This window comes from Paraburkholderia metrosideri, assembly GCF_904848625.1.
Lineage (GTDB): Bacteria > Pseudomonadota > Gammaproteobacteria > Burkholderiales > Burkholderiaceae > Paraburkholderia > Paraburkholderia metrosideri.
This window is the reverse complement of record NZ_CAJHCP010000004.1, coordinates 519,044-576,368: the sequence shown is the minus strand read 5'-3', so window position 1 is coordinate 576,368 and position 57,325 is coordinate 519,044. Positions and strand designations below refer to the sequence as shown.

Annotated in this window: 50 protein-coding genes (1 of these 50 only partly in view); 26 read left to right on the top strand and 24 right to left on the bottom strand. The window is 59.2% G+C overall.

What is annotated here, in order from left to right; genetic code table 11:
- The 3 genes from LMG28727_RS11155 to LMG28727_RS11145 form a co-directional block, all read right to left on the bottom strand.
- Positions 1-828: the 5' portion of an SDR family oxidoreductase gene (locus LMG28727_RS11155; protein ID WP_201642350.1), read on the bottom strand. The gene continues 240 nt to the left of window position 1, outside the view; only the first 828 of its 1,068 coding nucleotides appear in the window; its start codon is at positions 826-828; its stop codon lies beyond the left edge, outside the window.
- Positions 829-931: 103 nt separating this feature from the next.
- Positions 932-1,795, bottom strand: a complete 864-nt coding sequence (locus tag LMG28727_RS11150; RefSeq protein ID WP_201642349.1) for an intradiol ring-cleavage dioxygenase — start codon at positions 1,793-1,795, stop codon at positions 932-934.
- A gap of 99 nt (positions 1,796-1,894) precedes the next feature.
- A complete protein-coding gene (locus LMG28727_RS11145) occupies positions 1,895-2,773 on the bottom strand; it encodes an NmrA family NAD(P)-binding protein (RefSeq protein WP_201642348.1) in 879 nt (292 codons plus the stop codon).
- 116 nt (positions 2,774-2,889) lie between these two features.
- On the opposite strand from LMG28727_RS11145, the gene LMG28727_RS11140 reads away from it, so the two are divergent.
- The 3 genes from LMG28727_RS11140 (at position 2,890) to LMG28727_RS11130 (ending at position 6,768) form a co-directional block, all read left to right on the top strand.
- Positions 2,890-3,783, top strand: a complete 894-nt coding sequence (locus tag LMG28727_RS11140; protein ID WP_201642347.1) for a LysR family transcriptional regulator — start codon at positions 2,890-2,892, stop codon at positions 3,781-3,783.
- Between the two features lie 258 nt (positions 3,784-4,041).
- Positions 4,042-5,094 (top strand): porin, encoded by a 1,053-nt coding sequence (locus LMG28727_RS11135; protein ID WP_201642346.1) that lies wholly within the window; start codon positions 4,042-4,044, stop codon positions 5,092-5,094.
- A 966-nt stretch (positions 5,095-6,060) separates the two neighbouring features.
- Complete coding sequence (locus tag LMG28727_RS11130; protein WP_201642345.1) at positions 6,061-6,768, top strand: dienelactone hydrolase family protein; 708 nt, start codon at positions 6,061-6,063, stop codon at positions 6,766-6,768.
- A gap of 114 nt (positions 6,769-6,882) precedes the next feature.
- Here LMG28727_RS11130 and LMG28727_RS11125 read toward each other — a convergent pair whose 3' ends face one another.
- Both LMG28727_RS11125 and LMG28727_RS11120 read right to left on the bottom strand, forming a co-directional pair.
- Positions 6,883-7,629 (bottom strand): SDR family NAD(P)-dependent oxidoreductase, encoded by a 747-nt coding sequence (locus LMG28727_RS11125; RefSeq protein ID WP_201642344.1) that lies wholly within the window; start codon positions 7,627-7,629, stop codon positions 6,883-6,885.
- Positions 7,630-7,709: 80 nt separating this feature from the next.
- Positions 7,710-8,597, bottom strand: a complete 888-nt coding sequence (locus tag LMG28727_RS11120; protein ID WP_201642343.1) for an alpha/beta fold hydrolase — start codon at positions 8,595-8,597, stop codon at positions 7,710-7,712.
- 190 nt (positions 8,598-8,787) lie between these two features.
- On the opposite strand from LMG28727_RS11120, the gene LMG28727_RS11115 reads away from it, so the two are divergent.
- Positions 8,788-9,666, top strand: a complete 879-nt coding sequence (locus LMG28727_RS11115; RefSeq protein ID WP_201642342.1) for a LysR substrate-binding domain-containing protein — start codon at positions 8,788-8,790, stop codon at positions 9,664-9,666.
- Positions 9,667-9,808: 142 nt separating this feature from the next.
- On the opposite strand, the gene LMG28727_RS11110 is transcribed toward LMG28727_RS11115, so the two are convergent.
- A complete protein-coding gene (locus LMG28727_RS11110) occupies positions 9,809-10,417 on the bottom strand; it encodes a methylated-DNA--[protein]-cysteine S-methyltransferase (RefSeq protein ID WP_236591709.1) in 609 nt (202 codons plus the stop codon).
- Positions 10,418-10,709: 292 nt separating this feature from the next.
- Between LMG28727_RS11110 and LMG28727_RS11105 the strand changes: the two genes are divergently transcribed.
- Together LMG28727_RS11105 and LMG28727_RS11100 are read left to right on the top strand one after the other, a co-directional pair.
- On the top strand, positions 10,710-12,077 hold the full coding sequence (locus LMG28727_RS11105) for a leucine-rich repeat-containing protein kinase family protein (protein ID WP_201642341.1): 1,368 nt from the start codon (positions 10,710-10,712) through the stop codon (positions 12,075-12,077).
- Entirely contained in the window at positions 12,074-13,036 is a 963-nt protein-coding gene (locus LMG28727_RS11100; RefSeq protein ID WP_201642340.1) for a substrate-binding domain-containing protein, read from the top strand. The genes LMG28727_RS11105 and LMG28727_RS11100 overlap by 4 nt, the downstream gene beginning before the upstream one ends.
- 33 nt (positions 13,037-13,069) lie before the next feature.
- Here the strand turns inward: LMG28727_RS11100 and LMG28727_RS11095 are convergent, their stop codons facing one another.
- From LMG28727_RS11095 to LMG28727_RS11085, 3 genes are all read right to left on the bottom strand, one after another.
- Positions 13,070-13,501: a PRC-barrel domain-containing protein gene (locus LMG28727_RS11095; protein WP_201642339.1), complete on the bottom strand. Its 432-nt coding sequence runs from the start codon at positions 13,499-13,501 to the stop codon at positions 13,070-13,072.
- 141 nt (positions 13,502-13,642) lie between these two features.
- The gene (locus tag LMG28727_RS11090; RefSeq protein WP_201642338.1) at positions 13,643-14,482 is read right to left on the bottom strand and encodes a metallophosphoesterase; all 840 of its coding nucleotides are present in this window, start codon (positions 14,480-14,482) and stop codon (positions 13,643-13,645) included.
- Positions 14,483-14,970: 488 nt separating this feature from the next.
- Positions 14,971-15,453, bottom strand: coding sequence for a MarR family winged helix-turn-helix transcriptional regulator (locus LMG28727_RS11085; RefSeq protein ID WP_201642337.1), 483 nt, complete (start codon positions 15,451-15,453; stop codon positions 14,971-14,973).
- A 64-nt stretch (positions 15,454-15,517) separates the two neighbouring features.
- On the opposite strand from LMG28727_RS11085, the gene LMG28727_RS11080 reads away from it, so the two are divergent.
- Positions 15,518-15,997 (top strand): carboxymuconolactone decarboxylase family protein, encoded by a 480-nt coding sequence (locus tag LMG28727_RS11080; protein WP_407945838.1) that lies wholly within the window; start codon positions 15,518-15,520, stop codon positions 15,995-15,997.
- 290 nt (positions 15,998-16,287) lie between these two features.
- Here LMG28727_RS11080 and LMG28727_RS11075 read toward each other — a convergent pair whose 3' ends face one another.
- The 3 genes from LMG28727_RS11075 to LMG28727_RS11065 form a co-directional block, all read right to left on the bottom strand.
- Entirely contained in the window at positions 16,288-16,674 is a 387-nt protein-coding gene (locus LMG28727_RS11075; protein WP_236591708.1) for a BON domain-containing protein, read from the bottom strand.
- Positions 16,675-16,938: 264 nt separating this feature from the next.
- Positions 16,939-18,258, bottom strand: coding sequence for an MFS transporter (locus tag LMG28727_RS11070; protein WP_201642335.1), 1,320 nt, complete (start codon positions 18,256-18,258; stop codon positions 16,939-16,941).
- Positions 18,259-18,294: 36 nt separating this feature from the next.
- Positions 18,295-19,449: a M20 aminoacylase family protein gene (locus LMG28727_RS11065; protein WP_236591707.1), complete on the bottom strand. Its 1,155-nt coding sequence runs from the start codon at positions 19,447-19,449 to the stop codon at positions 18,295-18,297.
- A gap of 227 nt (positions 19,450-19,676) precedes the next feature.
- On the opposite strand from LMG28727_RS11065, the gene LMG28727_RS11060 reads away from it, so the two are divergent.
- The 9 genes from LMG28727_RS11060 to LMG28727_RS11020 all read left to right on the top strand — a co-directional run bounded on the left by LMG28727_RS11060 (position 19,677) and on the right by LMG28727_RS11020 (position 27,734).
- Positions 19,677-20,177: a MarR family winged helix-turn-helix transcriptional regulator gene (locus LMG28727_RS11060; protein WP_236591706.1), complete on the top strand. Its 501-nt coding sequence runs from the start codon at positions 19,677-19,679 to the stop codon at positions 20,175-20,177.
- Between the two features lie 140 nt (positions 20,178-20,317).
- A complete protein-coding gene (locus LMG28727_RS11055) occupies positions 20,318-20,968 on the top strand; it encodes a PepSY-associated TM helix domain-containing protein (RefSeq protein WP_201642334.1) in 651 nt (216 codons plus the stop codon).
- Positions 20,969-20,994: 26 nt separating this feature from the next.
- Positions 20,995-21,519: a DUF2271 domain-containing protein gene (locus LMG28727_RS11050; RefSeq protein WP_201642333.1), complete on the top strand. Its 525-nt coding sequence runs from the start codon at positions 20,995-20,997 to the stop codon at positions 21,517-21,519.
- Between the two features lie 118 nt (positions 21,520-21,637).
- Complete coding sequence (locus LMG28727_RS11045) at positions 21,638-22,459, top strand: DUF4198 domain-containing protein (RefSeq protein ID WP_201642332.1); 822 nt, start codon at positions 21,638-21,640, stop codon at positions 22,457-22,459.
- A gap of 21 nt (positions 22,460-22,480) precedes the next feature.
- Complete coding sequence (locus LMG28727_RS11040) at positions 22,481-23,599, top strand: FAD:protein FMN transferase (RefSeq protein ID WP_201642331.1); 1,119 nt, start codon at positions 22,481-22,483, stop codon at positions 23,597-23,599.
- Positions 23,600-23,607: 8 nt separating this feature from the next.
- Complete coding sequence (locus LMG28727_RS11035) at positions 23,608-25,233, top strand: flavodoxin domain-containing protein (RefSeq protein ID WP_236591705.1); 1,626 nt, start codon at positions 23,608-23,610, stop codon at positions 25,231-25,233.
- 412 nt (positions 25,234-25,645) lie between these two features.
- Complete coding sequence (locus LMG28727_RS11030) at positions 25,646-26,584, top strand: LysR family transcriptional regulator (protein ID WP_201642330.1); 939 nt, start codon at positions 25,646-25,648, stop codon at positions 26,582-26,584.
- A gap of 81 nt (positions 26,585-26,665) precedes the next feature.
- Positions 26,666-27,250: a glutathione binding-like protein gene (locus LMG28727_RS11025; RefSeq protein ID WP_201642402.1), complete on the top strand. Its 585-nt coding sequence runs from the start codon at positions 26,666-26,668 to the stop codon at positions 27,248-27,250.
- A gap of 70 nt (positions 27,251-27,320) precedes the next feature.
- Positions 27,321-27,734: an RcnB family protein gene (locus LMG28727_RS11020; RefSeq protein WP_201642329.1), complete on the top strand. Its 414-nt coding sequence runs from the start codon at positions 27,321-27,323 to the stop codon at positions 27,732-27,734.
- Between the two features lie 148 nt (positions 27,735-27,882).
- Here the strand turns inward: LMG28727_RS11020 and LMG28727_RS11015 are convergent, their stop codons facing one another.
- The 5 genes from LMG28727_RS11015 to LMG28727_RS10995 all read right to left on the bottom strand — a co-directional run bounded on the left by LMG28727_RS11015 (position 27,883) and on the right by LMG28727_RS10995 (position 33,417).
- Complete coding sequence (locus tag LMG28727_RS11015; RefSeq protein WP_236591704.1) at positions 27,883-28,686, bottom strand: carbohydrate ABC transporter permease; 804 nt, start codon at positions 28,684-28,686, stop codon at positions 27,883-27,885.
- Between the two features lie 82 nt (positions 28,687-28,768).
- Positions 28,769-29,680 carry a carbohydrate ABC transporter permease gene (locus LMG28727_RS11010; protein ID WP_201642327.1) on the bottom strand — a complete coding sequence of 304 codons (912 nt, stop codon included), beginning with the start codon at positions 29,678-29,680 and terminating at the stop codon, positions 28,769-28,771.
- A 10-nt stretch (positions 29,681-29,690) separates the two neighbouring features.
- A complete protein-coding gene (locus LMG28727_RS11005) occupies positions 29,691-31,022 on the bottom strand; it encodes an ABC transporter substrate-binding protein (protein ID WP_201642326.1) in 1,332 nt (443 codons plus the stop codon).
- Positions 31,023-31,061: 39 nt separating this feature from the next.
- Positions 31,062-32,057: a TauD/TfdA dioxygenase family protein gene (locus LMG28727_RS11000; RefSeq protein WP_201642325.1), complete on the bottom strand. Its 996-nt coding sequence runs from the start codon at positions 32,055-32,057 to the stop codon at positions 31,062-31,064.
- A gap of 145 nt (positions 32,058-32,202) precedes the next feature.
- A complete protein-coding gene (locus LMG28727_RS10995; protein ID WP_201642324.1) occupies positions 32,203-33,417 on the bottom strand; it encodes a porin in 1,215 nt (404 codons plus the stop codon).
- A gap of 479 nt (positions 33,418-33,896) precedes the next feature.
- Here LMG28727_RS10995 and LMG28727_RS10990 point away from each other — a divergent pair, with 479 nt between their 5' ends.
- On the top strand, positions 33,897-34,301 hold the full coding sequence (locus LMG28727_RS10990) for a VOC family protein (RefSeq protein WP_201642323.1): 405 nt from the start codon (positions 33,897-33,899) through the stop codon (positions 34,299-34,301).
- 32 nt (positions 34,302-34,333) lie between these two features.
- Here LMG28727_RS10990 and LMG28727_RS10985 read toward each other — a convergent pair whose 3' ends face one another.
- A complete protein-coding gene (locus LMG28727_RS10985; RefSeq protein WP_201642322.1) occupies positions 34,334-35,113 on the bottom strand; it encodes an SDR family NAD(P)-dependent oxidoreductase in 780 nt (259 codons plus the stop codon).
- Positions 35,114-35,244: 131 nt separating this feature from the next.
- On the opposite strand from LMG28727_RS10985, the gene LMG28727_RS10980 reads away from it, so the two are divergent.
- Together LMG28727_RS10980 and LMG28727_RS10975 are read left to right on the top strand one after the other, a co-directional pair.
- Positions 35,245-36,147 (top strand): AraC family transcriptional regulator, encoded by a 903-nt coding sequence (locus tag LMG28727_RS10980; protein WP_236591703.1) that lies wholly within the window; start codon positions 35,245-35,247, stop codon positions 36,145-36,147.
- Positions 36,148-36,357: 210 nt separating this feature from the next.
- On the top strand, positions 36,358-37,491 hold the full coding sequence (locus tag LMG28727_RS10975) for an FAD-dependent monooxygenase (protein ID WP_201642321.1): 1,134 nt from the start codon (positions 36,358-36,360) through the stop codon (positions 37,489-37,491).
- An 84-nt stretch (positions 37,492-37,575) separates the two neighbouring features.
- Here LMG28727_RS10975 and LMG28727_RS10970 read toward each other — a convergent pair whose 3' ends face one another.
- The gene (locus LMG28727_RS10970) at positions 37,576-38,772 is read right to left on the bottom strand and encodes a GGDEF domain-containing protein (protein ID WP_201642320.1); all 1,197 of its coding nucleotides are present in this window, start codon (positions 38,770-38,772) and stop codon (positions 37,576-37,578) included.
- A gap of 414 nt (positions 38,773-39,186) precedes the next feature.
- On the opposite strand from LMG28727_RS10970, the gene LMG28727_RS10965 reads away from it, so the two are divergent.
- Complete coding sequence (locus LMG28727_RS10965) at positions 39,187-39,798, top strand: TetR/AcrR family transcriptional regulator (protein ID WP_201642319.1); 612 nt, start codon at positions 39,187-39,189, stop codon at positions 39,796-39,798.
- 108 nt (positions 39,799-39,906) lie between these two features.
- On the opposite strand, the gene LMG28727_RS10960 is transcribed toward LMG28727_RS10965, so the two are convergent.
- Positions 39,907-40,539, bottom strand: a complete 633-nt coding sequence (locus LMG28727_RS10960; protein ID WP_201642318.1) for a glutathione S-transferase family protein — start codon at positions 40,537-40,539, stop codon at positions 39,907-39,909.
- Between the two features lie 305 nt (positions 40,540-40,844).
- Between LMG28727_RS10960 and LMG28727_RS10955 the strand changes: the two genes are divergently transcribed.
- The 4 genes from LMG28727_RS10955 (at position 40,845) to LMG28727_RS10940 (ending at position 47,765) form a co-directional block, all read left to right on the top strand.
- Complete coding sequence (locus tag LMG28727_RS10955; protein ID WP_201642317.1) at positions 40,845-42,344, top strand: efflux transporter outer membrane subunit; 1,500 nt, start codon at positions 40,845-40,847, stop codon at positions 42,342-42,344.
- 75 nt (positions 42,345-42,419) lie between these two features.
- A complete protein-coding gene (locus LMG28727_RS10950; RefSeq protein ID WP_201642316.1) occupies positions 42,420-43,679 on the top strand; it encodes an efflux RND transporter periplasmic adaptor subunit in 1,260 nt (419 codons plus the stop codon).
- A 9-nt stretch (positions 43,680-43,688) separates the two neighbouring features.
- Positions 43,689-47,048: an efflux RND transporter permease subunit gene (locus LMG28727_RS10945; RefSeq protein ID WP_201642315.1), complete on the top strand. Its 3,360-nt coding sequence runs from the start codon at positions 43,689-43,691 to the stop codon at positions 47,046-47,048.
- Between the two features lie 60 nt (positions 47,049-47,108).
- Positions 47,109-47,765, top strand: a complete 657-nt coding sequence (locus LMG28727_RS10940) for a TetR family transcriptional regulator (RefSeq protein WP_201642314.1) — start codon at positions 47,109-47,111, stop codon at positions 47,763-47,765.
- An 18-nt stretch (positions 47,766-47,783) separates the two neighbouring features.
- Here LMG28727_RS10940 and LMG28727_RS10935 read toward each other — a convergent pair whose 3' ends face one another.
- Both LMG28727_RS10935 and LMG28727_RS10930 read right to left on the bottom strand, forming a co-directional pair.
- Positions 47,784-48,773, bottom strand: a complete 990-nt coding sequence (locus tag LMG28727_RS10935) for a zinc-dependent alcohol dehydrogenase family protein (protein ID WP_201642313.1) — start codon at positions 48,771-48,773, stop codon at positions 47,784-47,786.
- A gap of 41 nt (positions 48,774-48,814) precedes the next feature.
- On the bottom strand, positions 48,815-49,945 hold the full coding sequence (locus LMG28727_RS10930; protein ID WP_201642312.1) for an alkene reductase: 1,131 nt from the start codon (positions 49,943-49,945) through the stop codon (positions 48,815-48,817).
- 736 nt (positions 49,946-50,681) lie between these two features.
- On the opposite strand from LMG28727_RS10930, the gene LMG28727_RS10925 reads away from it, so the two are divergent.
- Positions 50,682-51,419, top strand: coding sequence for a hypothetical protein (locus LMG28727_RS10925; protein WP_201642311.1), 738 nt, complete (start codon positions 50,682-50,684; stop codon positions 51,417-51,419).
- A 335-nt stretch (positions 51,420-51,754) separates the two neighbouring features.
- Entirely contained in the window at positions 51,755-52,084 is a 330-nt protein-coding gene (locus LMG28727_RS10920) for a hypothetical protein (RefSeq protein ID WP_201642310.1), read from the top strand.
- 597 nt (positions 52,085-52,681) lie between these two features.
- Here LMG28727_RS10920 and LMG28727_RS10915 read toward each other — a convergent pair.
- Both LMG28727_RS10915 and LMG28727_RS10910 read right to left on the bottom strand, forming a co-directional pair.
- On the bottom strand, positions 52,682-55,339 hold the full coding sequence (locus LMG28727_RS10915) for a GH92 family glycosyl hydrolase (protein ID WP_236591702.1): 2,658 nt from the start codon (positions 55,337-55,339) through the stop codon (positions 52,682-52,684).
- Between the two features lie 618 nt (positions 55,340-55,957).
- Entirely contained in the window at positions 55,958-57,259 is a 1,302-nt protein-coding gene (locus tag LMG28727_RS10910) for an MFS transporter (RefSeq protein WP_201642309.1), read from the bottom strand.
- Between the last annotated feature and the right edge of the window lie 66 nt (positions 57,260-57,325).

Below are 57,325 nucleotides of genomic sequence, written 5' to 3'. Positions count from 1 at the left end.
CCCTTCCAGCGGACGCGTCTCGCCATCGAATGGTTGTCCTTCAATGCCGAAGTAAGCAGCGATTTGCGGCCACAGCCATTGCCAGCGGAACACGTCGCCATTGACCACGTTGAAGTCTTCGTTGCGCGCATTCGGCGACGTGGCCGCCCACTCGAGATGCCGCGCGAGCAATCTGGCGTCGGTCATGTCGGTGAGGCTGTTCCATTGCGCCGCCGACCCCGGGAAGATAAACGGCTGACCGGTCTCTTTGCACAACGACGCATAGACCGCGAGCGTCACGCCCATGTTCATCGCATTGCCGAGCGCGTAGCCGATGATCGTATGCGGACGATGCACGCTCCAGCTAAAACCATCACGCTTGGCGGCTTCGAACAACCGGTCTTCCTGCTCGTAGTAGAAGTTGTCGACCGGCTGGCGGCCCTGTTCCTCGCGAAACGGCGTGATCGGCACGGCGCCGGTCGCATACGCTTCGAACGGTCCGAGATAATGCTTCAGACCGGTGACTAGCGCCGCGTGCACGAGTGTGCCGGATGGACCTACAGCGTCCATCACGTGCTTGACCATCGCGCCATTCACGCGAATGTTTTCTTTCTCCGTCGCTTGTCGCGACCACGCGGTAAAGAACACGTGGCTGAAGGACTTGCCGCTAAGCGCCGCGCTAACGGAGTCGGCTGAATTCAGGTCGGCGGTAATCGCTTCGATTGCCGGTGACACGGGTGTGCGGCCACGCGAAAGGCCGGACACGTGCCAGCCATTTGCAATTAGCTGGTCTGCGAGATTGCCGCCGACAATGCCGCTCGCGCCAATGATTAGTGCTCGTTTTTCCATGAGTGAGAAGTCGTCGAATAACGGTTTGTGGACACGGTGAGGTTCTGCGACCTGGGTTGAACCGCGAAAGAGAGTGTCTCCAACGTTGAGGGAATGACCCGCGTCACGCTGACCGGTTCAGTACGAAGTCGAAGTCGAGCGTGCTGAACGGCGTAGTCATCCGGGTGCCGTCCGGCGCGCTGCCCGCTTCGTGACGTTGCCACTGCGCGACGAGCGACGAGCGCACACCGAAGACGGCATCGGAATCCAGGTACTGGTCGCCTTCGCGGAATACATGCGTGACGAGGCGTTCGTAGCCCGGTGCGGTAATCATGAAATGCAGATGCGCAGGCCGCCACGGATGACGGCCCAGTGCTTCGAGCATGCGTCCGACGGGGCCGTCGTGTGGAATCGGGTAAGGCTCGGCGACGATCGAACGGAAATGAAAGCGCCCGTCGTCACGACTGTGCAGCATGCCGCGCGCGCGATGGGTGTCGTCGCCAGTGTGTTGCACGTCGTAGAAGCCGTCCGCGTCGGCTTGCCATACTTCGATGCGCGCGTTAGCGATTGCTTCGCCTGCAGGCCCTTTGACCGAACCGGAGACGAAGCACGGTTCGCCGCGCGCGCCGTTCGAGACGTCATCGCCGTTGCGATACGCGGGCGCACCTTCGACGAAGAACGGCCCGAAGACGGTCGCTTCCGTGCAACCTTGAGGTTTGCGATTCGCCATCGCGGTGACGAGCATCGACAAACCGAGCGTGTCTGACAGCAGAATGAATTCCTGACGCCTGTCGTCGGTAATGTGACCGACGTCGGTCAGAAAACCGATACCCTGTTCCCATTCGCGCTCAGTCAGATTGACCTCTCGTGCAAACGCATGCAGATGCTGCACGAGGCTCGTGACGATGGTTTTGAGCCGTTCATTGCCGGCCCCTGCGTGGCGGGCCAGCACGGCCTCGGTGATGGTGTGTTCGTCCAGATTGCGCATGACCGTGGTGTCTCCTTCCTTCGGTCTTGCGATTATCGGCCTGTTTGACGATGGGCGTTGGGCAGGTGGGCAAGCGGTGCCTAGGGAGAAGGTTGGCAATTAGCCCTTCGTCCACACTGCGGCCATCTCGCGCGCGAAGTCCCGGTAGGAGCGCGGCGGTCGACCCAACAAAGTCGCGAAGCGCTCGATCTCCGCCTTCGATGCCACGGCGCCGTCCTGCTGATAACGGCTCATCATCAAACGCATGTCGTAAGCGAGCCATGCCGGTGCTGCTGCCTTCAGACGCTGTTCGAGCATGTCGAGATCATCGCCGCCGTAACGCACCGTTCGTCCCAGTGCTTCGGCCCAGATCGACGCGACAGTTTGTGCCTCGATTGCGTCGGGTCCAACGAGTTCGTACGTTTCGCGCGGCAGCGGGCCAGCAGCACGTTCACGGCGCAGCAGTTCGCGCGCGGCGGCGTCGCCGATATCGCGTACGTCGACCATCGAAATGCCCTTTGCGCCGATCGGCATGCCGTACACGCCGTGTGTGAGCAGTGGGTCTTTCTGCCGGACATCATTCTGGACGAAATACGCGGGACGCAATACCGTCGCCGGAAGATCGCAATGCTCGATCATCCGCTCGACCGTGTACTTGCCGGTGAAGTGCGGTACGTCCACGTACTCCGCGCCCTTGAATACCGAAAAGTACACGACGCCTTTCACGCCCGCTTCGCGAGCCACGCTCAGGGTTTGCAGTGCTTGCGTGAGTTCGTCGGCGGCATTGGGGGCGAGCAGGAACAAGGTGCTGACGCCGTTCATCGCGCGACGCAGTCCGTCTACGTCCGCCAGGTCGCCCTGCACCTTGGTGACGCCAGCGGGAAATTGCGCTTTTTCCGGCGAACGCGTCAGCGCGCGGACTTCGACGCCGCTGCCGTCCAGATGGTTGAGAACCTGCGTGCCGATCACGCCCGTGCTGCCGGTTACGAGGATTGCCATGACTTTCTCCATGAATGGGATGGACTGGAATCAGCCCGTCAAAGGCAACAATAGACGTTCCAACTCCATCCGGAAGTGCCAAAATTCATACGCCTCGTCTCAATTATGGAACGATCATGGATTTGACCTCGCTCTCCGATTTCAACGCGGTTGCGTTGCATGGCGGCTTCGGACCGGCCAGCCGCGCCCTCGATCGTCCCAAGGCTACGCTGTCGCGGCGTGTGGCGGAACTGGAAGAGCAGCTTGGCGTGCGGTTGATCGAGCGCGGCTCGCGCACGCTGCGTCTGACCGAAGAAGGCCAGGTCTTGCATGAACGCACGCGCGGCCTGATGACGGAGATTCATGAGGCGGGCGAAGATGTAGCGTCGCGGGCGCCGGTGCCGCGCGGGCGTTTGCGCATCAGCGCGCCGGTCGTCTTCGCGCATGTGGTGCTGTGCCGGATCGCGACGCGTTTTGCACTGGTCTATCCGCAAGTCGAACTGGAAGTCGTAGCGGAAGATCGCATGGTCGATCCGGTGGAAGATGGCTATGACCTCGTCATTCGCATCAATCCGCCACGCGACGAGTTGCTGGTCGGGCGGCGCATTTTCGGCGACGAATTGCTCGTGGTCGCCGCGCCGGCCGTGGCGCGGCCGTCGCGGGCCGCCGCCGATGCAACCGCGTTGCCGATACCCGCCGTCGTGTTGTCGGCGGCGGCAAGCGGTTCGACCTGGACGATGCGGGCCGCCGATGGCGCGGTGCGGTTGCTTGCGCCGATGCCGGTGCTGCGGCTCTCGTCGCTGCTGATGGTGCGCGAGGCCGTACTCGAAGGCGTGGGGGCGGCACTGCTACCGCGTCTGCTGGTCGAGCAGGATGTGTCGGCGGGACGGCTGTTTTGCTGGGGCACACAAGAAGGGCCGCCGGTTGAAATCTGGGCGCTCTACAACTCGCGCCGATTGCTGAGTGCCAAGGTTCGCGCGTTCATGAGTTTGCTGGTGGATTGGCAGGGATGGGAGCGCGGGTCAGCGTGACGTGCGCGAACGCACATCGCGCGTGCTTGGCTGGTCGACACAATAGGCGATCTGCCCGCATGCTGATGCTGCAAACGCATACCGCGTACTGTGAGTGGTAGAGCTCAGGCGAACAACACTGGCCGATACCCTCGTTACTCAACGATCGGGCTATTTGTACAACTCGCCTCGCTAACGTATTCGCTCCCCCACGGAGGACCTCGTCTGTCTCGCGCCCCGACCTACTTCCTCACCACCACACCGCGCAGGCCAAACGCGATGCTGAAGCTGCGCCGGTTACGTCGCGTGAGTTTGCGCGTGGGCGTCGGTAGCGCGGCACTGGTCTTTTGCGCGTGCGGCTTCGCGGCACCGGATAGTGGCGGCTTCGTCTCTCTCTATGGCGTACTCGACACCAGCATCGAAGTCACCGATCCTGGCTCCGGATGGGCGGCGCGCATGGACTCGGGCGCGTACCGCGGCTCGCGCTTCGGCTTGCGCGGTGAGGAACCGATCGGCGGCGACACGGCCATTGTGTTCACGCTGGAAAACGGCTTCGGCTCAGCCGACGGCACGTTTCAAAGCCCCGGTGTGCTGTTTAATCGCCAGGCCTGGATTGGCGCGCGCGGCCCTTGGGGCGAAGTGCGTTTCGGTCGGCAATATTCGCCGATCTATATCCCGTTCAAAGGCGATCTCGACGCGTTCGGCGCGGGCACGATTGCGTCCGGCCTCAACAATCTGTCGAAGATCACGCCCTATGCGAATAACGCGCTGACGTATCTGTCGCCGGTTATCGGCGGCTTCAACGCGACGCTGATGATGGCGACGCGCGATCCATCGGAGGACGATGGCAACGGGATCGACGGCTACTATGTGACCGCCGCGTATCGGTTTGATCGGCTGAAGCTGCTATACGCGCGCCAGCAAACGCATGGGGCGGGCGCACTCCGGGCCAATCTCGGCGGCGCGAGCTATGCGTTCGACAAGGTTGGCGTGTGGCTCGCGTTTTTCAATGGCGATGGCGGCACGCCGTTCTATCACGGCGCGGGCGGGTCACTGTCCGCGCAATACAGCTTTTCTCCGCACGCGCGGGTGTCGCTCGGTTACGCGCACGTGCGCGATTATTCAACCGATGGCGCGAGCGCCGACCAGTTCAGCGCCGCGTTCGAATATGAGTTTTCGCGGACCTTGCTGGTCTATTTCAGCGCGGCTTATCTGTCGAATCACGATGACGCGCGCTTTACCTTGCGCGGTGTCAATGTGACCGGGTTGCCGGTTGCTTATCCTGGCGCGCCGGTCGCGGGCGTGCAGCTCGGGGTGATTCAGCGGTTTTGATTGATACTTTCGTGGAAGCGCAATGGTACTGGACCCTCCTACGCTGAACCGATTGTCGTACACGCTCTGATCGGGCCGCCAAGCATATGCAAAGGCTGATAAATCGACCGAGTGCTTTTTGAACCGTTTTCTGAAGTCTTTGGAAGATGGCAGAATTGTCAGTAATCTTTGAAAGATAACAGAATTTCTATCTAATCGAGATGCAACTCCCACTGACGTTGTCCCGCTCAAATTTCTCGCTCGTATTTTTTTGTAAAACAATAATAAAAAAATGGCCGACACAGAGTGTCGGCCAAAAGATTCTGGCGTCCGAGGGTTGCATGCCAGAACCTGAGAGACGGTAATCAGCAATGTGACAGTGATTTAACCTTTGCCCGCTGCAATGGGCTGGGACATATCAGCTGATATCAGAATTGCAATGGTTTCAATTCGATTGATTGCGCTTTTGAAACGACGCGCTGCACCGGTCCGGTAGCGCAGTGCGCTCTGCTGGACGGAATCTTAAACCAAAACGCATCGTGATTATATAAGCAACTGAAAATTTTTGTCTCTCAGGACGAATCTGATTAATGAGGTAAAAAAGTCTGAGGTGCGAGTGGGCTTTCTCTGATTATGATTTGGTTATATTCAGTACACTGATACTGATTGCACATCGAATCAAATTACGCTTACCAAGTGCCAAGATATCCATCGCGGAAAACCCACATTTTGGGTATTTGCAGATTCCACTGTGTGCAAAGGTCGAAGATATAAGTGTATAAAAAACCGCCAAAGCGATTTTTTTCGAGCCCCGCCGCTAGTTGTTGTCTATTCCCCCGCTTCGCAAAAGGCGCCAATCCTGGATCGCCATGAAGTCGAAGCAAATCATCGTAGCGATCCGGCGGAAAGACAGTCGCGCGAGCATCAGCAAAACCTGCCGCACTGAAGCTATGCTAGCGGTTTCGTCCACCCCTCACGGAGCAACCGATGAAACACTCAGCAGGATCGATGGTCACTTTCAACCGCCCCGACGGTCAGCCGCTTCAGGGCTACCTGGCCAAGCCGGAGAAGCTGGAAGGCGCGCCCGCTATCGTCGTGATTCAGGAATGGTGGGGCTTGAACGACCAGATTCGCGGCGTGGCGGACCGGCTCGCGGCGGCGGGCTATCTGGCGCTGGTGCCTGACCTCTTTCGCGGCAAATCGACGGTGGAAGAGGCGGAAGCCAGCCACCTGATGAGCGCCCTCGATTTCGGCGACGCTGCCACTCAGGACGTGCGCGGAGCGGTCCAGTATCTGAAGCAGCAAGCGGATAAAGTGGCCGTGACCGGCTATTGCATGGGCGGCGCGCTGACCTTGCTCGCGCTGTGCAACATCCCCGAGGTGTCGGCGGGGGCGGTGTGGTACGGCTTTCCCCCACTGGACTATATCGACGCATCGAAAATCAAGGTGCCGGTGCTCGGTCAATGGGCTTTGCAGGACGAGTTCTTCCCCGCAGAAACGGTCGACGCGCTGGAGAAAAAGCTGAGCGAGGCCAATGTCGATGTCGAGTTTCATCGCTACCTCGCGCATCACGCGTTCGCCAATGAAACGGCAGTCGGCCCGGGCCGCATCGCGAAGACGCAATACGATCCGGTTTGGGCGCAACAAGCCTGGGACCGCGTGCTGACGTTCTTCGGCCGCACGTTGTGGAAGTGAGCGGCAAGCTCGACGGTTGAACGGTTCTTTCATGCTGCCGGTGTGCCCGCAAACAGGTGCGGCACACCGGAACGCTTCTACACGTTGATCAACGCATCGCGTGACGCGACAGGCTCAGAGTTTGGAGCCGCCATCCACATGCAGCGTTTCGCCGGTAATCCAGCGCGCGGCGTCCGAGGCGAGAAAGGCCACGGCACCGGCGATGTCGTCGGGCTGCGCGACACGCTTCAACGCCTGCATGCCTAACGTAACCGCGCGTCCCGCTTCGGTCTTCGTGAAGTTCGACATATCCGTTTCGACGACACCCGGCGCGACTGCATTCACGCGAATGCCGCGTTCCCCGAGCGCTGCTGCAAAGTGCTTGACGAGCGTATCCACGGCACCCTTGGTGGCCGCGTATGCCGGCAGCGTGCCGACCGCAGCGCGGGCCGCGAGCGACGAAAGCAGGACGACGCTGCTGCCCTTGCACATCACCGGCAACAGCTGCTGCACGAGGAAGTAGGGCGCGCGCACGTTCACCGCAAACAGGTCGTCGAAATCGGCGACGGTCGTTTCCTCGATCGGAGCCGCTTTGGAAATGCCGGCGTTCGCGACCAGAATGTCGAGCCGCTGTCCGACCACAGCGCGAACCTGTTTCGCCAGCGCATGGGGGCCGTCCGCATTACGCAGGTCGGCGGCGACCTTTTGCGCGTTGCCACCCGCCGCACGGATTTCCGCGACGACGGCATCGGCTTCTTTCTCCGCGCTGCTGTAGTGAACGAGGACTTGCGCTCCCGCGTGGGCGAGGGCGAGTGCTGTAGCGCGGCCGATGCCGCGTGAAGCGCCCGTAACGAGCGCGGTTTTACCCGTGAGGTTGTTCATGACGAGACTCCGGTGAGTTGACTGGAAAGCTGCTGGGATACGAATTGCTGATCGGTTTGCAGTTGGCGCGCTCACGCCGTTCATTCGTTGTCGGACAAAAACTGCTCGACGTGCGTAACAAAGCGCTGCGGGTATTGATAAAGCGAGCCGTGATTCGCATCGGGATAAATGATCAACTGCGCATTCGGGATGTTCTGCTGAAGGATCCACGAATTGATCGAGTAGATGATCACGTCGTTATCGCCGTTGACCACGAGGGTCGGCTGCTTGAGTGCGTGCAGATAGTCGAAGGGGTTTTCACGCGGCGCGCCCCACTTGGCCAGCGCCGCGAGTTGAGCCGGTGCGACTTTTTCGTTCGCTTCGGGATCGCGTCCTTCGCTACGCAGACGGAAGCGTTGCAGGAATTTGCGGCCGGCTGCCTGGCTTGCCTCCGACGGCGAAAAGTGCACGCGCAGCCACAGATCGTCCGGTTGCGCATACGTGGCGCTGAAGATTTCCTGCGCTTCGGGGGTGAGCGAAGACATCGCTTCACCGCTGCGCGGGCCGGTGCCGACCAGAATCAGCCGACGCACCAACTCCGGCTCGGCGAGCGCCAGCGTCTGCGCAATGAGTCCGCCCATCGAAAAGCCGAGCACATCGACTTTCGTCAGGCCGAGTGCGTTGATAAACGCGGCGGCGTTGGCCGCCATGTCTTCGATCGATTCCGGCACGTCGCCGGACGTGCTCGAAATGCCCGCGTTGTTGAACAGGATCACTTCGCGATGCTGCGCAAAGCCATCGGTCACAGCGGGATCCCAGTGGTCCATCGTGCCGGTGAAGTGGATGTTGAACACCAGCGGTACGCCGCCCGCTTTGCCGAAGCGGCGATAAGCGAAGCGAATGCCGTTAGCGTCGACGTATTGGGTCGGGGCAGTTTGATGGTTGTGACGGCCGACCGCGACTTCATTCGAATTGATGGGCTGGTTCATTTCCGTTCCTCTGCGATATAGGTAGAAGGTATGGTGCGGCGGCATGCTTGAGATTTTTCCCGCTTTAAGGTGTCTGTCTCGCCGCTACCTGATGGGTAATGTAGCTAGAGCTTGCGCAAAGGAAAAAGACTTTGTAGGCTGGAAGGCATGCTTGCGAGGCATGCCACGTTGAGGGAGTCAAAAGGAGTTTATGGAGCTTCGACATTTGCGCTATTTCGTGGCCGTGGCCGAAACAGGCAGCCTGACGGTCGCGGCGGAAAAGCGTCTGCATACATCCCAGCCGTCGCTGAGCCGGCAGATCCGCGATCTTGAGGACGAGGTGGGCGCGGAGCTGTTCAGCCGCAGCGCGCGCGGCGTCGAACTGACGGCGGCGGGTAAGGCGTTTCTCGACCACGCGCGGCTGGCGTTGACGCAGGTCGACGCGGCCACCGAGGCCGCACGCCGGGCGGCGCGGCCAGCCAAGCCGGTGTTCGCGTTAGGGTTTCTGACGGGGCAGGAAATGACGTGGCTGCCGCGCGCGATGCAGGTGCTGCGCGACGAATTGCCGAATATCGACGTCACGGTGTCGAGCCACTATTCGCCGGATCTCGCCGATGCGCTGGCTCGCGGCAAGCTCGACCTTGCATTTCTGCGCGCCGAACCGGGTTTCGATCTCGACTATCGCGTGGTGAGCAGCGAGAAGCTCGTCGTGCTGATGCCGAGCGACCATCGTCTGACTGAGCGCACGGCGGTCCGTCCGGAGGACTTTGCCGGCGAGACCTTCATCATGGCGTCGAACAAGGCGCGGGTGCTGCACGAGGTGATCGCGCGCTATCTGCGGGAGAAGGGGGTGAGCGTCACGTCCACCCACGGTGTCGACAATCTGGCGATGGCCATGTCGCTGGTCGCGTCCACCCGGGGCCTGGCGTTGATGCCTGAGTATGCGAACAACCTGCTGCCGTGGTCGGTGGTCAGCCGGCCGCTGGAAGGCGACACGCCTACCATCGATCTCGTCGTGGGTTATAGCCGCTCGAATACGTCGCCGGTGCTGAAGCTATTTTTATCGAAGGCGGAAGAGTTGGTGGGTTGATGCGCGGTTGCACGGCGCTGTGTCGGCGCGAACCTTCGTTGAATAGGTCTTGCGGCCGGCACGAGTCATCTGGTAGCCCGCAAAGCACGCTTTTGTGTTGACGTGCTTGCGGTCGCGTTCCATTCAGTTTCAGAACACAGTGTCAGAACAGCGAAGCTTGCATTCCGTGATCCGGCGTGGGCGCAGAACGCGCGGGCTTCGCACGTGCGTTGTCTCTCGGTGCTCGCGGCTGGGTTTGCGTTGGCTTGTCGGCGGAAGCTTCGAGTGAAGTCTGTCCCGCTTCCAATGACAGCAGAAGCATCTTGTTGGCCAGGCCACCTGCGAAGCCGGTCAACTCGCCAGATGCACCAATCACGCGATGACACGGCGCGATGATGGAAATCGGATTTCGGCCATTCGCCGCGCCGACCGCGCGCACTGCGTTGACATTGCCGATTTGCAGCGCGATTTCCGAGTAGCTGCGAGTCTGACCAAATGGAATTGTGAGTAGTGCCTGCCAGACTTTTTTCTGGAACTCGGTACCCTGAAAGTCGAGCACGAGATCGAATGCCTGCCGCGTACCCGCGAAATATTCGTTCAGCTGGCGCTCGGCTTCGATCAACACGCGCCGATCATTGGCTTCGACCGGTTCACCCACGCGTACCCGATTCGGCTTGTCGTTTTCCCACAGGATCGCGGCGAGGCAATCGCCGTTCGCAACGAGTTTCAACTGACCGACCGGAGAATCCATCAACTTGTATGCGTACTTCACTTTGCTTGCTCCTGACTGATTGGAGGCACAGATGCCGCGAGGCGAGGGCGCCAGATGAATCGACACCTGAAGTGCACCGATACTCGACAGTGTGAACTTCGCACTCGCTGAAGTCGCTCCAGATCTTGCTATGTAATTCGCCGTTGAAGGACGGCTGACCTGTCACTGTACCGTCCTTTTCGATTCTATTCATCGGCATTGTGACGATGCAGTACGACGCTTCGCTCGCGACTCAGTAGAATTGATACCTTCGGTAGACGCACACCGCCATCCAGACTTCTTCTTCCACACTGTGACGACGACACTAGAACAACTGCGGGCCGGACAACTTGCCGGCGCGCGCCAACTCAAACTGGCGTGCGGGCTGAGCGAATTCCCGCGCGAGATCTTCGATCTCGCCGACACGCTGGAGGTCCTCGACCTGTCGGATAATGCACTGACGAAACTGCCCGACGATCTGCCGCGACTGAGCAGGTTGCGCATTTTCTTTGCATCGAACAATCCATTCACTGAGTTGCCGGAAGTACTGGGACAGTGTTCGCAATTGACTATGGTGGGCTTCAAGGCGAACCGCATTCGCAAGGTTTCCGGTAAAGCGCTCGCTCCGCAGTTGCGTTGGTTGATTCTCACGGACAACGAGATTGACGCGTTGCCGGTGGAAATTGGCACGTGTTCGCAATTGCAGAAGCTGATGCTGGCAGGCAACCGGCTGCGTGAGTTGCCTGAAGAATTAGCGGCTTGTACGCGGCTCGAGTTGCTGCGCCTCTCAGCGAATCAACTCAGCGAACTGCCGCACTGGTTGCTGCGTCTGCCGCGCCTTTCGTGGCTGGCTTATGCGGGCAACCCGTTCAACGAAGCGCTGGAGACAGCGGCGCTGATCGATACGCCGATTGCCGACATCCGCTGGGCTCAGCTAAAGCTCGCACAGCCACTGGGCGAGGGGGCTTCCGGTGCGATCTATCGCGCCGACTATCAGCCGAATCACACCGATGCGTGGCGGCCCGTCGCCGTCAAGCTATTCAAGGGCGCTGTGACCAGTGACGGTCTGCCGGACTGCGAGATGGCCGCTTGCATTCAGGGCGGCGACCATGCGAACCTGATTCCGGTAACCGGAAAAGTAAGCGACCATCCGGCAGGAACGCACGGTCTGTTGATGGAGTTGATCGATCCGCAATTCAGGAACCTTGCTGGTCCTCCTAGCCTCGCTTCCTGTACGCGCGATATTTACGATCACGCCATGCGCTTCGATTTGACTTCTGCGTTGGGCATCGCGTACGGCATCGCGGTAGCAGCGGAACATTTGCATCTGCGCGGCGTGATGCACGGCGATCTGTACGCGCACAACATCCTGTTCGACGGAGCGGAGCGTGCGCTACTGGGTGACTTCGGCGCAGCTTCCTTTTATTCGCTGGAAGATCGCGATATCGGCAGTGCGCTGCAACGCGTGGAAGTCAGAGCGTTTGGCTGTCTGCTCGAAGAGCTCATCGAACGATGCGATGGGCTGAATGCGCAGACGGATATCGCCGCGAAGCTCGTCGCATTGAAGGACGATTGTTTGAGTGACGATATCGACGGCCGTCCGCTATTCGGCGAGATCGCTGCCGTTTTGCTGCCGCTGAAAGACTGTTGCCGGTCAGGTCAACGAGGAGAGAATTCATGATTCAGACGATGCGCCGCCGCGTGCTGTTGGCCGGAGCGCTGGCCGCTGCCGGCGTGACGGGCGCCGCACGCGTCGAAGCAGCGCAACCCGGTAAGCTGAAGATTGCGCTCGTGCTGAAATCGCTGGTCGATCCGTTCACGGTGGCAATGGCCGACGCTGCGCAGAATTATCAGCAGCATTACGCGTCGCAATTCGGCCTGACGATTCGGGGCACCGCAAAAGAGACCGACACTGCCGCGCAGATCCAGATGGTCGACGCGATGATCAAGGCGAAGATGAACGCGATCGTCGTCGCGCCAACCGACTCGCGCGCGCTGACCGCGGTGATGGCGCGAGGGGTCAAAGCGGGCATCATCATGATCACGATCGACAATCCGCTCGACGACGCAACTCAGGCGGCCGCGCGCATTTCCGTACCGTTCGTCGGTCCGAATAATCGCAAGGGCGCCACGCAAGTGGGCCAATATCTCGCGCAAAAATTAAAAGGGGGCGATCAGGTTGGGATCATTGAAGGCATTTCCGTCGATCGCAACGCGCAGCAACGCACCGCCGGCGCCAGGGATGCAATGACCGCGGCGGGCGTCGAGGTCGTCGCGGTTCAGGCCGGCGACTGGGAATATGGAAAGGGACGCGACATAGCGTCGAAGATGCTTAACGATCATTCGCAAATTCGTGCGCTATTGTGCGGTAACGACAATATGGCCATGGGCGCGGTCGACGCGATTCGCGACGCTGGCCGCAGCGGCGGCGTGTATGTCACCGGATATAACGCTATCGAGGCGATCAAGCCGTTGCTTGCCGACGGCCGTGTGCTTGCCAGCATGAATCAGTTTGCCGACCGGCAAGCCATCTTTGGAATCGACGTAGCGTTGAAGGCAGTGACCGAGCAGAGAAAGCAGAACGAATTGTCGAGCGTCATTGAAACGCCGCTGCAACTGGTCACTGCCGCCAGTCATTGAAATGGTCGCGAGTTGCCGGCCAGAGTCGCTGCATTAGTCCGTGTTGACCTTGTGCGGCTTGGTCGCCTTTTCGAGCTTGTTGTACTCGAATTCCGGCACGGATTTCAGTGCATCTTTCGTCGCGCCAGCAAGGAACAGGTTGCCGTCGCGAATCTCGAAGTGATCGACCGGAATCGCGACATAGTGCTTGCCCATGCCGAGGAAGCCGCCGACCGAAACGACCGCATAGGTCGCCTTGCGATCCGGCGCAATGATGACGTCATAGATGCTGCCGATCTTGTCATTGAGGTCGTTGTAAACCGGTTCGTCGACGAGGGCGCGACGTACGCTCCAACCCTTCAGCAACGCATTGGTTTGTTCGACGGTGCCACCGAGAGGTTGCAGGCCGGCGACTTGCGCGAACGCGCCTTGCGACGCGCAAAGGGTAGCGAGAACAGTCGCGCAGATCAGTGTTTTTGCTTTCATTTTCGGCTCCTGGTTGTCTTTGATTGCCTGGCTATTTGCTCAATAGCCGGCTCGTGCCCTGGAACATCGGGGAAGCACGCGACGTGCCCGGAAAGCGGAAATGCACAGCATGCAGGTGCTGGGTGGCGCCCGCTTGGTCACTCACACGCCGGACTCTGCCGGATAGCGTTTGGATCCTCCGGAGGCTGGCTTTTCGCGGGATGCGCGACTGAGCAGCATCGGTACTTCGTCGAGAGCGAGCAGCGTCAGATTGCCCCCATAGACCAATCCCGTATCGACGTTAATGACGTTGGCGCGGACTTTCGGTTCGCGCGTCGGCGTGTGTCCGACGATGACCGCCGCCACGCCTTCGACGTGCCCCCTCGGGTCACACCATCCGGGTGCGAGACGCTGGAGCAATTGCGCGGCAGCGTGCCCGATCGAGGTAAGTCCGGTTGCCCTGCGTGAGGTCCATCGCGACCGGTCCCAGATCACTTTGCGACGAATAGGGCCGTCGCGGCTTTCCTGTTCGAGTGCCTGGACCAACTGTGCCCACGATCGCACCGGCACATTGGCGTGGACGATTCCAACCAGCCCATTGTCGGTTTCGATTTCGATTGCGTACGGAAGGGCCGCCATGTACGCGACGATCTCGTCCACCGCGTGCGTGTCGTCCGCCATATCGAGCAGCCAGTCGCCGCCATTGCAACGGATCGATGAATCCCTGCCGCCGTGACGATGCCAGCGCACGATCACGTCCTCATGATTGCCGCGCACCGACTGAATGTCATAGCGACGCACGACATCCAGCACGGCGGGCGATTCATGCCCGCGGTCCACGAGATCGCCGACGGCGAACAGCCTGTCGCGCGACGGGTCGAACTGGCGTGACTCGAGTTCCTGTCGAAGTTGGGCGAAACATCCGTGCAGATCGCCTACGACGAAGTCACGACCAAGCGTGTTCTTTTTGAAGTGTCGGACGGGTAAGAAAGTCTGCAGCATGTTTTTTTACCGACATGAAGTTAGCGTGGATACGACGAACGCGACCAAACGAATACCGTTTGACGCAGGACACGCGGACCGCTTTATCCAAGGCGGAAACGTGCCGCGTCGCGACGCGGCAGGTGAACTTTCAGTAGCCTTGCGGAAGCTTTGTATTTCGTTCTGACTGATCTTGGCGAGCGGCGCTGGATTGCGTGCATACACCGCCATGTCATTGCGGTTTTGTATGAATCTTTGACGCGCGTTGCAGTGTGAATCGCCAATTGCCGCGGCGCAGTGTCGATTTGTAACGAGGTGTGATGGGGTGGCGAGCGTTTGAACGGCGGCGTGGGCGTTCGGGCAGCGAGACGGCTTGAGTGGCCGTGGCCCGGCGGGTGCATCAAGCGGGAGAGTCGCTTTGGCCGGCACGAAGCTCCTTACCCGCAGTTACAAGTCATGGGGTAAATCAGCCGGTATTCAATCAATGCTTAAATGTCCGCGCACCTTTTTTAGTCCATCTGATCGGTTTGCAACGCAACCAGTACAAGCCATTTCCGAACGGCCCGCTCTTCTGCCGCCGATAACCCGTCAAGCAGTCCCGCCTCTGCTTCAGCAACCACTGCCTTGCAGCCTGCAAGGAATTTCTTCCCCGGCTCGGTCACTCCGATCAGCTGGATGCGTCCGTGCTCCGAATGTGGCTGACGGAACACCATGCCGTCCCGCTCAAGATTCGCGACGATCACACTCATGGTTTGCGGCGTCAGCAGCGACAGCCGTGCGAGATCGGCTCCGGATATGCCGGGGTACGCTGCGATCATCGTCAGAACGAGGAACTGCGGGACGGTCACGCCGGTGTCGCGCAGCGCCTGTTCCATGCGGATCCGATGCGCGGCAGAGGCTTGCCGTAGCAGATAACCAATATGGCCTTGCTCGCCGCGCTTACCTTCGCCGATCGCGGGAATCGTGGGAGATGTCAGGGGCTTCTTGCTCATGATGTAAGAATTCGAATAACATAACAATGTACGAATTCTTATATTACCCGAGAAGGAGAAGCAGATGACGCTGGAAAGCCACGCTTTTATCGACATGTCTGAATTCGAACGCGAAGCCCCCGAGGTGCTGGCCGCGCTAGCTGCGCTGGGAAAAGCCGTAGACAACTCCGGACTCGAAAAATCGTTGACCGAGTTGATCAAGGTGCGCGCGTCGCAGCTAAACGGCTGTGCGTTCTGTCTTCAGTACCACCTGAACTACGCACGCAAGCTGAGAGTCACACCTGCCAAGCTCGATCTGGTCGCGACATGGCGCGAAGCTGGCCTGTTTTCGGCGCGTGAGCGCGCGGCGCTGGCGTGGACCGAGGCGCTAACCTTGATGCCGTTGCGAGCTCCTTCCGAAGCGGATTACACGCAATTGCACGCGCAATTTTCCAGAACGGAAAGTGCTTTCCTGACCACCGCGATTGGCGCTATCAATGCATGGAACCGGATCGCGGGCGCATTGCGCTTCTCTCCGCCCATCCCGGCTGATCGCCTCGATTGAGGCGCTTTGCGACAAACGCCAGCGACGCCGTATCACACGCAGTCGACGAAGAAGACGACACCCATCGCCAATTCCTGGTGATGACGTGACTACGTCCGCATCTCGCGTCCGAGTCGGAGTTCGGGAAGCGCTGACGTCGACAAACGGCGTCAGGCTATCGGCAGGTCGTCATGTTCGAAGAAGGCCCGGCAATCGCGCGTGCAGGCTGTCGCGTTCAGGAAAACCCGTTCAGGAAAACCATGATGCATGGACGATTCTCTCCGTTGGCGACCTCGCATCAGGATGGCTACCTAATGGACGTTCCCGCCGCGTGTGAGTACCGTTATCCGGTTGGAAACGGACCTTACGCCGCGAACCGACCGTGCGGCACTTCCCGCCCTTGCAACCTGCGAGCGTTGCGGCACGCGGCCGGTTAGTGTGACGGCTGCATTGCGCGAGCGGACATGAATCCCTGACGCATTCAAACTCGGCGTGCGTGAGAGTGCGCGCCGTACATCACGGGCGATATCGTTGTCGCTTCTGCGGTGTATCGAGGAGGAGGCAGTCGGCTGACCTGGAGCGGTCGCGCCGTTCGGCACCGCGTTGGGTGTCTGCGCTTGCGCCGAGCTTACGCCAAGCGCGCAAATGGTGATGGTCAGGGCGGCGAATGCGCCAGTTATTCTGCTTGCGCCACTCATTTTCACTATGCCTCCGTTGCCGTGTTTTGCGGATCTGCCATCCCGGCCGCGTGATATAGGCGGCCGGAATGGCAGCGAAACGCGATGCCATGCAGAGCGTGTTGTTCGGCTGTCTGATCGGATTATAGGCTGCGATCACAGGACAATTTCGTGAATCTTCCGCTCGTCCGCTCCTATGCTCGGGCATGCGCGCTTCGGTTTTTCCTTTCGCGACAGAAACAGGAGTGGCCTCCCGTCAACGAAGAGCTATTGTGTCCGGCCTGGCTACGACGCCACGCGTGCCCGCAAACCGCCGCGACTCGCTTCTGGCAGTAGCAGCGTACCCACCACGCCGATCAGCAGACTGAACAGCACGTAGTACAACGGCGCGGCATTGCTACCCGTTACCTTGACCAGCCACGTGTTGATGAAGGGTGCCAGGCCGCCGAATAGCAGCACCGCCAGGTTATACGTCAGCGCTGCGCCCGTTGACCGCACGCCGACTGGAAACACTTCCGTCAATACAATCGGTACGGGCGCCCAGATAAAGCTCATGAAGAACGACACGCCAACTTGCAACACCAGCAGCGACTGAAACGACGGCGCTGCGATGAAGTGATGAAACAGGAACCAGGCGGCCACGCCGTAGCCCAACATGCCGGGCAACAGGACCGCCTTTCGACCGTAGCGATCGGAGAGATAACCGGCCAGCGGACAGAACACGAGAATGACTGCGGTTCCAACAAAGGTGGAGAGATTGGCATCGGCTGTCGCAATTCCCAAACGCTGTTTGGCGAAGATCGGCAGGAAGAACACAAAGATATAGGCGGAAACGGTGCCCACCACACAAATACCGGTGCTTGAGATCAATTCGCGCGGGTAGTTTCGCAGGATATCGCGCAACGGCGTGCCTGCGGTCTTGCCGGATGCATTCGCAGCCGAGCGGCGAAAGGCGAGAAATTCTGGCGATTCGTCGACCTTCGAGCGAATGAGCCATCCCACTGGCCCGATCAGAATGCCAAATAGAAACGGCAGGCGCCACCCCCACGATTCCAGTTGAGCGGCATTGAGTTGCGTCGTGAGCAGATAGGCGACAGCCGCGCCAAGCGAGAAGGCCAATGCTTGCGAGCACATCTGGAAACTGCCGAAAAATCCGCGCCGATGAGGCGGCGCAAATTCCACCAGCATCGTCGTCGCGCCGCTGAACTCGCCGCCCGCGGACATGCCCTGGATCATTCGCGCGAGCACCATCAGGATCGGAGCGGCAACGCCGATTGCAGCGTAAGTCGGCAGCAAGCCGATCATGCCGGTGCCGACCGCCATCAGTACGATGGTGACCGACAGCGCCTTCTTGCGGCCGACCCGGTCGCCGTACAACCCCAGCAACACGCCACCGAGCGGCCGTACCGCAAACCCGATGCCAAACGTCGCCAGCGTGAGCATTAGTGACGCGAGCGCATTGTCGGCGGGAAAATACAGCCGTGCGATCGTGACCGCGAATAGCCCGTAAATAGCGAAGTCGAACCACTCGAACGCATTGCCGAGAATGGACGCAATCACGACCTTTCGCACCATTGCCGGCGACGGTGTGGGGTTAGCGGACATTGCTGTTCTCCTTGATGGGGTGGTGGGCGCGCAAGTTCAACCCAGCCGGCTGCGCACGATTTCGAGGAACACGGCGGCGCCTGCCGGTGCAGTGTCGTCGTCGAAATCGAATTCCGGATGATGGCAGGTCAAACCATCGTGGCCGAGAAAGAAGTACGAACCGGGGCGTTGCTGCAGCATGAACGCGAAATCTTCCGATGCCATCAACGGCGCCACATTGGGAATCACGTTGTCCGCACCCAGCACATGTTCCGCGGCGGCGCGCACGACCTCGGTCTGCTCGGGCGTGTTGACGGTTGGCGGAGAACTTTGCAGATGTTCGAATTCGACGGTACAGCCATACATGCGTGCAGCGCCGTCGCAGATATCGCGCAGACGTGTCAGCGTCAGTTCCTGTGCTGAGACCGATAGCGTACGTACCGTTCCTTCGAGTAGCGCTGTATCCGGGATCACATTGATCGCCGTACCCGCGTTGAACTTGCAGACACTGACCACGGCGGTGTCGAGCGGATCGATATTGCGGCTGACAATGCTTTGAATGGATTGCACGATCGCCGCGCCAATCATCAATGGATCGACCGACCGGTGCGGCATCGCAGCGTGGCTGCCCACGCCCTGAACACGGATGCTGAAGAGATCGCATGCGGAAAGAATAGCGCCGCTGCGAACGCCGATCTTTCCGGCGGGTAGCGCGTTGTTATTGTGAAGCGCGTAGATTTCGTCGCAGTGAAATCGCTCGAAAAGGCCATCGCGAATCATCTCGGAGCCGCCGCGCAGAGTTTCTTCCGCCGGTTGAAAAATCAGGTGCACGGTGCCGCGAAACGCGCGATTCTCCGACAGTTGTTTTGCAACGCCAAGCAGAATGGACGTATGGCCATCATGGCCACAGCCGTGGAAAACGTTGTCATGTGTCGAGCGATGCGCAACCGTGCCCTTCTCCTGCATCGGCAGCGCGTCCATGTCCGCGCGCAGCCCGATCGACAAACCCGCGCCTCCGGTGCCTCGAATAGTGCCGACCACCCCTGTGCCGCCGACACCGGTCTGTACCTCGATATCCCAACTGTTCAGCAGACTCGCAACCATTTCGGCGGTGCGATGCTCGTGAAAGCCCAGTTCTGGATGCTGGTGAATATTGCGTCGCCACGTTCGCATCGATTCCGCGAGCGCATTCCATTCCACATTTGTCTGCATGCCGGCATCCTTCGAAATATGAGGAAAATGGAATCATCGTTCGCCGGGGCGACGCGATTCCGTTTCAGGAAGATACTTCAATAGTTGCAATTTTCAACTAGTGATTTTACGGACACGTTAGTGCGACAAAAAAGATTCGTCTATGATCTGATTTCTCCCGGGCGTCGCGTCATGCGGTACCTGGGCGACTCCACTCCTCTCACCCGATCCGGGAAATCCGAGCCGGTATGTCATCTGCCAAGCCGAAAACCAGCGTTGCCCCTGAACACATGAAGTTTGCGCATTTCCTCACGTTCAAGCTGGACCTGATCAAGACCGAGATGATCAGCCGCGCCAATGCGGTGTACAAACCGGCGTGCGGTCTCGATGTGCGTTCGTTGCGCGTGTTGAGGATCATCTGCGATGCGCCCGGTATCACGGCCACCGCTGTGAAAGAGCAAACGCTGATCGAAAAGACGCTGCTATCCAAGCTGATGGCCGATCTGATCGAGCGTAAGCAGGTGCGCCGGACCATTCATCCAGACGACGCGCGGCATTTTCAGTTGTGGCCGACGCCGGCGGGCAAACGCACGCGAGCGACCAGTGATGAACTCGGGCAGGCACTCGAAGCCGAGTTGTTATCGGTGCTCAGTCACGACGAACATGCGGCGCTCGACCGTATCGTCGACAAGCTGGTCGATGCATTCCGCTCGTCGGCTCAGCGCGAAGGCGCGAAGTCGCCCGGCTAGCGCGCGCAATTTTTATTACAAAATCCTTCACTGAAACATTCCGTAACCTTACAGTCTTGTCTGTGCAAATGATAACAATTATCATTCACGCCTAACGCAAAAACGTTCGCGACAAGGACAGTGGTGTAAGTAACGGGACGATGGAAACTCAACTCAATGGGGGCGTGACGCCTGTCGAAGCACCGCAGCGCCGGGCATTCTGGCTTAAGCATCTGCATCGGTGGCACTGGATCAGTTCGGCAATCTGCCTGATCGGCATGATGCTGTTTGCGTTCACCGGACTCACGTTGAATCACGCGGGCAGCATCGAGGCGCACCCTGTCGTCGAACGGCGTAGCGCGCATCTTCCGGGCGACATAGCGCATCAAATAAGCCAGATCCCTGATCGGGAGAGAGCGGGCATTCCTGCAGAATTAGCCACGTTTCTGGACCATCAATTCGGTATCGATACGCAAGGCCATGCAGCGGAATGGTCGGGCGACGAGGTCTATATCGCACTGCCCAGACCGGGCGGCGACGCCTGGGTCAGCGCAGATATCGCTAATGGTGACGTGCAGTACGAATTGACCACGCGCGGCTGGATCTCCTGGCTGAACGATTTGCACAAAGGACGCAACACAGGTGGCGCGTGGAGTCTGTTTCTCGATGCGTTCGCGCTCGCGTGCCTGGTATTCAGCATTACCGGGCTTTTTCTCCTGAAGCTGCATGCGCGCAAGCGGGGCGCGACCTGGCCGCTGGTCGGACTGGGTGTCGTCATACCGCTGCTGCTGGTGATCATCTTCATTCACTAATCATTCAATATCCGAAAAGGTTTGCAATGCGTCGATTGCTCGCCGTCACGCTGACGGGGTTGGCTACAGCGCCGCTGGCAGGTGCTGCTGCCGCAGCAGAATTGAACGTCACGGTCGACATTCCGCACCTCGACGTCGCGGAATATCACAAGCCTTGTCTGTCCATGTGGATCGAGAAGGCGGATCAGACGCCTGTGACGACGCTGGTCGTGTGGTACGACCAGAAGAAGAAAGACGGCGAGGGCGCAAAGTGGCTGAAGGACATGCGTCAATGGTGGCGTAAAGCGGGTCGCGATATGACGATGCCGGCGGACGGTGTATCGGGTGCGACGCGCGCGCCAGGGGAGCAGGTACTCAGTTTTGCCGATGGCAAAGCGCCGCTCGGCAAACTGCCTGCCGGCGACTATCAACTGGTGGTCGAAGCCGCGCGCGAAGTCGGCGGTCGCGAACTCGTGCGGGTGCCGTTCACGTGGCCGCCCGCATCGGCGAAAACATCCCAGACGAAGGGCGATCACGAACTCGGCCCCGTGACGCTGACCGTCAAACCCTGATTCCCATTCGCGCTGCACGCAGTGCCGATGTCGTGCGAGCCGGACCGGCCGCACGACGGTCGCCCGCCTGTTTACCAGCGCGATTTCGCCTGATCCTTATCGCTGCATAGGTGCGTTGATGAAACTCTCCCTGAAGAAACTGTCGGTCGTGTCCGCGTTGGCGTTGTCGGCGCTTGCTCCGCTTGCCGCTCACGCTCATCGCATGTGGTTGTTGCCGTCGGCGACTGTTCTGTCGGGCAACGATCCGTGGGTCACCGTAGATGCTGCCATTTCCAACGATCTCTTCTACTTCGAAAACTTTCCGCTGCGTCTCGACGGTCTCGTCGTCACAGGGCCGGACGGCAATCAAGTAAAAGTGGACAACGCGAACACGGGCCGTTATCGCAGTGTGTTCGACGTGCATCTGACACAGGAAGGGACGTACAAGATTGCCGTCGAAAATCACGGACTGTTTGCGAACTACAAGCTTAATGGCGAAACGCGTCGGTGGCGCGGCAACGAACAGGCTTTTGCGAAAGAGGTCCCCGCTGATGCGCAGAATCTTCAAGTCACGCAAACGGACGCGCGTGTCGAGTCGTTTGTCACGCGCGGCAAACCGACCACAACCGCATTGAAAATTGCAGGGCATGGTCTGGAAATGATGCCTATCACCCATCCGAACGATCTCGTGGCGGGTGCCGATGCCAGCTTTCGTCTACTGCTCGATGGCAAGCCGGCATCGAATGTGAAGGTCTCCGTAGTGCCCGGTGGGATTCGCTACCGCGACCAGGTTGGCGAGATGACCGCGACGACCGATACGGATGGGCGCTTCAACGTGAAATGGCCGTCGGCGGGAATGTACTGGATGGAAGCCAGCGTGCAGGACTCGCAAACGAGCATCAGGAATGCCACGTCGCGACGTGCGAACTACGCAGCGACGTTTGAAGTGCTGCCACAGTAATTGCTTGCGGAAGGCCTATCCATGAAGCTTGCGGCGTCACCTGCAGAGAGTGCCAATTCCATTGTCGCCGATAGTGAACGGCGTGTTCTTGTCCCTTCGCAACTGGTGCCCGGCGGCATCGCAACCGCTGCCAGCGGGCGTGTAGCCTGCTTCGGCGGCGATACGATGGGCACGACATGGAGCGCGCAGTGCGTGATTCGATCGGCGGAGTGCCGTCAGAACGCCATCGACCTGATACGCGATCAGGACCAAACGATCGACGCCGCGATCCGTTCAGTGCTCGACTCGGTTATTGCGGAAATGAGCAACTGGCGAGAGGACTCCGACATCAGCCGCTTCAATTGCGCGCCGGCAGGGAGTTGGGTCGCGTTGCCGGGCGCCTGCTTCGACGTTGTCGAAACGGCGTTGAACGTTGCGCGTCTGACAGGGGGCGCGTTCGATCCCTGCGCTGGGCCACTAATCAATCTATGGGGCTTCGGTCCGCCAGGACGACGCGAACGTGCTCCCTGCACCGAGGAAGTCGACGCGATCCGGCGTCATTGCGGATGGACGCGCATCGAGTTGGACCGCGCAACACAACGTGCACGCCAGCCAGGCGGCGCGTCGTTCGATTTATGCGCGATCGCCAAGGGCTATGCGGTCGACGCTGTCAGCGAAGCACTGACGCGTATCGGCATCGTTCATCATCTGGTGGAAATTGGCGGCGAATTGCGGGGCGAAGGAGTGAAGCCTGACGGCATGCCGTGGTGGGTCGAAATTGAAACGCCGCCTTATGCCGACGTGGGCCATGAGTCTCGTAACGCGCGGCTGCCGCACGATCTGATCGCTCTGCATGGTCTTGCTGTCGCCACCTCGGGTGACTATCGCCGCTATTTCGTCGACCCCGATGCGCAGCGCCATTACGCCCATACCATCGATCCACGCACCGGTTATCCGGCGAATCACGCGTTGGCGTCGGTGACCGTGGTGCATCGCGAATGCCTGCTCGCCGACGCATTTTCGACCGCGTTGATGGTGCTCGGGTCCGATGCCGGCATGACGTTCGCGCATAGGCAGCGGCTTGCCGCGCGCTTCGTGACGCGTACGGTTGATGGCTTTAGCGAAGTCGTCAGTCCCGCCTATGCGGCGATGCTCGAGTGACGCGGCGTGTGTCCCGCGCGGACGTTTCCAAGTTTAACGTGATGTGTTGCGCGCTGGCTGTGGTCGGCGTGAGCACCGCGTATTTCGGCGCGACGCGATTCACGATGGCTAGCGGCGTGATCGTCGCTTATCTGGCGATGTGCGTTGGCGTGCTTCGCGCACACCGCCAGCGCTCGCTTCCGATCGCGTACGGCGCAACAACACATGACGAAACGTACGCGACCGGCACCCTGATCGCGTACGCAAGCCAGACCGGCTTTGCCGAACAACTCGCAGTACAGACCGCGACACTGTTGAGTCGTGCGGATCACGTGGTTCACGTTGAGCCGCTCGATGCACTCAGCCTGGAAACGCTCGCACGCTATCGTCGGGCGCTTTTCATCGTCAGTACGACCGGTGAGGGCGATGCGCCCGACCATGCCACAAGCTTCGTCCGTAACGTGATGTGTGCGAATGCAACGGCATCGTTGCGAGGTCTGCGCTACGGTGTGCTCGCGTTGGGGGACCGAAGTTATCACGACTTCTGCGCGTTCGGTCATGCGCTCGATCGCTGGCTGCGCAATCATCACGCGGAGCCGTTGTTCGACCTGATCGAAGTGAACGAGGGCGACCCTGCTGCGTTGCGATCGTGGCAGACGTGTGTTTCTTCACCGACCGCCAGTATCGAAAACGACACGCTCGTGCCCGGTGCGCCTACGCGCTGGATTCTGAACTCGCGCACGTTGCTCAATCCTGGCAGCGCGGGTGAGCCCGCGTTTCACGTCTGTCTTGAACCCGCCGATCCGGCCGCGCTGAGCTGGCAGGCTGGCGATATTGCGGAGATTCGCCCAGCACATCCTGAGATTGTCGTGCGGAGATGGATCCAAAGACTCTCGGTTCGCGAGGACGTTGTTGTCGAATGCGATGGTGAGCGCAAGACATTTTTCGAAGCCATCGCGACTCGCGTATTGCCGGCGATAGTCGACCCATTGAGCGGGCAGTCGCCTCAAACCATTCTGGATTCGCTCGACCCGTTGCCTTCGCGGCAGTACTCGATTTCGTCATTGCCGGCCGATGGTCAGCTCGAATTGCTGGTGCGACAGTCGCGTTATCGTGACGCGTCGTCCCGCGATGGCGTAGGTCTCGGACTCGCTTCAGGCTGGCTAACGCAACATGCCGCGCGAGGTGCGTCGATCAGCGTGTGGTTACGCACGAATCGCAGCTTTCACCCGCCATCGGACGACCGGCCATTGATCCTCATTGGCGCGGGCACCGGACTCGCGGGCCTGCGTGCGCATCTGAAGCTCCGGGCGGTGCGCGGTCATTATCGAAACTGGCTGATTGTTGGCGAGCGGAGCGCTGCGCATGATGCGTTTCATTCACACGAACTCGCTCAATGGAAGTCGGAAGGCGTGCTTCAACGACTGGACCAGGCATGGTCGCGCGATGGCGGCGAATGTCGTTACGTGCACGATGCGATGCGCAGTGCGGCTGAACATTTACAGCAATGGGTCCAGGACGGTGCGTCGATCTATGTATGCGGCAGCATGCAACGGATGGCGCATACGGTGCACGCTGCATTGATCGATATTCTTGGCGAAGCGCAACTGGTCGGATTGCGCGAAGCAGGGCGATATCGGCGCGACGTTTACTGACTGCGTTAGTCGATAAACGCCATTGGCGGTCGGTGGTTGCGCTCACGAGAATGGCCCAGTTTAGTTATCCGGATTGTTAGGCCCCGACGGGTGAATGATGTCTGCTCAGGTGACTGCCAGTTGGCCGGTTGAACTGAGTGCTGCGCCAGTAAAGAAGTCCAGCGAGAAGCGCAGCTAGAAGCAGCCGGCGGTTCCAGTAAAAAAAGCGGGTCCCCGCGCCGTCTTTCATCCACGAATGCTTGACGACAAGAAACTGTCAGATTCATCATGCAGGCTCCCCGGGCGTTACCTGCCTCGGGCCAGTCTGGTTTTGGCCTGAACATTTCACACCGCGCCATTTCATGGGAATAGGGCATTCCGCAGACGTGTCGCGCTAACGAAAGAAAAATGAAAGAACGACAGGAGCGTAGAAATGGACAAGTTTTACAACATGTCGGTGTTCGCGCGAGTAGTCGAGATGGGCAGCTTCCTCGCGGTGGCGAATCACCTGGATTCAACCGTTGAGAACGTTTCAAAAGCGGTGTCTACGCTGGAAGAGACGCTCAATACGCGTCTGCTGCAACGCTCCGCCCGGCAGATATCAGTGACGGATGCGGGCAGGCGTTTCTATGAGCATTGCACGGAGATTCTTGTCGATCTCGAACATGCCGAAGCGGAAGCGCGAGACGCGATGCCGGAACCGCATGGCAGGCTGAGAGTGCACTCGGTCCCAGGCCTCGGGCGGACCCACATCACCGAGGCGGTGCTCGCGTACCGCAAAGAGTTTCCTGACGTCACCGTCGATCTATCGCTATCGCAACGCCTGCCAAACCTGCTGGAGGATCAACTCGATCTGTCTATCGTTGTCGCTCGCACGCTGCCCGATTCGGCCTATGTGAGCCAGAAGATAGGCGCCAGCCAGTGTGTGCTCGTCGCTTCGCCCGAGTATCTTGCTGAGCGTCCTGCGCCCACCCGGCCTGAGGAACTCGCCGATCACAACTGTGTGTTGCTTGCCACCGTCGACTATGCGCCCGACGAATGGCATCTTCAGAGTGCGAGCGAAAGCGTGACATTTCGCCCTACGGGGCCGCACTTTGGCGTGAACGACATGGAAGCCATGTCCGTCGCTTTGCACGCAGGTGCCGGAATTGGCCTCCTCGCGGGTTTCTCTGCGATCGACGCGTTGCGCGCGGGCACACTCATTCGCGTGCTGCCGGAATTTCACACTTACGCGAGAAACGTGTATGCGGTGTACTTATCGCGCCAACTCGTCGACGCGAAGATCAAGCATTTCGTCGAGACATTGAAGGCTCATGTCGGGGCAAAGCTCGATGCGTACGCACGGGAACTGCATATCCACGCCGTCGAATAACGAAGAAAAATTCTCCGCGCGTCGGCATAGCCCTTGCTGCACGAATGGGGCTATCCACCCGAACGAAAGGAGACATCCATCATGAAGCTGTTCTATTCACCCGGCGCGTGCAGCCTTGCTGACCACATCGCCATGCATGAAGCCGACATGACTTTCGACAGGGTTCGTGTCGATCTGAAAACAAAGCTCACTGAGACCGGACAGAAGTTTGAGGAAATCAATCCGAAGGGCTATGTTCCGACGCTCGAGATGGACGACGGCCAGATACTGACGGAAAACGTCGCGATACTGTCGTGGGTCGCGCAGCGTGGTGCGTCGCTCGCGCCGCATGGTGAGTCGGGTCGACTACGGTTGCTTGAAATGCTGGCCTTCATCTCGACCGAAATTCACAAGCAGTTTGCACGGATTTTTAAACCGGCTTCCGACGCAGACGCTGCTGCGGCTCGCGAGAAGATCAGTCAGCGTTTCAAACTGATTGGCAACATGATGAAGGGCGATTACCTGTTCGGCAATGATGTCAGCGTGGCGGATGCTTATCTGTTCACCATGTTACTCTGGGCTGACAGGGTTGGACTCGAGGTGCCGCAAGTGCTTACCGATTTTGCGCAGCGTATGCGGACGAGGCCAGCCGTTCAGCTTGCTTTGAAGCACGAAGGACTGGCATGATCGCGTGGAGGCTTGGCACGTACTGCCAACCTCTACACAGTTACCGCATCACTTTTCATGGGAAACACACATGAAGTCGAGGAACATCGTACCGCTTTTGATTGCTTCGTTACTGGGCACGTCGGTTGCCGCGTTCGCACAGCCGCATGATGATAACCATGGTGGTCCGCCGTCGCATGGTGGTCCGCCATCGCATGGCAGGCCTGGTCCCAGTCATGGAGGGCCGCATGGTGGCGGTCACGGACCTGCTCCTCGCGAAGCATCGATCGACCGCCCTGGTGGCCCCGTTCCTCATAACGACTGGCATAAAGGCGAACGGTTGCCGCAAGAATACCGTGATCGCAATTACGTAGTCGACGATTGGCGCGGCCATGGATTGCAGCCGCCGCCGCGTGGATACCAGTGGGTTGGCGTGAATGGGGATTACGTACTCGCTGCGGTTGCAACGGGCATCATTGCAAACGTTCTGCTCTCCGGGCACTAAGCAGAGTCTTCAGGCGGTGGCTGAGTGAAGCTCGCCACCGTCTGTCTGTCGAACTGGTTCAAACGGGCATTCTCGCAGCGCTTGCGAAGATTCCGAACGCTGATAGATGACATAAAAGCAAAGACATAAAAACCAAAACATAAAACGTTCAGTCTTTAATGCCGCCAGCGGTCAGGCCGCGAACCAGATACGTACGAACCAGCACCGTGAATGCGACGACGGGCAACATCACCAGCGTGCCGGCAGCGGCAACCTTGGTCCATTCCCAGCCTTCGTATTGAAGAAAATTCACGATCGACACCGGTGCGGTAATCGCATTGGTTCGTGTAAGAATCAGTGCATAGAAAAAGTCGTTCCACGAAAAGATAAAGCACAGCACCGCAGTGGCCGCCAGCCCAGGCGCCGCGAGTGGTAGCGTGACGTGCCAGAAGGCCTGCCACACGCCGCAACCGTCGATATGTGCGGCTTCTTCCAGCGCGAGAGGCACGGCGGCAAAGAAGGTTTGCATCAGCCAGATCACGATCGAAAGGTTAAAGGTCAGATAGACGATGACAAGGCCGGTGATCGTGTCCTGAAGTCCGAGCCATCGGTAAGCGAGATAGAACGGGATGGTGAACGCGATCGGCGGCGCCATACGGCTAGTGAGAATCCATAGCGCGACGTGCCTGCGTCCGCGAAACTTCCAGCGGGTTAGTGCGTAGGCGGCCGGCACGCCGATAACTAACGAAAGCGCCGTCGAAAACGTGCTAACCAGCAGGCTGTTGACGAACGAACCGGCGAAACTGCTATGAAACAGGCCGGTAAATGCATCTAGCGTGGGTATGAACAGCAGACCGTCATCGAATACCGCATCGGCGGGACGTAACGCCAGTTGTACCAGCCAGAAAAACGGAAAGAGCAACACCAGCAGGAGCGCGATGACGACCCATGCGCGCGCATTGCGTCGAATCAATGCGCCGACTCGGGATGCGCCAGGTGCTATCCACCTTTTGCGGAGCGCCGATCCCGCACGAAGATCATGGTCTGTAGAAGCACTAGTCTGCGTCATGACCATTCCATCCGAGTTTGCCGACGAGCCAGCTCAATAGAAATACGCCGACGAGAATGACCGTTGCGATCGCGCTCGCGTAACCCCAATACGAAAAATTGAATGCCTCAATAAAGCTGTAGTAGTTGGTGACTTCGGTTACTGTGCCCGGGCCTCCATCGGTTAATACGTAGATCAATGGAAATGCCTTGAAGCTGTCGATCAGCCGGAACAGTCCGCACACAACCAGAACGGGACGCAGGTAGGGCAGCATGATGAAGCGAAACAATTGCCAGCGGTTCGCACCGTCGAGACTCGCGGCCTCTAATGGATCGTCTGGAATAGTCTGTAATGCGGCTAATACCATCAACATGGTGAACGGGAACCATTGCCATGTGTCGGCGGCGGCAATGGCCCACAACGCCGTTGAAGGGTTGGCTATGAGTGAGCTCGCAGGGTAACCGGCTGCCTCGAGCGCGTGATGAAGCGGGCTGATATCGGGTGTGTAAATGATCTTCCAGATCAACGCGGCAACAATGGGGGGCAACACCATCGGAATCAGGAAGACGGTGCGCACGCCTCTGAGCAGCGCCGATTTTCCGTTGAGTAGAAGCGCAAGACCGAGGCCGATCGCTAACTGCAACGTGACGCTGGCCACCGACAATTTGAGCTGCGTACGAACCGAATCCAGAAAGCGCGTGTCGTGCAGCAACTGCCGATAATTGACCAGTGGATCGTCAAAGCGAAAAGTGGCCGCAGGATTCGTCATGCTAAGCGGCGTCAAACTGACCACGATGAGCACAAGGGTCGGCACCAATGTCACGACTGCCAACGCGATCAGCGAAGGAGTCAACCCGAGAAGAAACGCTCGTTGGCGTTGCGAGGCCCACGTCAACGAAGGGAGAGGTGCGGTCGACATATCGTAGACGTCAGATCTTTATGCCGGCTCGCTTCACTTCCGCGATCGACGCCGCTTGCGCCTGTTGCATGGCCTGTTTTGCCGATAGCTGCTTCGTTGCAATGCGTGCGATCGCGGTATTGAGCTGTTGATCGACCTGCGGGTAGACCGCGACCGTGCGGTATTTCATGTGACCGGACTTAGCCGCGAGATCGATCGATTGAAGCGACAACTCGGCCAGATCATGGCCATTGATCAACTGCTTCGCGCGGAATTCTTTCGAGTCGATATCCGAGCGCCGTGCTGGAGATCCGTAGCCGGCAACAACCGCGCGGCGTGTGATCTGTTTCGACTGCGCCCATTGAATGAATGCCCACGCAGCTTCCTTGTTTTTCGAAGCGGATGGAATACCCAAAGCGTGGACGGCAACGCCGGGAAAGCGTCCCGCAGGCCCCTTCGGCACCAGGCCGAAATTGGCGGTCTTGATTGTTCTGCTGGCCGCTGCGTCGCCGAGTTGTGCGAGGTAGAGCTGACCTGCATCGGTGAAATTGGTGCGGCCAAGCTTGAGTGCCTGGGTGACCTGGTCGGGCGTATAAGTCACGCCTCCGTCGGGGCCAAACTCGCTGATGAGATTCGCGTAGTATTCGGCGGCCGCAATGGCTTCGGGTGTGTCGAGCGTGGGGAACAGATCGTCCGGCGGCGCACGGAAAACATTCCCGCCGAACGCCTGCAAATAAGGCACGAATGTCCAGCCGTAGTGGTTGTCGGCGACATAGCCTGCCACGCGCTCTTTCTTGTTGACGGCTCGCAGTACCTTGACCAGATCGTCGGTCGTGTCGGGATAGGCAAAGCCCGCTGCCTTGACGAGATCGAAACGCGACGCGCCGGACAGCAGTACCTCCGCATCCCACGGAATGCCATACAGCTTGCCGTCCTTGCCGGTCTCCGGCGCCAGCGCGCCCGGCAAAAAGTCCTTCACATCCCAATCAGCCGCGGTTAGCGCCGGATTTTTGATGAAATCGTCGAGCGGTGTCAGCCAGCCGGAATTGATCCACCGGCTGCTATAGATAAAGGTGACGTTCAGCACGTCGTAAGCGGAGCCCCGCGTGGACAGTTCGAGATCGGCTCGCTGGTTATAGACCGGAAACGACGGCGCGTCGAAGTTCACTTTGATCCCGCTTGACGCCTCGAATTCGGGCAGCCATTGTTGCAGGAGCTTTGCATACGCGGTGCTGAATACCGACACATTCAGCGTCACACCTGAGTACTTTTTCGCGCCGGATTGCGCGCGAACCATGCGTGGCAGAATCGCCGAAGCACCTAATGCGGCGGCGGCCTGAAGCAGGCGTCGTCGTTGTGTCATGAGTGGAATGCGCCGGTTATGAGTTGTCTGGAGTGCAGTTCAGGCAGCGGACGCGATGGGCTCGCGCAGCGCGTGTTGCGACGGTTCTTTTGAATCTGTCTGCGGCGCTTGTTGCGGCTCGCGAAGTGTGCGGCTATGACGCCCATCGATGGAAACGGCGCGTTCGCCTGCAACCGTCACGCGACGGACGAGGCGATCTTGTGTGCCGTAATCGTTGACCGCGTAGTGCTGGGTTGCCCGGTTGTCCCAGATCACGACATCGTTCTGGCGCCATTGCCAACGCACCGTGTTTTCCAGGCGAATCACGCGATTTTGCAGAATCTCGAAGATGCGCGCCGACTCCGAACTCGACAGTCCGACGATGCGTTTGATGAAATGCCCCAGCAACAAGGCTTTTTCACCCGATACCGGATGTACGTGAACGATCGGATGCTCGGCTTCGTACACTGCCGAAACGAACACGTTCTGGTGATGCGCGAGACGTGTCGCGGCGGACTGCGAGTCCGTCCCTGCAACGCGTTCGGCGCCGTAGTCATAATCGTTGGTGTGCACGGCCCAGAGTGAATCCGCGAGGCGCTTCAGATCGTCTGGCAGGCGCTCATAGGCGACTGCCGTATTCGCCCACACCGTATCGCCTCCGTACGCCGGAATCTTGACGCCGCGCAGAATGGAAATCTTGGGAAAGGCGTCGATGAAAGTGATGTCGGTATGCCAGGAATCCGCGCGGCCGCCGCCCTTCGACGCGTCCAGTTCAAACAGTTTGGTGCCTTCCGGCGAAGGTACCGTGGGGTGCGCAATCGTATCGCCGAAACGTGTGCCGAAGGCCTGATGCGATGCGTCGTCCAGTTGTGATTGATCGCGAAAGAACAGTACTTTGTATTTCACCAGCGCGCGATGCAGTGTGTCGATCGCGGCATCGTCCAGATCGGGGGAGAGCTTGATGTCCTGAACCTCTCCGCCAATCAATCCAGCAACGCGCCGGATGCGGAGGTTTTCAAATGAGGTGTCCAGATTCGTTTCGGCGGAAGAACTCACGGCGGGCGCTCCTATAAGAAGAGGTAAAAGTGTAGGAAACTGCGCGTGGCAGTCAAACCAACCAATCGGAATATCGATTCCATTGATGGATGGATGAGCTTCACGACAAAGCGCGAATTACCCGCTTCGCATCGCTGCGTGTGAATCAGAAGCGGTGAATCAACCCGGCCCCGCCGACAAACTGGCTTCGGCTAGAGGACGGCGCGGAGTTGAAGCCGTCGCCGATGTCCGCGGTTGCTGCGATCACAGTAGTACCGTCTGCTGCAAGTGTCTGGCCGTTTGAACGCTGATAGGCCTCGACCGCATACACGCCGGTACTCTTCGACAACGCGTAATACTGCGCGAATGACACCTGCTGGTATTGAGCGCCGTTAGTGATGCCATTTGCCTTTGCCGCTCGTGTGTAGCTGTAACCCGCCGCGATGCTGGTCGCCGGCGATACGCCGTAGTGAACGACAGCGCCCAGCGTGTTCCAGATAGCGGTCGATTTGAACGCGGAATTGGTACCTGCGATGTATTGGACATTCGAATAAGACACGGACACATCCAGCTTCGACGTGAACGCATAACCGCTAGTCACCGCAATACGCTGTTGAGCCGCCGCAGTCTGGTAACCGTTGGTCAGCGCGGATACCCCTTGCTGAGTGGGTCCGGCTGTAGCGGTCGAATTGGCGCTCCATGCGCCGCCGCCGGGTGATGCGTTATTGAACCGCTCAATAGCGGCCGCGATTCCGGCCGCCCCCATCTTGTACTGAATGCCGGCGCTCCAACTCGAACCCAGGTTAAAGCTGCCAGGCTGTCCGCCGAATGCGTACGACCCGCCTATGGTGAATCCGTGCACGCTCGGTGACAGATAAACAAGGGAGTTGCTGGTCTTGTACGTGGTGTCCAGATTGTCGATGTCGCCAGGATGGGCGCCCGAGAAGCCCGTTAGCCACGTGGTCGGACTATATGGCGACAGGAGTGTGTAATAGGGCGTCAGTTGGCGGCCGCCGGTGAGCGTTCCGTAGTGGGGATTCGTGAGTCCGACATACGCCCATTGTCCGAACATCGCGTTGGTGAATTGCGAGGCACCTGTATTCAGATTGAAGCGCGAATCCAGACTAAAAATCGCAGCCGTGCCGCCGCCCAGGTCTTCCTTTCCTTTTAGTCCGAATTGACTGCCGGTCCATACGCCCGCCTGCGTCTGAACCGCGCTCTTGCCGTTTTTCGTCGAACCAAGCGATGTCTGATTGCTCGTGTAGAAGAGCCCATTGTCAGCAATACCGAACAACGTCACGCTGCTTTCCGCGAAAGCGTGACTGGAGAGAACAGTTGCCAGTAACGTGGAGATCTTGAGGCACTGCTTATATTGGTTCATTGTGCAGTAGGAGATGTGTGGTATTGAATGGCCGGTTTATGCCAGAGATGCCAGAACATCATTTAGGGCAACGTAGCGGCAGGAACGCGGTTCTCATTGCTTCTTGTCCCGAAACGGAGCGATGAGTGTAGGAAATTCGCTGTGCGCGCAGAACCAAGCAATCGGTATATAGATTTCGATTGCTGGTATTTGAGGCGGAGCGGGTTTGATGCTATAGCCGGGGGGTGAGGCTATCGGAGCGGTGACTCAGGAGATCCGCACGAAGGTTGTGATGCTGACGATGAACGGGTGAAACGGATGACCCTTCAAACGCGAGTCAGCCACCCAGGGAAAATCCTTCGGCTTCGTCGCAACGCCCGTGTCGCGGGCGTTAGCGCCAATCCAGCATGGGCGTCGCGATGCGAGTATTGAATATGAGCGTTTGCTCGTAACATTCTCCGTACGGAACGCGAGAAGCGATCCGCATCACGGAGATCGACATGAACGATATCACCACCACCATGAAGCTCAACCACTTGAGTTTCCCCTCGTCTGACGTAAGCGCCACCGCTACATTCTTCGAGGAACACCTAGGCTGCACTGTCGCCGGCCGCGGCACAAGCTGGTTTCTGAAACGCCCCGGATTCGACATCGTGATCGATGACGCTGCGGCGCATCCAGTCAAGTGGCCGCATAACTTCCACATAGGTTTCGAACTGCCTTCGCTCGATGAGGTTTGCGCGCTTTACGGAAAGATGTCCGCCGCTGGCGTCGCAATGAAAACCGACGTCTTCAAACATGAACGCGGTTCCCGGTTCTTCTGTGAAGTACCGGGCGGTGTGCTAGTCGAAATCAATACGCGAGCGGATGCGGATGAGCATTATCGCGGGACGTTCGATCTTTGAGCGATGTGATCGCTTTGTTGAAGCGCGTCTGGCTAGAGAACCATCCCACCCGACACTTCAATGCGTTGCCCATTGATCCACCGATTGTCATCCGCCAACAGCGCGGCGATCATCGGGCCGATATCGTCAGGCTCGCCGACCCGGCCGAGTGCTGTCATTTCCGCCACGCGTCGGTTGATTTCTGGGTTATCGCGCACCATGCCGCCGCTGAAGTCGGTGGCGATGGCACCCGGCGCGACGGTGTTGACCGCGATTCCTCGCGCGCCCAGTTCCTTCGCCATGTATCGCGTCAGCACTTCGACGGCGCCTTTCATTGACGCATAAGCGGATGATCCAGGAAGCGTGACACGGGCCAGGCCGGACGAAATATTGACGATCCGGCCGCCGTCGCTGATAAACGGCAGAAGCTTTTGCGTGAGGAAGAACACGCCTTTGAAATGGACGCGGTAGACGGTGTCCAGTTCGTCTTCGGTTGTCTTGTCGAACGCGTTATGCAGCGAGGTTCCCGCATTGTTGACGAGGTAGTCGAAATGCGCGGCGCCGAGGCCGCCCAGTGCACGCTGAACATCTTGCACGAACTGATCGAACGAAGCGATGTCGCCGGTGTCGAGGGTGAGTGCCACGGCCCGGCGGCCCATCGCTTCGACGGCGGTCACGACGTGTTCGGCTTCTGCGCGATTCGAATGATAGGTAAAGATGCTGTCGACGCCTCGCCTGGCGAGATTCAATACGGTATTGCGGCCAAGTCCACGGCTCCCGCCAGTGACGATTGCAATCCGCGGGTTCGACGTTGAGGTAATAGTAGTAGGCATCGCGCGCGCTCCATGAGTTAGTTTGGCGTGGAGAAAAGATAGCCTTTGACTCGTCGCGAGTGAATGCCGAAACTCACTCGTTTCTTGCCTAATCCTGCCCGGTCGCCTATAACATCCACGCGATCCAACCGATGAGACCCACTATGCTCGACCCGCTAATCGACGCTGTGACCCGCTATACGAACGCGCAGCGCGGCGACAACCCGTATGTCACGGCGGTCGAAGGTCTGACGATTCTTCGTTCGAGTCACGAGACGCGGCCCAATCACCTGATCCACGAGCCGGCACTTTGTATCGTCGTTCAGGGGGCAAAGGCGACGACGTTCGGCAATCGGCGCTTCGATTACAAGGCCGGCCAGGCTCTCGTTGTCAGCATCGAGACACCGGCGTTTGGCCGCGTGATTGAGGCCAGTCCGGATAAGCCTTTTCTTGGCATCGTCATCGAATTGAATCTGTCGATCATGCGCGAGGTCGTGGAGGCACTGAACACGCTTCCCGACTCGGGCGTTGCCACGCGATCAGCGGTTTTCGTTGCCAATTTCGACGGGCCGCTGGCCGATTGCGCACTGCGCATGGTCCGGCTGGTCGATACGCCGCAAGCCATTCCAATGATCTATCCGCTGCTCATGCGCGAGATCAGCTATTGGCTTCTGAGCGGGCCGAGCGGCGGCGAAATCGCGCGACTGGCGCTGGCGGGCAGTCATTCGCAACGTGTGATGAACGCAATCCATTCGTTACGCGAGCGCTTTGCCGAGTCGGTGAGTATCGAAGATCTGGCACGCACCGCGCAGATGAGTGCTTCGGCATTCCATCGGGAATTCAAGGCGATCACTTCGATGACGCCGCTGCAGTACCAGAAGCAGCTTCGCCTGATAGAAGCGCGCCGTTTGATGACGGCTAATGCAACGAATGTGGAAACGGCCGCGTTTCAGGTGGGGTATGAAAGCGCGTCGCAATTTAGCCGCGAATACTCGCGCATGTTCGGCGCGCCACCGCGACGTGAGGTGGTGGCGCTGAAGAGGGTGGCGTCGTAACCCAGGCGAAAGCATGCCGGTTCTGGCGGTGGCGATGAGCATTTGCCGATGCGTCAGAACCCTATCCTCCGGGCAGAAGTTCGGTGAAGATGGCTTTCAACGCAATCAGCGCGTTTGCGTTGAAAAAATATGTTCGATTGATGGCCGGCCAAGCGCCGCGCTTTCATTGTGGCTCTGCTTCCCGACTCATAACGCTAATGGGGCCCTCGCATGACTCGAAACGTATTGATCTCCGGCGCAGGCGTCGCCGGGCTGGCACTGGCTTACTGGCTGGATCGCGCGGGATTCAAAACGGCGCTGGTCGAGCGTGCTCCGGAATTCCGGCGGGGCGGCCAGGCTGTGGATATTCGGGGTGCCGCGCTCGACGTGGTGCAGGCAATGGGACTACTCGACGAGGCCCGCGTATTGCGCACGCGACTAAAGGGCATGTCGACGCTCGACGACGAGGGCAACGAAACGGAGCGCACCGAGGAACGTACTTACAGCGCCGGCCGGCTCGATAACGACGACATCGAGATCTTTCGCGATGATCTCTGCGAGTTGCTGATGGGTGCAATGAGCGAGCGCGTCGAATTCATTTACGATGACAACATCCGCGAAGTCGACGATCGCGGCGACCGTGTGGCGGTGACGTTCGCATCATCGGGCTTGATCCGCGAGTTCGATCTGCTGATTGGCGCCGACGGCATTTACTCGAACCTCCGTAAGCAATGCTTTGACGATGAAGCGGCGGTTGTTTGTCCACTGGGTGTGGTTCTCGCTCTTTTTTCGGTTCCCAATCTGATCAAACTCGGCGATTGGCAACTCGGGCATCGGCAAGGCAACGTCGGATATGTGATTTACCCGAGCCGCGACAAGCGTGAGCTTCGGATTGGGGTTGGCTTTCCGGCACCCGAATCCATTGTGTCGCGAAACGATGTGGACGCGCAGAAGCAACTCGTTGCCAGCCATTGTGCTCACCTGAAGGGCGACTTTGCGCAGTTCATTGATGCAATGAAAACCACCGATCAGTTTTACTACAACGAGCTAGCGCAGATTCGTATGCCGTCGTGGTCGAAAGGACGTGTCGTCCTTGCTGGTGACGCAGCGCATTGCGCATCGCCTTTCTCAGGGCAAGGCACGAGTCTCGCGCTCGTTGGCGCCTTCGTACTGGTTCGCGAACTGATTCGGCATTGGCAAGATCCGGCGCAAGCATTCGCCGCGTACGAACGGCTTTTGCGGCCCTATGTGAATCTCAATCAGGCACTTGTCGATCTCACCCGCAAAGGACCGATGCCCGATGACTTGATGACCCAGGCGAAGAACGGTATCGATCTGCGCGAGCTGCTCAAAGAGCTTCTTTAGCAAATGGACGTGTGCGTGTTAACCGCAGGCGTTGTTAGCTCGACTGTGCAGTGTTTGGAAAAACCGATCGGCGCACTGCGCACGTTAATTGGCGTCTTGCGGCGACCAATCCATATCGTCGGCAACGCTTGCGGATTTCTGTGTTCGCGGATCGAGCTTCTGCCCGCTTTTCTTGTTGCGCTTCGCGTCGTACATCGCGGTGTCGGCAAGGCGCAGCACTGCATCGATATCGGTGTCCTCTGCGCTTACGTTCGCGATGCCGACGCTTGCCCCGATCGTCACGACGAGACCCGGCGAAAGCTCGAAGGGCTGTGCGATCGTGCACGCGATGGCCGCCGCCAGTTCTTGTGGCGCGTGGCCTTCCACGATCTTTTCGACGATCACGAATTCGTCGCCGCCCATCCGTGCGACCAGCGCGTGTTGGCTTGCGAGCGCGCGTAGGCGTGTTGCCACCTGAATCAGCAGCATGTCGCCGGCTTCGTGGCCGTGGGCGTCGTTGACCGGCTTGAAGCCGTCGAGGTCGAGATAGAGGAGCGTCATCCCCGCGCGCACCGGCGGCGCGTCATGCGGACCTGTCGCCTTGAACAGTCCTTCACGGTTGAGAAGGCCGGTGAGCCCATCGTGACGCGCGCGGTGACTGTTCTCGCGTTCGGCTTTCATGGTTGAAATGAGCATGCCGTTTAGCCGCTGGGCGGCGACACTCATCGCAAACATATAGAACGGGATTTGCAGCAGCGTGAGCAGAAGCACCGGTTCGCCAGCGAGCAACGCGCCGAGACAGCACGGCCCGAGCGAGCAGAAGATCATCACCGCAACAAGGCGCGGTGCGGCAAAGTTGCGGAAACAGATTCCGCCGACCATCGCGGCCGCTGACAGGAAAGACAACGTGGCGGCAACCCAATCGCCGCTGACCGCACTGACAAACGCGCCATAGCCGACTGTGATGCCCCAGAGCGGAGCCAGCAGGATGTAGAGATCGGTGGGTGTCGTTCTGGCCTGGGCCGCCCGGTGCCGGGCAATCGCAAGCACACATAGACGAACCGCGCACACTGCGATTTCCGCGCCGAGCCATAGACGGAAAGGCCAGGTGGGGTGCCGGTATGCGAGAACCCATGCGACTGCGATCGTATTGAATACGCCGCCGAAGAAAATGGGTAGTGTTCCGAACAGCGTGCCGACCAGGGCGACGCGGATCTCGTGCGGTGTTTCCTGCCCTGGCGCTGCGAGCCATTGAGCCAGTCGGCCACGCGGCAGCGAATAGATTTTTTGAGTGCTTTGCACGAGCAACACCTTTTTGCGGGCCAACGCCCGCGCCTGATCTCGAGGCGACGACAATCAAGGGGCGGCCCGCATCCGCTATTGTGCGGTGCAGCCTGGATCAGCGTTTTCCCCCGAATACGCTGTCACTCCGCCTGCATCTGGATGACCGGTCAAGATGGACTTGTCGTGCAGATTGACTGTTCCTTTGGCCCTTGGCATCCCGTGTCCGAGTTTATCAGGCTTCGTGCCAGGCCTGGCGCGACGGTAACCGTGGGAAAGCGGGTACCGTGGCCGGGATCGCGTTGCTCGCGCGCGCTGGCAGCGGTCAATTTCGAAGCAGGCTGCTTATGAATGGTTTTCAAATTAGATTTTGTATAGCATCTATAGGGAACACAAATTCAGGCACGCCGTCATTCGGCAAGAGAGTGAATAGAGATGAGAAAGTCGAAGCAGGAGACTGCTGAAACCCGGCAGCGGATTGTCGAGGCCGCATCGGCGGAATTTCGTCGCAATGGTATCGACGGAACCGGCCTGGCCGATCTCATGGCCACCGCGGGGTTAACGCATGGTGGGTTTTATAAGCACTTCGGGTCGAAAGAGCAGGTAGTGGAGGAATCGGTCGCGTTGGCGATCGAGTCGATGGCGGACTCGATGGACCGGACGCTGTCGGCTTCCCCAGGCATTCGCGGGCTCCAGGCGGCAATAACGGAATACCTCGGCGTTGAGCATCGTGACAATGCCGCTAGTGGTTGCCCGTTTGTCGCATTGGGAAGTGAAGTTGCCCGTAGCAGCGACACCGTTCGCGAAGCCACGACTGCGGGTTTTCTGAAGATGGTGAACTCAATGGCGAGCCAACTCGACGGCGTATCGGCAACCGCCGCCAGAAAAGACGCGTTGGTGATGCTATCGACCATGATTGGAGCCATGACCATGGCGCGAATCGTCACTGACTCCAGTCTTTCAGCATCGATACTCAGGCAGGCGCGTAAGCATCTGACCGATCATCTTGAGCGGGAAGCGTGCAGCACGAAACCGCAGCACGGTTGAGATTGACGACTACGTTATAGCGTCCGCGTGCGCTATGCGTGCCTTATGCATGTTATGCGCGCGTAATCGTCGATCAATAGCGTAACGCGTGCATCCTCTTGCGTACGATCACTGATCGTCCAGTTTGACAGCAAAACCGCGTTGTACGCCGGGGCGCTCGAACAAGGTCTCGTACCATCGTTTGACATTGGGGAAATCGTCGAGTGAGACCTGATGACGCTCGTGCCGCCACGCCCAGCCAAGAATCGCGAAATCCGCGACGGACAACTCACCAGCAACAAATTCGACCTCGGCAAGCCGCCGGTCCAGTACCCCGTAGAGGCGCCGGGTTTCGTCCGAATAACGCTTGAGCCCATAACGCCGGTCGATCTCCGATTCGACTGCACGGAAGTGATGCACCTGCCCAGGCATCGGACCAAAGCCGCCCATTTGCCACATCAGCCATTCGATGACCGGCACCCGCTCGCGCAAATTCGCGGGCAGAAACTGGCCGGTTTTTTCGCCAAGATAGAGCAGGATCGCGCCGGACTCAAAAACGCTGATCGGTTGACCATCGGGCCCATCAGGATCGACGATCGCCGGAATCCGGTTGTTCGGACTGATACGCAGAAAATCGGGTGCGTGCTGTTCACCTTTCGAGATGTTGACCGTCCTGACGGTGTACGGCAAGTTCATCTCTTCGAGCGCGACGCTGATCTTGCGACCATTCGGCGTATTCCACGTGTGAAAGGCAATTGTCATTAAAGTGCTGTGTATTTGAAAGAATCAATCATCGCAGGCGCGTTGTAGTAATGCCCTAAATAAATATGTGATCCTGACCAATCTTTGAAAGTCGTGCGACTATGCGTGACCAGTTATTGTTCGTAATCACAATCGGGATTGATATTTATTTTTAAGGTAGTTAAATATACAGGGTATTTTTCGTCTCGTAGCCGTACTACCGTTCCGGTGAACAGGGGAGTTGCGTGCAGAGTACTTCGCAGACCTTGGAGCTCGCTTACGAAGGTAATACACGCTCTCAATCGCGGCGCGTGATCCGGTGTGGCATGGCGATCCTTATCGCCACGTCGCTTGCCGCGTGCATGGTGGGTCCGGACTATCGCAAGCCGGAAGTCCAGTTGCCGGAAGGATTCAAGGAGGGCGTGGACTGGCAGCGCGCCCAGGCCAATCCGCAAGCGGCGATCTCCAGTACATGGTGGCGTATGTATGGAGACGACAAGCTCAACGGGCTCGTCGAGCAGGCGTTGCAAGCCAACCAGTCCATCGTGGCGGCGGAAGCCGCCTATCGGGTCGCGCTCGCCACGGTCGAGTCGGACCGGGCAGGGTTGTTTCCGATCGTGACGGCGGGCCTGTCCGGTGCACGCTCGGGCGGCAACCTCGCGGGACTCGAAGGGATCGGCACCAACACGTCGAGCCCGCCGAGCAACAGCGTGGTTGCCAGTGGCGCCGTCAGTTGGGAACTGGACCTGTGGGGGCAGATACGGCGTCAATTGCAGGCGGCGAAAGCCAATGCCCAGGCATCGGATGCGCAGCTTGCCGGTGAGCGCATCTCGATCGCGGCGGCCGTCGCGACCGACTATTTCCAGCTACGCCAGGCGGACGTCAACATACGCATGTTGAAGGAGCAGCAGGACCTCTACGGCCGCATTCTGGCGATGACGCAGACCGGATTCAAGGAAGGCTTCGCGTCCGGCGACGACGTGCTCAACGCACAGGAGAATCTGCAGATCGTGATCGCCGACCTGCAGACAACCGAAATCTCACGCGAGCAGAACGAGCACGCGATCGCCGTGCTGACCGGCACGCCGCCGGAGTCGCTTTCCATCGCGCCTGATCCCAACTATCAGTTCGTTTCGCCTGACGTGCCGGCCGCGCTTCCGTCGCAATTGCTGGAGCGGCGTTACGACGTGGTGAGCGCCGAACGCACGGCGGCGGCGGCCAACGCCAGCATCGGCGTCGCCGAAGCGGCGTATTTTCCGACGCTGACGCTCTCCGCCGAAGGTGGTTTCGCGCACAACACGTTCGCGCATCTGTTCACTTTGCCGAGCCGCTTCTGGACGCTCGGCCCCGATCTCGCAGCAACCCTGTTCGACGGCGGTGAGCGCACGGCAGCGGTACATGGGGCGCGCGCGACCTACGACGAAGACGTCGCGAACTACCGGAACACGGTGCTGACCGCGTTTCAGAGTGTCGAAGACAGCCTGTCGTCGATGAACCACCTGCGGGCGCAGGCAGGCGCGTTCGCCAGCGTCTATGACAGCAGCAACCGGCTGTTCGCCAGCCAGCAGGCGCAATTCAATGCCGGCGCAACCAGCGAGCAGAACGTGCTGACGCAACGGCTGACGTTGATCCAGGCGGAAGAAAGTCTGCGTGACACGCAGGCACAACTCGCTGAAAGCAACGTGCTTCTCGTCAAGAATCTGGGCGGCGGATGGCAACGCGATGACGCGAGCGTGGCATCGGCGCCATCCGCTGCTTCGATGCCTTCGTCATTGCCCGCTACGGGCGCAGTCGCTCCACCCGCCGCACAGCCGTCCGCGGACTAACTCGCCTACTGTTTCGTACGATCCGGCACATCGCGTCGTCTGCGTACGCTGGCCTCAAGCAAGAACGGAGTTCTCATGAAGTCACGCCTTCAGCGCGCGTCGCTGTCGTACCTGTGTCTGATCGTGCTCGCCGCCTGCTCGAAGAGCACACCGCCGCCTCCGCCGCCGCAGGTCGCGACGTTCAAGGTGCAGGCGCAAACGGCGCCGCTCGAGCGCCAGTTCGTCGGCCGGCTTTCGGCGTTCTATAGCGCCAACGTAACCGCTCGCGTGTCCGGCGTGCTGCTGCGACGGACGTACACGGAAGGCTCTCAGGTGCGCGCAGGTCAACTGCTGTTCGAGATCGACCCGGCGTTTTACCGCGCGCAACTCGACAACGACCTGGCGCTGCTAGCCCAGGATCAGGCCACTTATATCAACGACAAGATCACTGCGGCCCGCAACCGCAAGTTGTTGCCGGTCGGTTCGGTGTCGCAACAGACCGTCGACAACTCCGACGCCGCTGAGCGCAGCGCCGCAGCCAAGGTGAAGGCCGATCAGGCCGCTGTCGAGACCGCGCGGATTGCGCTGAACTACACCCGCGTGACCTCGCCGATCAGCGGTATCGCCGGGCAACAGCAGGCAACGGCCGGCGCGGTGGTCGGCACCAGCACCACGGACACGGGCGGCAACGGCACGCTATTGACCACGGTCCAGCAGATCGACCGGATGTACGTCAACTTCACGATCAGCTCGGCCGATCTGGCGAACCTGCAACAGTCGCAGAGCAACGGCTCGGTCGAACTGCAGCAGCAGAAACTGACCGAGGTGCACATCAGGCTGCCCAACAATACGGAATACGGCACCGCGGGTACGCTCGATTTTTCCGACGTGTCTGTGAATGCGGCGACCGGCGCGATCAATATGCGCGCGTTGATCGTGAACTCGCAGCGGCGTCTGCTGCCCGGCATGTACGTGACGATGATGGTCAACTTCGGCCGCCAGAACAATGTGTTCCTCGTGCCGCAGCAGGCGTTGCAGCGCGATACGGTCGGCGGCTTTGTGTACGTGGTCGGGGCGGACAACAAGGTCATGCGTAAGGACGTCGAGACGCACGATAGCCAGGGCAACAACTGGATCGTCACGCATGGGCTGACGAACGGCGACGAGATCATCGTGACGGGCGTGCAGATGGCAAAGGAAGGGGCGCCAGTGAAAACCGTCGCATGGCAGCCGCCCGCGGCGGCCTCGGACGCGGCGGCGGAGGCACCGGCCTCGGAGGCACCGGCGTCGGCTCCTCCAGCGTCGGCATCAGCGGCTTCGTCGGCGGCTCCGGCTCCGGCCAGCAAGGCGGAGTAGGGGACCGCCATGCCGAATTTTTTCATCAACCGTCCTGTCTTCGCGTGGGTTATCGCGATTCTGATCTGCCTGTTCGGCATCATCTCGGTGCACAGCATGGGGATCGATTCGTACCCCGACATCGCACCGCCGGAAGTGACCGTCACCGCGAACTATCCGGGCGCGAGTGCGCAGACGATGGAATCGACGGTGACCCAGGTGATCGAGCAGCAACTCACCGGCATCGACAATCTGCTGTATTTCAGTTCGTCGTCGAGTTCGAACGGTCAGACTACGATCACCCTCACGTTCGCGACCGGCACGAACCCGGACATCGCTCAGGTGCAGGTGCAGAACAAGGTCACGCTGGCCGAGCCATTGCTGCCTTCGCAGGTCACGCAGCAGGGCGTAGTGGTCGCAAAGGCGAGCCCGGACATCCTGATGTTCGTCGCGTTGCAATCCACCAATCCCGCCATCGATGCAGGCCGTCTGAGCGATATTCTCGCGTCGCAGATCCAGCCGAACATCGGCCGCGTGAGTGGGGTCGGCAATACGACACTGCTGGGTTCGGAATACGCGATGCGGATCTGGCTCGACCCCGACAAGCTGCAAAGTTACGGACTCTCTACCACCCAGGTGCTCAATGCCGTGAGTGGACAGAATGCGCAATTCGCGGCTGGCTCGCTCGGCGCGGACCCTGCGATCAAGGGGCAGGTATTCACGGCGACCGTGACCGGCGACCGTCTTTTCTCGTCGCTCAAACAGTTCCAGGACATCATCCTCCTCGCGAACAGCAATGGCACGACCGTCAAGCTGAGCGATGTGGCGCGTATTTCGTTCGGCTCACAGACGTATGGCTTCGCACCGGTCTATAACGGCAAGCCGGCTGGCGGCATGGCCGTGTTCCTGTTGCCGGGCGCGAACGCGTTGTCGGTCGCGAAGGCTGTCAAGGCCGAGATGGCGATACTTGCGCGGGACTTGCCGCAAGGCGTGACGTGGAGCGTGCCTTATGACACCACGCCGTTTATCACAGCCTCGATCATCGACGTGATCCGCACGCTGATCGAAGCGATCGTGCTGGTGTTTTTCGTGATGCTGATCTTCCTGCAGAACCTGCGGGCCACCATTATTCCGACGCTGGTGATTCCGGTTGCGCTGCTGGGGACTTTCATCGGCTTGTCGGCGCTGCACTATACGCTCAACCAGTTGACGCTGTTCGGCATGGTGCTCGCCATCGGCATCGTCGTCGACGACGCGATCGTCGTGATCGAGAACGTCGAACGCATCATGACCGAAGAGGGTCTGGAGCCACGCGCGGCGACCCGCAAGGCGATGGGTCAGATCACGGGAGCCATTATCGCGATCACGGTGGTGCTATCCGCGGTGTTCATTCCATCCGCGCTGCAGCCTGGCGCGACCGGCATCATCTACGCGCAGTTCGCACTCACCATTGCCGTGTCGATGGGATTCTCCGCATTCCTCGCGATGTCGTTCACGCCTTCGTTGTGTGCGGCGATCCTGAAGCCCGAACACGAGAACAAGAAGAACTGGTTTTACCGATGGTTCGACCGCTCGTTCGACTGGACCTCGAAAAAATATCTTGGCCACGCGGGCAAGGCGGTGGGACACGCGCCGCGCTGGATGGTGGTGTTCGTGCTGGTCGTCGTGCTAACGGGGTTCCTCTATACCAAACTGCCGACCAGCTTCGTGCCTGACGAAGATCAGGGCTTCGTGCTCGCACTGATCAATCTGCCGCCAGGGTCGACACTGCAACGAACCAACCACGTGATGGACGAGGTTCGGACCACGTTGCTGAACAGTGCGGTCGGTAAAGACATCGTGGGCATTTTCCAGCCGGAGGGTTTCAGCTTTGTCGGCACGAGCGAAAACGTCGGCATGTCGTTCATCAAACTCGCGGACTGGGACAAACGTTCGCGCACTGCGATGCAATTGATTCCGCAGATGAACGGCATCCTGCATGGCATTTCCGATGCGCAGATCTTCGCGGTGAATCTGCCGACCATTCGTGGTCTGAGTCAGTTCGGCGGCATCGACATGTATCTGCAGGCACGGTCCGGTCAGTCGCGCGAAGAACTCGGCCAGGCTCAGGGCACGCTACTGATGGCGGCAGCCAAGAGCCCGGCGTTGTTTGGGATTCGCCCCAACTCACTGCCGAGCGCACCGCAACTGGACGTCGCGGTGGACCGTTCGCAGGCTGAGGCAATGGGCCTTTCGCTGACCGATGTGTACGACACGCTGGAGATGCAGCTCGCGCCGTTCTACATCAACCAGTTCACTTACGGTGGCCGGGTGAAGCGCGTCTATATTCAGGCGGACGCGCCGTTCCGGATGGACATGAGCGCGTTTCAGCATCTGTACACGCCGAGCCTGTTCACGAACAGCACCGGCACCGGCACCGGCACGACCGCGAGCCAGTCGTCGTCTGCCACCACGACTTCGGCGAACGGTTTCACGATGGCCGAGAACCCGTCGCCCGCGAATACGTCGATCAGCCCGTATAACATGGTGCCGCTCTCCAGCGTGGTGAATGCCAAATGGACCTTCGGGCCGTCGGTGTTACCGCGCTATAACGGGTACTCCGCGATCGAGATTGTCGGCAACTCCGCGCCGGGTTATTCGACCGGGCAGGCAATCGATGTGCTGCAGAACATCGTCGACCATCAATTACCCACGGGTTTTGCGGCCGACTGGACCGGGCAGTCATTCCAGGAATTGCTGTCGGGTTCCTCAGCGACGACCTTGCTGATGCTGTCGATCGTGGTGGTGTTTCTGTGTCTCGCCGCGCTCTATGAAAGCTGGTCGATTCCGGTGGCTGTGCTGCTCGTCGTGCCGCTCGGTATGCTCGGCATGCTGGTGTTCTGTCTTGCATTCAGCGTGCCGAACGACATCTACTTCAAGATCGGTCTCGTGACCGTGATCGGTCTCGCGGCGAAAAACGCGATCCTGATCGTCGAGTTCGCCGTCGAGAGCCAGCAGCAGGGGATGACACTGCGCGATGCGGTGCTGACGGCGGCACGGCTGAGATTGCGCCCGATTCTGATGACCTCGGCGGCGTTTATCCTTGGTGTGTTCCCGCTCGTGATTTCTTCGGGTGCGGGTGCGTCCTCACGGCATGAAATCGGCACTGGGGTGATCGGCGGGATGCTGTTTGCGACTGCCTTCGGTCTACTGCTGATCCCGGTGTTCTATGTGGTCGTGCGGCAACTGCTGGGTGACAAGCTCGACGAGGTATCGAAGAAGATGCCTCATCACGATGGTGACGGCGAGGACGGGCACGATCCGCACGACGGCGGTAAGCCGGGCGGCGGCGGTCCTGATGGCGGTGGCCCGGGCGGCACCAGTTCTGCGGGGGAGGGCACGCCAGCCTGATGAACCGGAGCGCCCCGCACGGGGCGCGTTTTAGTGAGCCACGCAGCGGCGCAGCGACAGATGAGAAAGACACGGCAGCAGGCGCAGGAAACGCGCAACCAGATTCTCGACGCAGCCGAGCGTGTGTTCGCCGAGCGTGGCGTCGCGCATACGTCACTGGAGGACGTCGCGGCACGTGCGGGATGCACGCGCGGCGCGATTTACGGGCACTTTCGCAACAAGGGCGAATTGTTCGTCGCCGTGACGAACCGCGTGATATTGCCGATGGAGATGATGGTCGCGGCGTCGGTCGATCCTGGCGAGCCTGACCCGCTCGGCACTATCCGGCAACTTCTGGTGTTCTGTCTCGGCAAGACGGCGGTGGAACCCCATAGCCGCCGCGTGTTCGAAGTATTGCTCACGAAGTGCGAGCACACTCGCGAGATGGACATTGTGTTCGACCGGCAACGCAATGCCACCCGCAATGGCAGAGAACAACTCGAGCTTGCGTTGCGCAATGCGATTGCGAGAGGGCAACTGCCGCCGGACCTGGATGCGGTTCGTGCAGCAGGCGTGGTGCCTGCTTTTATCGGCGGCGTGTTGCGAGACTGGCTGCTGGAGCAGGGATCGATCGTCTTGCCGCGCGATGCAGAATATCTCGCGGATGCCTGCATCGGCATGCTGCGGCATTCGCCTTCGTTGCGGCAGCAATGTGACGATGTGCATTCGATTGAGTAATCTGGCGCGCGGCACGGTTCACACCGTGACGACGATCTTGCCGAACTGGCCGTTGGTTTCCAGATAGCGGTGCACCTCCACCATCTCGTCGAACGTGAACGTACGATCGATGACCGGCTTTAGCGCGCCGCTTTCGAATCCCTTGAGCACATACTCAACGGCTGCCTTGCGGCGCGTCTCGTCTCCGCTCGTCAACCAGATGTTGTGCGCCTTGATGGTGATCATCTTCGCGATCATGTCCAGCACGGGCAGCGGCGTGACTTCTTCGCTGAGCGCGCCATAGATATACGCGATGCCCTGAAAGGACAGCGTCGAAATCAGTCTGGCGAAATTCGGACCGCCGACCGGATCGAACACGACGCGAGCACCCTGGCCACCGGTGATTCGCATGACTTCGTCGACCAGATCTGTTTCGTCGGTCACGACGACGTGGGCGGCGCCCGCATCGAGCAGCTGCTGACGCTTGGCCGCGCCGCGCGTCAGCGCGATAGACGTCGCGCCTGCGTAGTTGGCCAACTGGATTGCCGCCAGTCCAACACTGCTGGAAGCAGCCGGCACGATCACGAAGTCGCCCTTGGTTACTTTTGCGTCTTCGATCAGCGCGCCATAAGCGGTGACGAACATCATCCAGACAGACGCAGCTTCGGCAAACGATAGCGATGCAGGATGTTTGACGACGGCGTGCTCCGGCACGATGACAACTTCACCGTAGGTACCGTACTGATTCATCGAGAATGACGGTATGACGTTGACCTCGTCGCCCGGCGCGAATCCGGTGACGTCGCTGCCCACCGCATCCACGATGCCGGCGGCTTCGTAACCGAGCCCAGCAGGAAACTTGACGGGTTCGATGTACTGGTCGCTGCGCCACATCGCCTCCGCCCGATTGATGCCGATCGCTTTGACTTTGATGCGAACTTCGCCCGGACCGGGTTGCGCTATTTCTGTTTCGATGAATTCGAGAACTTCCGGGCCGCCGGCTTTGGCGAACCTGATTGTGCGTGACATGAAAAGCTCCTGTATGGATGAATGATCGGGCAACATGCAGCTCAGACAACCGGCTCGGCTTCGGGTACAACGCTTTCCGGTTCAACCTGATAAGCGGGGAAATCGGAATAGTGCTTTTCGTCGCCACCCCAGAACGCGGCGCGAACGTACGGGGTCAACGGCAACCCGTGCTTGAGACGATACGGCAAATCCGGATTTGACGAGAAGTGCCGCCCGAATGCGACCAGATCCGCATCACCCGATGTGACGATCGCTTCGGCGCTGTCGCCGTCGAAGCCGCCTGCCGCGATGATCGTTCCGGAAAAATGCGGGCGCAGATAGTGGGTCGCAACAGGCTCATGACCTTCGTGCAGCGTGTCGTCGCCCTTGATGCGCGGTTCGATCACATGCAGGTACGCGATTTTGTATTCGTCGAGCACGGTCGCGACATAGCTGAAGGTGGCTTCGGGGTTGCTGTCGGAGATGCCGCCCCATTCGCCGGACGGAGAGATACGCACGCCGACACGGTCTGCGCCCCATACGGAAATGAGTGCTTCGACCGCTTCACGCAAAAAGCGCACGCGGTTTTCGAGCGAACCGCCATACGCATCAGTGCGCTTGTTGGTGCCGTCCTGAATGAACTGATCGACGAGATAGCCGTTCGCGCCGTGCAACTCGACTCCGTCGAAACCTGCATCGAAAGCGCGTTGAGCAGCGGCCCGGAATTCCTCGATGATGCCGGGGATTTCTTCGATGTCGAGTGCGCGATGGGGTGAGGCCGGCACGAAGCCGTCTTTCGTCAATGCAACGCCTTCGAACGGAACGACGGAAGGGGCGACGGGATCGACACCGCCCGTCATCTCGACGTGGCTTTGACGTCCACCGTGAATCAGTTGCATGAATACGCGGCCGCCTTTGGCGTGAACGGCTTTGGCAATCGCTTCCCAGCCGGCGATCTGACCATCGTGGTAGAAGCTTGCGGCGCCCAGATACGAGCGGGCAGTCACGGAAATGCTGACGCCCTCGATGATTTCGAGGCCGCCTTCGGACGCGCGCTGACCGTAGAAGTCGGCCATCATCGGGCTCGGAATGTCGCCGGGTTGAATGGTGCGCAGGCGGGTCATCGGGGCGAGAACAACGCGGTGCGCGAGGGTGTAAGCGCCGACCTTCGTTGGGGTGAACAAGTTAGCCATGATCTTTCCTTTATCGGGTAGTGAGTAACAGAGTGCGTTTCGCGCTAACCGCTCAGCCGTGGCACCGTGCCTTTTCAAGCATCGGTGCGTTGCCGGGCGATGAACTCGTCGACGGTCGGACTGGTAGCTCGTGCATTTTTAGATCCTCTGCGATATAGATGAAACGCATGGGACGTAAGTGAGTGCGGAGCTTTGGTTCTGTGTCGATGAGCATTGCGATGCCGCCTGACAGGTAATGTAGGCTCGACACGCGAGAATTAAAAAGACTTTAGAAGCGGGGCGGCATGCCTGAAAGGCATGGCCTGCCATGAGCTTTCGCGAGTGGGGCGGTAGCGTTGAGGGTGTGCTGTCCTTGGGCGAAGCGATCGTCAGCGTTGGTGCGACGTGCGCATGCAGTCAGCGGACCCAGCGAATGACTCGCGTGAGACCAGGTGTCTGAAGCAGAGCGATTGGATCGTCGCGAATGGGGACTGCCAGATCACGCAGCAGTCGGCCCACTCAACCCCTTCGTCAGGCGACCAGGTTTGGACACTTAGGCATCCATCGCAATCCAACCTTAGATACTCGCGCCGGTACGCGACGGCTGGCAGAATGAGCGTATAAGCACCGCTGATGGCGAATGCCATAAAGAACGTTGACGATCGGATTACGATTGAATGACAACGCGCAGTTGCCCATCAATGTGTGCCGAAAACGTAGCTAAAATCGTCCGCTTGATATCTTCGGGGAAAGTAAATTGAATAAGAAAACAATTGCCTTACTGCTGGCCTTCAGTGCGCCTGTTCTGGCCGTGGCGCAGACGATTACTGCGCCCACGCTAAAAGAAGGCGACACGTGGACCTACGTCGACACGGTTGAAACCGGCCCGACGGGATTTCGTCAGACTCACGACGCGATCACGGTGCAGCGCGTCACCGACTCGCACATCTACATTGCGTCGAAGCAGGCGGGATCCCCTAGCGAAGGACCTGAAGTCATTGTCGACGCCGACTGGAGCCGGACCCGTGAGATTAGCGGCAGCGAAGTCGTTGTGAATAAGCCGTTGGCGTTTCCGCTGCAGGCAGGCAAGACCTGGAAGGTCCAGTACACCGAGCCGCATCCGAGCGGCAACGTAAAGCTCAGTTCGGCAACGTGGACGACGAAATACAAGGTGGTTGGCTACGAGGATATTCAAGTGCCGGCCGGCAAATTTCGCGCGCTGAAAATCGAAGCAGAAGGCGACTGGCGTGGCGAGCTGGCACCCACGAACACGGTCGTTCAGGCAGCCCAGACACAGCCGGGTCAGACGACGCTGATTACACAGGCGCGGCGAGTCACGCCTGAAGCCACAGCCGGCAGCACCTACAAAGCGTTCTGGTATGCGCCTGAAGTGGGTCGCTGGGTGAAGTCTGTAGAGGAGTATTACGGCAGCAATGGCGTACGCAGCCAACGTTTTTCCAGCGAACTCGAATCCTACAAGGTCGGCGGGTCGTAACGCGCTGATTGCAGTCGGTTCAATGCGGTCAGCGGAGGTTGAGCAGCCGTGTGCCTTCTCTTTCTCGACGTCGTTACTCTGACACAAGTGGCAACTTGTTCCGCGGCATCGCGCGTATTTGCGAACAAAAATTTGCAGGCCGGCCGTGCTTGGCGTCAATGGGCATGCTTATGTGAATCGCGCCGCAGCGGGGAGCCAGGCTGCTTTGCGCCCGTTGCGGCACCACTTAATTCTCTGCGGATAACAGCACGGGGCACGGTGATTGCTGAATTCATGGTCAAGCAGGCGTTGATCGTCTGCGTCGATAGTCCAGTTCAATTAAGGAGGAACGGATCATGATTAAGGCAACCAGCACATTGATCGCAGCCGTCGCCGCACTTGCCCTGTCGGGCGGTGCTTATGCACAGTCGGCTGGCGATGGCGGCGCGGGCGGTGCGACGAGCGGTTCCGTTAGCCATGGCAGCACGGCCACCCCGATGCCGAACCAGATGAACAATACAACGAGCGGCTACGGCACGCCAGGATCGCCGAATTCGGATAGCGGCATGAGCGGGTCGCAAAACAAGAGCATGAACGGTAATGCGACTTCCGGCACGAGCGCTCCGAAGAGTAACAATACGCTTGCGACCCCGAGCACCGTGTCTCCGGCGGCTAACGGCAATTAAGGACGACGACCGGGTGCCAGGCAGTGCGAGCGGGTTGTGACGGAGTACTTTAGTCGGGTTGGATACTTGTTGATCCGACTGCCTGCACCGCTGCATGCCGTAGAGAATCGAGCGTCACGGAGAGTTAGATCTTCGTGACGCCTCGTCGTCATGAATGGAATGCGTCGTCAATGCCGCTGGAGCGTAAGCATGCCACGCGCCGATACGATCGCAGGAGATTCGTTGACGCGCGTTGCGTTTGTAGTGGCGGACATCCTCTGTAGATCTTTCAAAGACCGGCAGTTGAAGTCCAGATCTGCCGCGCGTCGTAAGAAAGAAAGGCTGCTGCCTTCACAGGCAGCGGCCTTTTGTTTTTTTCGGAGTAGTCGCCATCGCCGGATCTAACCTCTTCTCTAACGCAGGCCGAAATCGCCGTGATGGGTGCGCTAGTCGAAAGACTGACGCCTGCGGAATGCGCGGTGCGCAACGGCGTCAAGTTCAGCACGGTTTGAAGTCAGATCATGGCAGTCATCTCGCAAGGACGCGTACGCGTCGAATGACGAAGATTGCTTTACTGTTGAATGCTTCCCCGGCGGGGCCGGGGAAGCATTTTTGGCACTATTGAGTCGCCGTCACGCCAGAAGCACTGGAAGGTGCTGCGACGCTCTTCGTGTAATCGGCGTTAGGTCCCGACGGAGGAGTGAGATTGGCGGCTGTGCCCCAATTGGTCGGTGTCGCTGACAGGGTATAGGAGAGCGTACCGCCATTGGCGATCTGGGCGAGCGGCAGCCACGAACCGTTGTAAGTCTGCCCATTCAACTTCAGTTCCTTGATATAGGGAGCATTGTTCAGCATCGCCTGCTGGTCGGTCTCGATACGCAGTTTCTTGCCGTTGCCAAGCCATACCGTCATGCCGGAGAACTGCGGCGTGGAAATCGCCATACCCGGTGCGGAAGGAACGACAGGATAGAGTCCGAGCGTGGCCCACACATACCAGGTGGATGTCGCCCCCAGATCATCATTGCCGGGCAGGCCTCCAGGCGAAACCAGAAAAGCCTGCTTCATGATCTGCGGAATGATGTACTGCGCGGATTGCGGCGAACCGGTCCAGTTATAAGCCCACGGATCAACCAGCGAAGGTTCGTTGCCGATATAAAACTGATTGCTGTTCATACCGCCGTTCAACGCGCTGACCGGCGGCGCAGAAGCGGGCGGAAAGCCTGCGCTTCTATCGATGCCGAACAGGTTGTCGAGTCGCGTAATCGCAGCGCTATTGCCGCCGATCGCCGCTATCACCGCCGTATAGTCATGTTCGATGTCCCAGAAATATTGCGGTTCAGTACCTTCGTGGAACAGCGTGCCAGGGCATGCAGAGTTGCAGCCTGCATTGGCATTGGTCGTGAACTGGCCAGATGCATTGAGAGCCTGAAGGGTGTTCGTTTGCGGATTAAGAATGTTTTTCCAATTCCCGGCTCGCTGGAAGAAACTGTTGATGGTGGTCTGATCCGTACCGGCAGTGGGGAGAGCAGACAGAAACGCGGCGACAGAGCGGTCAGCCGTAACCATTTCAATCGTCACCGACGACGTGTGGAACGGACTGCTCGCAGGCGTTGCAGTTGCGATAAACCCGCTGTTCAACCAGTTGGGAATCACGCTCGCGTCATTGCTGGTCGATACGCGCCCGACGCTCAGCATATTGTTGCAACTGCTGGTCGGGTCTGTCTGACTCTGGATCAGATAGTTTCGCGCCGTTGCCGTGTCGAAATTCTGCGCGCCGAAAGCATACGCGGCGGCAACCAGGCTCGGTGCGTGATTGCCTTCCATCGGCTTGGTATCGTCACTGCCGTCGACCCAATGAGGAAGCGCCCCGCATTGCTTCGCATCGGCCACGAGCGATTGAACCGTGTCGCTGGATATTCCCGGAAACAGCAGGGCCTGCAATTGCGTGAGTGAACGATAAGTATCCCAGATTGAATAGCTGGAATAGTGCGCGGCCGGCACGACAGTCTTGCCATTGGTACCCTGGAAGGTATCGTCCTTCGAGATATTGGCCGTGGCTCTCACTGGAAATGAACTGCCGTCATTCTCGCTCAGCGATGCCTGCTTCATGCTGCGATAGTCGCCGTTCACGTCGCTGTAAACCGTCGGGCCGCTAAACGCGCGATAGAACGCCGAGTAAAACTGCGTCAGATTATTTTTCGCGATGGTTTGTTGCGACGCGCTTAGCGCTGCAAGGTTCTGCGGGTCGGCGACATCCACCTGGATCGTGTTCAGGCTGTTTTCCCAGATCGTGTCTGTATTGGCTGCCACCGCGTCAAAATCCCAGCCGGAATTTTCTGCGATGAGATTGGCTTTTGCATTGGCCACACTGACAGACGAGATGCCGACTTTATACAAGACCGCATTCGTCTTGCTCGCCGTCAAATCGAATTGCAGGATCGCAACGCCATTCTTGCTCGATGATGCCGACGTCACAGGAGTATCGAATTGCGCATAAAAATAGACCGGCTTGTTCCACGTGCCACCGCAAAACGATCCGACGATGCTCGTACCTGACACGGTCCGATTGGCTGCATCAAGCGTGATCGTGCCTGGACGGCTTCCGCTAGTGTGATTGTCGGTAGACACGGTTGCGTCGACGACGAGCAGCGCATTGGACTTGCTGCTGGCAGGATAGGTAATCCGCGCCATACCCGTGCGCGTCGTGGCCGTCAGCTCGCTCGTCACGCCATTGCTGGCCATCACCTTGTAGTAGCCGGGGCGCGCAGATTCGTTGGCGTGATCAAACTTGCCGGACCCGTCGCCGATCACAATATTGTGGCCTTGATTGGCCGGATCTATTTGAGCGGATGAAACGGAGGGCAGGAGCCCGCCACCGCCGCCCTGGCCCGAGCATCCAGGGCCGTTCAAGTGTGTCAGGCTAAAGAAGCTGATCGTCGAATCGGTGTACGCGTAGCCGCCTGGCGTTCCCGACGCGGTGTCGGGGCCAAAGTTGACCATGCCAAACGGAACCTGGGCGCCGGGGGTGGTATTACCCGAAAAGCCGCCGCCTGTTGTCGCCACGTCGGTGCCGACAAAAACGTTGACATAGTTGGTTAACGGCAAATTGACGCGTTGCGCATCCGCTGGTGGTGTTGTGCCGGTGTTCCCATTCCCCGGCGCGGTATTCGTGTCGCCCGGGTTCGTGCCGGATTGCGTTGGATGATCGTCTCCGCCACAGCCTGCGAGTGCGGCGACACTCGTCAGGACTATTGCGAGCTTCAGCAGATTTTTCAAGTTCGTCTCCTTTTTCTTTATTGAATACATTGGGTAATGCCGTCATCACGCGTGAATTGAAATGATCGGGTTAATACTTATATCGACGATATTTCAACCGTATTCCACGAGCGATAAGTTTTGCTCATGCCAGGCAACAGGAGGGCGCACCCGACGTCAGTCTGATCTGCCAATGCAGAGTTGGGATATAGGCTGACGAGTGCGCCGGCCAATGGTCGGCGTACTGGGCTGGCAAGGCAGGCGTCGCGTATCTGCACCCTCGCAGGGTTAAATGATGAGCATATTTATTCGCTATTGTTTAGTAAATGTCATAAACATTTATTCTGCATTTTTTTGGCAGATAAATAGGGTGTGCACGAGTCTAGACGGATGAAATATGCCGTGTCAACGCTGTTGTTTAATGCGTATGTTTATTGAATTTACTAAACAGCGTAGTTATCCTGATTTTGGATGATTTTTTAATTGGCGCTGCGGTAAATATTGCTATAACCGATTAGAGACGCTGATAGCAAAGAGACGGCTTCGGGCGCGAGGGAACGCCGGAAACCGGAAAAAGGAAGTGAGAAGTGAATGAGTTGCAACAGCGTGGAACTCACGCTTCGATGCAATGAACAGGCGCTACGTGTCCGCAGAAGACCGTTGTTCCCGGAACCGCACCAGCGCACAAAAGTTCACCACGCACGCGAGCGTGACATACCACGCCGCCGACATCGGATTGCCTGTCAATTTGATCAATCCCGTCACGATAAATTGCGCGGTCCCGCCAAAGACCGCGACGTGCAGCGCGTGAGAAACCGCCATGCCGGTGGCGCGCACTCGCGAAGGAAAGGCCTCCAGCACAAGCAGAGTGCCGGTGACAGCGCTGAGCGCCACCATCACGCTGATGAGCGCGACGCCGCATAGAATGGCTAGCGTGCTGGTCGCATGACCGATGATCAGAAAGACCGGATAGATCAGGCAGATCATGCATGCCGAGGCAGTCAGCGCGAGTGGCTTGCGGCGCGGCAAACGGTCAATGAGCCCGCCCGCCAGCGGAGGAATCACCACCAGCACCAGCGCAGACAGCGCGGACGCCAGATATCCTGTCCTGGCCGGCATGTGCATGATGCGAGTTGCATAACTCGGCATGTAATAGACGATTACGTAGACGGGGATGGTTTGTCCCATCAACATCGCCAGCGCTATCGTCGCCCGATGCTGACGAAACAGTTCGGCGACGGGGCCGCTCGCAGATCTGGTGGTGCGCGTGTGCGGCGTGGCGTCAGGAAGCCGGCAGCGAAGATAGAGGCCAACCGGGGCGATCAGCAGACCGACCAGGAAAGGAATGCGCCACCCCCAGGCGCTTAGCGCTGCGGGCGGCAACATGCTGGTCAGCAGCAGGCCAGACGTAGCGCCCATCAGCGCGGCTGCGCCCTGGCTGCTGAGTTGCCAACTGACGCGATAGCCACGACGCGATACCGGACTTGTCTCCATCACGAAGGCCGCCGCCACCCCAATGTCGCCGCCGACAGCAAAGCCCTGCAACAACCGGCCCGCAAGGACGATCAGCGGCGCGGCCACACCGATGTCGGCAAACGGAGGACACAGGCCGAGCGCGGCTGTTCCGACGGCCATCATCCAGCAGGTTCTCGTCAATGCCGCGCGGCGCCCTTTGCGGTCCGCGTAGGCGCCGATCATGAGGGCGCCAAGCGGGCGCATGAAAAAGCCGATTCCGAACGTGCCGACGGACCATAGCAACGAAGTCAACGGATCTTTCGCCGGAAAGAACTGTTCTCCAATCACCACCGCGAAGAATCCGAAGACAGTGAGATCGAACATCTCCAGGCCGGTCACCAGCGAAGCCGCGACAACGGTGCTGAAGTGTTTTGGGGAATCCTGGCGGGTGCCGGATGATTGCTCGGCGGATGAGACGGGAAGCATGCAGATTCTGTGATGTGCGATTGATATTGACGAGCGAGTGGCCGATTGAAACCGTTCACTTGCTGC

What these genes read in the sequence shown, in the direction of transcription:
- LMG28727_RS10935 (WP_201642313.1), bottom strand. Translation starts at nt 48,773, where the DNA reads ATGTCACGCACAATCAGGTTCGCCAAAGCCGGCGGCCCGGAAGTTCTC.
- LMG28727_RS11040 (WP_201642331.1), top strand. Translation starts at nt 22,481, where the DNA reads ATGAAGCTTGCGGCGTCACCTGCAGAGAGTGCCAATTCCATTGTCGCC.
- LMG28727_RS11115 (WP_201642342.1), top strand. Translation starts at nt 8,788, where the DNA reads ATGGAGCTTCGACATTTGCGCTATTTCGTGGCCGTGGCCGAAACAGGC.
- LMG28727_RS10950 (WP_201642316.1), top strand. Translation starts at nt 42,420, where the DNA reads ATGAAGTCACGCCTTCAGCGCGCGTCGCTGTCGTACCTGTGTCTGATC.
- LMG28727_RS10930 (WP_201642312.1), bottom strand. Translation starts at nt 49,945, where the DNA reads ATGGCTAACTTGTTCACCCCAACGAAGGTCGGCGCTTACACCCTCGCG.
- LMG28727_RS11125 (WP_201642344.1), bottom strand. Translation starts at nt 7,629, where the DNA reads ATGAACAACCTCACGGGTAAAACCGCGCTCGTTACGGGCGCTTCACGC.
- LMG28727_RS10945 (WP_201642315.1), top strand. Translation starts at nt 43,689, where the DNA reads ATGCCGAATTTTTTCATCAACCGTCCTGTCTTCGCGTGGGTTATCGCG.
- LMG28727_RS11135 (WP_201642346.1), top strand. Translation starts at nt 4,042, where the DNA reads ATGCTGAAGCTGCGCCGGTTACGTCGCGTGAGTTTGCGCGTGGGCGTC.
- LMG28727_RS11080 (WP_407945838.1), top strand. Translation starts at nt 15,518, where the DNA reads ATGACGCTGGAAAGCCACGCTTTTATCGACATGTCTGAATTCGAACGC.
- LMG28727_RS11010 (WP_201642327.1), bottom strand. Translation starts at nt 29,680, where the DNA reads ATGTCGACCGCACCTCTCCCTTCGTTGACGTGGGCCTCGCAACGCCAA.
- LMG28727_RS11145 (WP_201642348.1), bottom strand. Translation starts at nt 2,773, where the DNA reads ATGGCAATCCTCGTAACCGGCAGCACGGGCGTGATCGGCACGCAGGTT.
- LMG28727_RS11030 (WP_201642330.1), top strand. Translation starts at nt 25,646, where the DNA reads ATGGACAAGTTTTACAACATGTCGGTGTTCGCGCGAGTAGTCGAGATG.
- LMG28727_RS10955 (WP_201642317.1), top strand. Translation starts at nt 40,845, where the DNA reads ATGGCGATCCTTATCGCCACGTCGCTTGCCGCGTGCATGGTGGGTCCG.
- LMG28727_RS11005 (WP_201642326.1), bottom strand. Translation starts at nt 31,022, where the DNA reads ATGACACAACGACGACGCCTGCTTCAGGCCGCCGCCGCATTAGGTGCT.
- LMG28727_RS11065 (WP_236591707.1), bottom strand. Translation starts at nt 19,449, where the DNA reads ATGCAGACAAATGTGGAATGGAATGCGCTCGCGGAATCGATGCGAACG.
- LMG28727_RS10995 (WP_201642324.1), bottom strand. Translation starts at nt 33,417, where the DNA reads ATGAACCAATATAAGCAGTGCCTCAAGATCTCCACGTTACTGGCAACT.
- LMG28727_RS11025 (WP_201642402.1), top strand. Translation starts at nt 26,666, where the DNA reads ATGAAGCTGTTCTATTCACCCGGCGCGTGCAGCCTTGCTGACCACATC.
- LMG28727_RS11050 (WP_201642333.1), top strand. Translation starts at nt 20,995, where the DNA reads ATGCGTCGATTGCTCGCCGTCACGCTGACGGGGTTGGCTACAGCGCCG.
- LMG28727_RS10940 (WP_201642314.1), top strand. Translation starts at nt 47,109, where the DNA reads ATGAGAAAGACACGGCAGCAGGCGCAGGAAACGCGCAACCAGATTCTC.
- LMG28727_RS11060 (WP_236591706.1), top strand. Translation starts at nt 19,677, where the DNA reads ATGTCATCTGCCAAGCCGAAAACCAGCGTTGCCCCTGAACACATGAAG.
- LMG28727_RS11055 (WP_201642334.1), top strand. Translation starts at nt 20,318, where the DNA reads ATGGAAACTCAACTCAATGGGGGCGTGACGCCTGTCGAAGCACCGCAG.
- LMG28727_RS11120 (WP_201642343.1), bottom strand. Translation starts at nt 8,597, where the DNA reads ATGAACCAGCCCATCAATTCGAATGAAGTCGCGGTCGGCCGTCACAAC.
- LMG28727_RS11130 (WP_201642345.1), top strand. Translation starts at nt 6,061, where the DNA reads ATGAAACACTCAGCAGGATCGATGGTCACTTTCAACCGCCCCGACGGT.
- LMG28727_RS11100 (WP_201642340.1), top strand. Translation starts at nt 12,074, where the DNA reads ATGATTCAGACGATGCGCCGCCGCGTGCTGTTGGCCGGAGCGCTGGCC.
- LMG28727_RS11095 (WP_201642339.1), bottom strand. Translation starts at nt 13,501, where the DNA reads ATGAAAGCAAAAACACTGATCTGCGCGACTGTTCTCGCTACCCTTTGC.
- LMG28727_RS11085 (WP_201642337.1), bottom strand. Translation starts at nt 15,453, where the DNA reads ATGAGCAAGAAGCCCCTGACATCTCCCACGATTCCCGCGATCGGCGAA.
- LMG28727_RS10980 (WP_236591703.1), top strand. Translation starts at nt 35,245, where the DNA reads ATGAGACCCACTATGCTCGACCCGCTAATCGACGCTGTGACCCGCTAT.
- LMG28727_RS11150 (WP_201642349.1), bottom strand. Translation starts at nt 1,795, where the DNA reads ATGCGCAATCTGGACGAACACACCATCACCGAGGCCGTGCTGGCCCGC.
- LMG28727_RS10920 (WP_201642310.1), top strand. Translation starts at nt 51,755, where the DNA reads ATGATTAAGGCAACCAGCACATTGATCGCAGCCGTCGCCGCACTTGCC.
- LMG28727_RS10985 (WP_201642322.1), bottom strand. Translation starts at nt 35,113, where the DNA reads ATGCCTACTACTATTACCTCAACGTCGAACCCGCGGATTGCAATCGTC.
- LMG28727_RS10990 (WP_201642323.1), top strand. Translation starts at nt 33,897, where the DNA reads ATGAACGATATCACCACCACCATGAAGCTCAACCACTTGAGTTTCCCC.
- LMG28727_RS11070 (WP_201642335.1), bottom strand. Translation starts at nt 18,258, where the DNA reads ATGTCCGCTAACCCCACACCGTCGCCGGCAATGGTGCGAAAGGTCGTG.
- LMG28727_RS10975 (WP_201642321.1), top strand. Translation starts at nt 36,358, where the DNA reads ATGACTCGAAACGTATTGATCTCCGGCGCAGGCGTCGCCGGGCTGGCA.
- LMG28727_RS10910 (WP_201642309.1), bottom strand. Translation starts at nt 57,259, where the DNA reads ATGCTTCCCGTCTCATCCGCCGAGCAATCATCCGGCACCCGCCAGGAT.
- LMG28727_RS11140 (WP_201642347.1), top strand. Translation starts at nt 2,890, where the DNA reads ATGGATTTGACCTCGCTCTCCGATTTCAACGCGGTTGCGTTGCATGGC.
- LMG28727_RS11045 (WP_201642332.1), top strand. Translation starts at nt 21,638, where the DNA reads ATGAAACTCTCCCTGAAGAAACTGTCGGTCGTGTCCGCGTTGGCGTTG.
- LMG28727_RS11075 (WP_236591708.1), bottom strand. Translation starts at nt 16,674, where the DNA reads ATGAGTGGCGCAAGCAGAATAACTGGCGCATTCGCCGCCCTGACCATC.
- LMG28727_RS11020 (WP_201642329.1), top strand. Translation starts at nt 27,321, where the DNA reads ATGAAGTCGAGGAACATCGTACCGCTTTTGATTGCTTCGTTACTGGGC.
- LMG28727_RS10965 (WP_201642319.1), top strand. Translation starts at nt 39,187, where the DNA reads ATGAGAAAGTCGAAGCAGGAGACTGCTGAAACCCGGCAGCGGATTGTC.
- LMG28727_RS10960 (WP_201642318.1), bottom strand. Translation starts at nt 40,539, where the DNA reads ATGACAATTGCCTTTCACACGTGGAATACGCCGAATGGTCGCAAGATC.
- LMG28727_RS11090 (WP_201642338.1), bottom strand. Translation starts at nt 14,482, where the DNA reads ATGCTGCAGACTTTCTTACCCGTCCGACACTTCAAAAAGAACACGCTT.